At 31.7% G+C, this 57,671-nt stretch carries 52 protein-coding genes and 1 pseudogene (1 of these 53 only partly in view); 23 read left to right on the top strand and 30 right to left on the bottom strand.

Annotated elements, in window-relative coordinates; translation table 11 throughout:
* The 3 genes from B4A23_RS02700 to B4A23_RS02690 form a co-directional block, all read right to left on the bottom strand.
* Positions 1–1,748, bottom strand: the 5' portion of a protein-coding gene (locus B4A23_RS02700) for an AMP-dependent synthetase/ligase (protein WP_291116573.1). 28 nt of this gene lie to the left of the window's left edge; only the first 1,748 of its 1,776 coding nucleotides appear in the window; the start codon lies at positions 1,746–1,748; the stop codon falls past the left edge of the window.
* A 131-nt stretch (positions 1,749–1,879) separates the two neighbouring features.
* Positions 1,880–3,646 carry an AMP-dependent synthetase/ligase gene (locus tag B4A23_RS02695; protein ID WP_291116571.1) on the bottom strand — a complete coding sequence of 589 codons (1,767 nt, stop codon included), beginning with the start codon at positions 3,644–3,646 and terminating at the stop codon, positions 1,880–1,882.
* Between the two features lie 105 nt (positions 3,647–3,751).
* Positions 3,752–4,405 carry a class I SAM-dependent methyltransferase gene (locus B4A23_RS02690; protein ID WP_291116568.1) on the bottom strand — a complete coding sequence of 218 codons (654 nt, stop codon included), beginning with the start codon at positions 4,403–4,405 and terminating at the stop codon, positions 3,752–3,754.
* A 107-nt stretch (positions 4,406–4,512) separates the two neighbouring features.
* On the opposite strand from B4A23_RS02690, the gene B4A23_RS02685 reads away from it, so the two are divergent.
* Together B4A23_RS02685 and B4A23_RS02680 are read left to right on the top strand one after the other, a co-directional pair.
* On the top strand, positions 4,513–5,094 hold the full coding sequence (locus B4A23_RS02685; RefSeq protein ID WP_291116565.1) for a DUF6642 family protein: 582 nt from the start codon (positions 4,513–4,515) through the stop codon (positions 5,092–5,094).
* A gap of 64 nt (positions 5,095–5,158) precedes the next feature.
* Positions 5,159–6,554 (top strand): annotated as a pseudogene (locus B4A23_RS02680) (alkaline phosphatase).
* Between the two features lie 52 nt (positions 6,555–6,606).
* Here the strand turns inward: B4A23_RS02680 and B4A23_RS02675 are convergent.
* From B4A23_RS02675 to B4A23_RS02640, 8 genes are read right to left on the bottom strand one after another with little or no spacing between them, the layout of a single operon-like run.
* Complete coding sequence (locus tag B4A23_RS02675; RefSeq protein WP_291116562.1) at positions 6,607–7,053, bottom strand: VOC family protein; 447 nt, start codon at positions 7,051–7,053, stop codon at positions 6,607–6,609.
* Between the two features lie 27 nt (positions 7,054–7,080).
* Positions 7,081–7,737, bottom strand: a complete 657-nt coding sequence (locus B4A23_RS02670) for a DUF2461 domain-containing protein (RefSeq protein ID WP_291116559.1) — start codon at positions 7,735–7,737, stop codon at positions 7,081–7,083.
* A 3-nt stretch (positions 7,738–7,740) separates the two neighbouring features.
* A complete protein-coding gene (locus B4A23_RS02665) occupies positions 7,741–8,205 on the bottom strand; it encodes a DUF1801 domain-containing protein (RefSeq protein ID WP_291116556.1) in 465 nt (154 codons plus the stop codon).
* Positions 8,205–9,134, bottom strand: coding sequence for a DUF1801 domain-containing protein (locus tag B4A23_RS02660; protein WP_291116553.1), 930 nt, complete (start codon positions 9,132–9,134; stop codon positions 8,205–8,207). The genes B4A23_RS02665 and B4A23_RS02660 overlap by 1 nt, the downstream gene beginning before the upstream one ends.
* A gap of 5 nt (positions 9,135–9,139) precedes the next feature.
* Complete coding sequence (locus B4A23_RS02655; protein WP_291116550.1) at positions 9,140–9,595, bottom strand: hypothetical protein; 456 nt, start codon at positions 9,593–9,595, stop codon at positions 9,140–9,142.
* Between the two features lie 3 nt (positions 9,596–9,598).
* Positions 9,599–9,991 carry a VOC family protein gene (locus B4A23_RS02650; RefSeq protein WP_291116547.1) on the bottom strand — a complete coding sequence of 131 codons (393 nt, stop codon included), beginning with the start codon at positions 9,989–9,991 and terminating at the stop codon, positions 9,599–9,601.
* Between the two features lie 12 nt (positions 9,992–10,003).
* Positions 10,004–10,411 carry an SRPBCC family protein gene (locus B4A23_RS02645; RefSeq protein ID WP_135836496.1) on the bottom strand — a complete coding sequence of 136 codons (408 nt, stop codon included), beginning with the start codon at positions 10,409–10,411 and terminating at the stop codon, positions 10,004–10,006.
* 22 nt (positions 10,412–10,433) lie between these two features.
* Positions 10,434–10,880, bottom strand: a complete 447-nt coding sequence (locus tag B4A23_RS02640; RefSeq protein ID WP_286511940.1) for an SRPBCC domain-containing protein — start codon at positions 10,878–10,880, stop codon at positions 10,434–10,436.
* A 173-nt stretch (positions 10,881–11,053) separates the two neighbouring features.
* Here B4A23_RS02640 and B4A23_RS02635 point away from each other — a divergent pair, with 173 nt between their 5' ends.
* A complete protein-coding gene (locus B4A23_RS02635) occupies positions 11,054–12,904 on the top strand; it encodes a CocE/NonD family hydrolase (RefSeq protein ID WP_291116541.1) in 1,851 nt (616 codons plus the stop codon).
* A gap of 53 nt (positions 12,905–12,957) precedes the next feature.
* On the opposite strand, the gene B4A23_RS02630 is transcribed toward B4A23_RS02635, so the two are convergent.
* Both B4A23_RS02630 and B4A23_RS02625 read right to left on the bottom strand, forming a co-directional pair.
* Positions 12,958–13,371 (bottom strand): OsmC family peroxiredoxin, encoded by a 414-nt coding sequence (locus tag B4A23_RS02630; RefSeq protein ID WP_291116538.1) that lies wholly within the window; start codon positions 13,369–13,371, stop codon positions 12,958–12,960.
* Positions 13,372–13,616: 245 nt separating this feature from the next.
* The gene (locus B4A23_RS02625; protein WP_291116535.1) at positions 13,617–14,633 is read right to left on the bottom strand and encodes a YCF48-related protein; all 1,017 of its coding nucleotides are present in this window, start codon (positions 14,631–14,633) and stop codon (positions 13,617–13,619) included.
* Between the two features lie 98 nt (positions 14,634–14,731).
* Here B4A23_RS02625 and glsA point away from each other — a divergent pair, with 98 nt between their 5' ends.
* From glsA to B4A23_RS02600, 5 genes are all read left to right on the top strand, one after another.
* The gene (gene glsA / locus B4A23_RS02620; protein ID WP_291116532.1) at positions 14,732–15,760 is read left to right on the top strand and encodes a glutaminase A; all 1,029 of its coding nucleotides are present in this window, start codon (positions 14,732–14,734) and stop codon (positions 15,758–15,760) included.
* A gap of 6 nt (positions 15,761–15,766) precedes the next feature.
* Positions 15,767–16,660 carry a LysR family transcriptional regulator gene (locus B4A23_RS02615; protein WP_291116529.1) on the top strand — a complete coding sequence of 298 codons (894 nt, stop codon included), beginning with the start codon at positions 15,767–15,769 and terminating at the stop codon, positions 16,658–16,660.
* Positions 16,661–16,733: 73 nt separating this feature from the next.
* Positions 16,734–17,693 (top strand): YeiH family protein, encoded by a 960-nt coding sequence (locus tag B4A23_RS02610; protein WP_291116526.1) that lies wholly within the window; start codon positions 16,734–16,736, stop codon positions 17,691–17,693.
* A gap of 52 nt (positions 17,694–17,745) precedes the next feature.
* Positions 17,746–18,453 carry a peptidylprolyl isomerase gene (locus B4A23_RS02605; protein WP_291116523.1) on the top strand — a complete coding sequence of 236 codons (708 nt, stop codon included), beginning with the start codon at positions 17,746–17,748 and terminating at the stop codon, positions 18,451–18,453.
* A 29-nt stretch (positions 18,454–18,482) separates the two neighbouring features.
* The gene (locus B4A23_RS02600; protein ID WP_291116520.1) at positions 18,483–20,132 is read left to right on the top strand and encodes a B12-binding domain-containing radical SAM protein; all 1,650 of its coding nucleotides are present in this window, start codon (positions 18,483–18,485) and stop codon (positions 20,130–20,132) included.
* 58 nt (positions 20,133–20,190) lie between these two features.
* Here the strand turns inward: B4A23_RS02600 and B4A23_RS02595 are convergent, their stop codons facing one another.
* The 5 genes from B4A23_RS02595 to B4A23_RS02575 form a co-directional block, all read right to left on the bottom strand.
* Positions 20,191–21,597, bottom strand: coding sequence for an efflux transporter outer membrane subunit (locus B4A23_RS02595; protein WP_219033973.1), 1,407 nt, complete (start codon positions 21,595–21,597; stop codon positions 20,191–20,193).
* 2 nt (positions 21,598–21,599) lie between these two features.
* Positions 21,600–24,755, bottom strand: a complete 3,156-nt coding sequence (locus tag B4A23_RS02590; RefSeq protein ID WP_291116517.1) for an efflux RND transporter permease subunit — start codon at positions 24,753–24,755, stop codon at positions 21,600–21,602.
* Positions 24,756–24,768: 13 nt separating this feature from the next.
* The gene (locus tag B4A23_RS02585; protein WP_291116514.1) at positions 24,769–26,010 is read right to left on the bottom strand and encodes an efflux RND transporter periplasmic adaptor subunit; all 1,242 of its coding nucleotides are present in this window, start codon (positions 26,008–26,010) and stop codon (positions 24,769–24,771) included.
* Positions 26,011–26,017: 7 nt separating this feature from the next.
* Positions 26,018–26,512 carry a GbsR/MarR family transcriptional regulator gene (locus B4A23_RS02580; RefSeq protein WP_038330593.1) on the bottom strand — a complete coding sequence of 165 codons (495 nt, stop codon included), beginning with the start codon at positions 26,510–26,512 and terminating at the stop codon, positions 26,018–26,020.
* Between the two features lie 228 nt (positions 26,513–26,740).
* Entirely contained in the window at positions 26,741–27,301 is a 561-nt protein-coding gene (locus B4A23_RS02575) for a hypothetical protein (RefSeq protein ID WP_291116511.1), read from the bottom strand.
* A gap of 120 nt (positions 27,302–27,421) precedes the next feature.
* Here B4A23_RS02575 and B4A23_RS02570 point away from each other — a divergent pair, with 120 nt between their 5' ends.
* Together B4A23_RS02570 and B4A23_RS02565 are read left to right on the top strand one after the other, a co-directional pair.
* Positions 27,422–28,027 (top strand): hypothetical protein, encoded by a 606-nt coding sequence (locus tag B4A23_RS02570; RefSeq protein WP_291116508.1) that lies wholly within the window; start codon positions 27,422–27,424, stop codon positions 28,025–28,027.
* Between the two features lie 56 nt (positions 28,028–28,083).
* Entirely contained in the window at positions 28,084–28,530 is a 447-nt protein-coding gene (locus B4A23_RS02565) for a KTSC domain-containing protein (protein WP_291116505.1), read from the top strand.
* Positions 28,531–28,602: 72 nt separating this feature from the next.
* Here B4A23_RS02565 and B4A23_RS02560 read toward each other — a convergent pair whose 3' ends face one another.
* Both B4A23_RS02560 and B4A23_RS02555 read right to left on the bottom strand, forming a co-directional pair.
* The gene (locus B4A23_RS02560) at positions 28,603–29,577 is read right to left on the bottom strand and encodes a deoxyhypusine synthase family protein (RefSeq protein ID WP_180904449.1); all 975 of its coding nucleotides are present in this window, start codon (positions 29,575–29,577) and stop codon (positions 28,603–28,605) included.
* A gap of 31 nt (positions 29,578–29,608) precedes the next feature.
* Positions 29,609–30,991, bottom strand: a complete 1,383-nt coding sequence (locus B4A23_RS02555) for an arginine decarboxylase (protein ID WP_180904450.1) — start codon at positions 30,989–30,991, stop codon at positions 29,609–29,611.
* Between the two features lie 370 nt (positions 30,992–31,361).
* Here B4A23_RS02555 and B4A23_RS02550 point away from each other — a divergent pair, with 370 nt between their 5' ends.
* The 10 genes from B4A23_RS02550 to B4A23_RS02505 all read left to right on the top strand — a co-directional run bounded on the left by B4A23_RS02550 (position 31,362) and on the right by B4A23_RS02505 (position 41,695).
* Positions 31,362–32,021 carry a hypothetical protein gene (locus tag B4A23_RS02550; RefSeq protein ID WP_291116502.1) on the top strand — a complete coding sequence of 220 codons (660 nt, stop codon included), beginning with the start codon at positions 31,362–31,364 and terminating at the stop codon, positions 32,019–32,021.
* A gap of 164 nt (positions 32,022–32,185) precedes the next feature.
* On the top strand, positions 32,186–32,959 hold the full coding sequence (locus B4A23_RS02545) for a ParA family protein (RefSeq protein ID WP_038330582.1): 774 nt from the start codon (positions 32,186–32,188) through the stop codon (positions 32,957–32,959).
* Positions 32,960–32,964: 5 nt separating this feature from the next.
* Positions 32,965–33,855 (top strand): ParB/RepB/Spo0J family partition protein, encoded by an 891-nt coding sequence (locus B4A23_RS02540; RefSeq protein WP_286485810.1) that lies wholly within the window; start codon positions 32,965–32,967, stop codon positions 33,853–33,855.
* Positions 33,845–34,423: a DUF5683 domain-containing protein gene (locus tag B4A23_RS02535; RefSeq protein ID WP_286475968.1), complete on the top strand. Its 579-nt coding sequence runs from the start codon at positions 33,845–33,847 to the stop codon at positions 34,421–34,423. Before B4A23_RS02540 ends, B4A23_RS02535 begins: the two co-directional genes overlap by 11 nt.
* Before the next feature lie 9 nt (positions 34,424–34,432).
* A complete protein-coding gene (gene dapB, locus B4A23_RS02530) occupies positions 34,433–35,137 on the top strand; it encodes a 4-hydroxy-tetrahydrodipicolinate reductase (protein ID WP_286500368.1) in 705 nt (234 codons plus the stop codon).
* A 26-nt stretch (positions 35,138–35,163) separates the two neighbouring features.
* The gene (gene lepB, locus B4A23_RS02525) at positions 35,164–36,726 is read left to right on the top strand and encodes a signal peptidase I (RefSeq protein WP_291116496.1); all 1,563 of its coding nucleotides are present in this window, start codon (positions 35,164–35,166) and stop codon (positions 36,724–36,726) included.
* Positions 36,727–36,826: 100 nt separating this feature from the next.
* Complete coding sequence (locus tag B4A23_RS02520; protein WP_291116493.1) at positions 36,827–37,432, top strand: WbqC family protein; 606 nt, start codon at positions 36,827–36,829, stop codon at positions 37,430–37,432.
* Between the two features lie 4 nt (positions 37,433–37,436).
* The gene (locus B4A23_RS02515; RefSeq protein WP_291116490.1) at positions 37,437–39,038 is read left to right on the top strand and encodes a S8 family serine peptidase; all 1,602 of its coding nucleotides are present in this window, start codon (positions 37,437–37,439) and stop codon (positions 39,036–39,038) included.
* A 123-nt stretch (positions 39,039–39,161) separates the two neighbouring features.
* Complete coding sequence (locus B4A23_RS02510) at positions 39,162–40,796, top strand: S8 family peptidase (protein ID WP_291116487.1); 1,635 nt, start codon at positions 39,162–39,164, stop codon at positions 40,794–40,796.
* A gap of 428 nt (positions 40,797–41,224) precedes the next feature.
* Positions 41,225–41,695, top strand: coding sequence for a hypothetical protein (locus B4A23_RS02505; protein WP_291116484.1), 471 nt, complete (start codon positions 41,225–41,227; stop codon positions 41,693–41,695).
* Between the two features lie 25 nt (positions 41,696–41,720).
* Here the strand turns inward: B4A23_RS02505 and B4A23_RS02500 are convergent, their stop codons facing one another.
* From B4A23_RS02500 to B4A23_RS02485, 4 genes are all read right to left on the bottom strand, one after another.
* A complete protein-coding gene (locus B4A23_RS02500; RefSeq protein WP_291116481.1) occupies positions 41,721–43,151 on the bottom strand; it encodes a hypothetical protein in 1,431 nt (476 codons plus the stop codon).
* Between the two features lie 101 nt (positions 43,152–43,252).
* Positions 43,253–43,906 carry an alpha/beta hydrolase gene (locus B4A23_RS02495; RefSeq protein ID WP_291116478.1) on the bottom strand — a complete coding sequence of 218 codons (654 nt, stop codon included), beginning with the start codon at positions 43,904–43,906 and terminating at the stop codon, positions 43,253–43,255.
* Positions 43,907–44,008: 102 nt separating this feature from the next.
* Positions 44,009–45,022 (bottom strand): beta-ketoacyl-ACP synthase III, encoded by a 1,014-nt coding sequence (locus B4A23_RS02490; RefSeq protein WP_291116475.1) that lies wholly within the window; start codon positions 45,020–45,022, stop codon positions 44,009–44,011.
* An 84-nt stretch (positions 45,023–45,106) separates the two neighbouring features.
* Positions 45,107–45,982 carry a DMT family transporter gene (locus B4A23_RS02485; RefSeq protein ID WP_291061668.1) on the bottom strand — a complete coding sequence of 292 codons (876 nt, stop codon included), beginning with the start codon at positions 45,980–45,982 and terminating at the stop codon, positions 45,107–45,109.
* 191 nt (positions 45,983–46,173) lie between these two features.
* On the opposite strand from B4A23_RS02485, the gene B4A23_RS02480 reads away from it, so the two are divergent.
* Entirely contained in the window at positions 46,174–46,980 is an 807-nt protein-coding gene (locus B4A23_RS02480; protein WP_038331456.1) for a TerC family protein, read from the top strand.
* 34 nt (positions 46,981–47,014) lie between these two features.
* Here the strand turns inward: B4A23_RS02480 and B4A23_RS16530 are convergent, their stop codons facing one another.
* From B4A23_RS16530 to B4A23_RS02470, 3 genes are all read right to left on the bottom strand, one after another.
* Positions 47,015–47,179, bottom strand: a complete 165-nt coding sequence (locus B4A23_RS16530) for an IS3 family transposase (RefSeq protein ID WP_414647050.1) — start codon at positions 47,177–47,179, stop codon at positions 47,015–47,017.
* A gap of 199 nt (positions 47,180–47,378) precedes the next feature.
* Positions 47,379–48,260, bottom strand: coding sequence for a hypothetical protein (locus tag B4A23_RS02475; RefSeq protein ID WP_291116472.1), 882 nt, complete (start codon positions 48,258–48,260; stop codon positions 47,379–47,381).
* A gap of 60 nt (positions 48,261–48,320) precedes the next feature.
* Positions 48,321–49,166: a hypothetical protein gene (locus tag B4A23_RS02470; protein ID WP_291116469.1), complete on the bottom strand. Its 846-nt coding sequence runs from the start codon at positions 49,164–49,166 to the stop codon at positions 48,321–48,323.
* Between the two features lie 481 nt (positions 49,167–49,647).
* Here B4A23_RS02470 and B4A23_RS02465 point away from each other — a divergent pair, with 481 nt between their 5' ends.
* Positions 49,648–51,981, top strand: coding sequence for a TonB-dependent receptor (locus B4A23_RS02465; RefSeq protein ID WP_291116466.1), 2,334 nt, complete (start codon positions 49,648–49,650; stop codon positions 51,979–51,981).
* 274 nt (positions 51,982–52,255) lie between these two features.
* Here the strand turns inward: B4A23_RS02465 and B4A23_RS02460 are convergent, their stop codons facing one another.
* The 3 genes from B4A23_RS02460 to B4A23_RS02450 all read right to left on the bottom strand — a co-directional run bounded on the left by B4A23_RS02460 (position 52,256) and on the right by B4A23_RS02450 (position 56,037).
* Entirely contained in the window at positions 52,256–54,874 is a 2,619-nt protein-coding gene (locus tag B4A23_RS02460) for a copper-transporting P-type ATPase (protein WP_291116463.1), read from the bottom strand.
* Positions 54,875–55,387: 513 nt separating this feature from the next.
* Complete coding sequence (locus tag B4A23_RS02455; protein ID WP_180904519.1) at positions 55,388–55,636, bottom strand: hypothetical protein; 249 nt, start codon at positions 55,634–55,636, stop codon at positions 55,388–55,390.
* The gene (locus tag B4A23_RS02450; RefSeq protein ID WP_291116460.1) at positions 55,633–56,037 is read right to left on the bottom strand and encodes a DUF5675 family protein; all 405 of its coding nucleotides are present in this window, start codon (positions 56,035–56,037) and stop codon (positions 55,633–55,635) included. The genes B4A23_RS02455 and B4A23_RS02450 overlap by 4 nt, the downstream gene beginning before the upstream one ends.
* A 492-nt stretch (positions 56,038–56,529) precedes the next feature.
* Between B4A23_RS02450 and B4A23_RS02445 the strand changes: the two genes are divergently transcribed.
* Positions 56,530–56,724: a hypothetical protein gene (locus B4A23_RS02445; protein ID WP_291093348.1), complete on the top strand. Its 195-nt coding sequence runs from the start codon at positions 56,530–56,532 to the stop codon at positions 56,722–56,724.
* Positions 56,725–57,671 lie beyond the last annotated feature (947 nt).

The raw sequence follows: 57,671 nt of genomic DNA, 5'->3' as shown, positions 1-57,671 counted from the left end.
TGATATTTCTTTAGAATAACTTTACGTTTTAATTTCAAAGTTGGAGTTAATTCTTCTCCTTCAATCGTAAATTCATGCGCTAAAATTGCTGGTTTCTTAATTTGTTCCCAATTTCCAAAAAACTGATTTGCTTTACGAACTTCTTGATTAATTACTTTATGAACTTCTGTAGATGCTATGAATTCATCACGAGAAAGATTACTAATTTCAGGTGCATTTTCTTTTGCCCATTCTTTCAGATTTACATAATTCGGAACAATAAAAGCTGACGCAAATTTTTGCGCATCGCCGACAACCATCGCTTGTTCAATAAAATTTGATTCAACAAGTTTTGTTTCGATTGGTTGAGGAACGACATATTTTCCACCAGAAATTTTGAACATTTCTTTCTTACGATCAATAATTTTCAAGAAATGACCTTCTCCTTCCTCCCAAACTCCAATATCACCTGTGTGCAACCATCCATTAATAATGACCTCATCTGTAGCTTTCTGATTTTTATAATAACCCATCATCACATTAGGACCTTGAACCAAAATTTCGCCATCTTCGGCTAATTTTACTTTGACATCTTTTATTGGCGAACCTACAGTTCCGATGCGAACACCTAATTTGTGCGGATTATTTACGGTGATTAAAGGCGAAGTTTCTGTCATTCCATATCCTTCAAAAAATGGTAATCCAGCTGCCATAAAAACACGCGCAATTTTACCTTGCAACGAAGCACTTCCCGAAATAATGTATTTAAAATTACCTCCTAACGCTTCATAAAATTTATTCAAAACCAATTTTCGAGCTAACGCTAGCTTCACATTGTAAACCATAGATCGTTTCTTCGCATCAGGCTCATATTGAGAAGCAATATCAACCGCCCAATCAAAAACTTTTCGTTTTTTACCTGTTAAAGCGCTACCTGTTTTCAGAATTTTCTCGTAAACTTTTTCCATTAGACGAGGAACAGCCGTCATAATATGAGGTTTTACTTCGTTGATATTATCGCCAATTTTTTCAAAACCTTCGGCGAAATAAACCGTTACACCAATATATAAATAGGTATAAATTACAGTTCTTTCGTAAGTGTGACAAGGTGGTAAAAAAGTTAAACTTCTTGAACCTTCTTCTAACACAACAATTTCTTTTGCCGCAATAAAATTCGAAACCAAATTATTATGAGATAACATTACACCTTTCGGTTTTCCTGTTGTACCAGAGGTATAAATTAAAGTTGCTAAATCTGAATTTCGGACAATTGAACTAAGATTATTTACATATTCGTCTGTTATATCTTTTCCAATTTCTTTTAATTCTGACCAATTTCGAGAATCTGGGAACTCATTAATCGCAAAAACATATTCTAAACTATAAATTGTGCTAAACATATTATTGATACGTTCATACAAATTTTTTGTACTTACAATACACAATTGTATTTCTGCATCATTGAAAATAAATTGATATTCAAAATCTGTAATATTTGGATAAATCGCTACTACAACAGCACCAATTTGCTGAATTGCAAAATCAATCACATGCCATTCATAGCGGCTTTCACATACAAGTCCTACTCGATCGCCAGGTTTAACTCCCAAAGCTAATAAACCTTTAGAAATTTCTCTTGTTTGTTCAATAAATTCGGCTGGTTTTGTAAACTTCCATTCGCCATCAATTTTACTTGCAAACATATTATGATTAGGATAAAGTTCTTGTTGACGATAAGCTAAGTCAAAAATTCGTGTAGGATTATTCATTTTCTAAATACTAAACTTTATAAAAAAGAGTGCAAATTTGGTGCAAAATTTTTATAAATCAGTTTTATTTCACGAAAAAAGCAAGATTAATAAAAATCTTGCTTCATTATTTTTCTAAAAAATTGATGTTTTTATTGATAAATCCCGTCAATTTCTTTTTTATATTTTTCTGAAATGATTTTACGCTTCATTTTCAAAGTTGGTGTTAATTCTCCCGCTTCAATTGTAAATTCATAAGGCAATAAATGGAACTTTTTAATCTTTTCCCAATTTCCAAAATTGACATTTAATTTATTGATTTCATTTCCTATCAATTCATAAATTTTTGGATGCGTTAAAAACTCTTCACGAGGTAAATTAATCAATGAAGATTCATTTGTTTTTGCCCAATCAATACAGTTTTCATACGAAGGAATAACCAAAGCAGCTGGGAATTTTCGTCCTTCTCCAACAACCATAATTTGTTCGACATAATTAGATTCTGAAAGAATTTTCTCAATTTGTTGCGGAACAACATATTTTCCTCCAGAAGTTTTGAACATTTCTTTTTTACGATCAATAATTTTTAAGAATTTATTATCAACCCATTCGCCAATATCGCCCGTATACAACCAACCATCTTTCAAAACTTCAGCAGTTGCCTCAGGATTTTTATAATATCCTTGCATGATATTTTTTCCTTTTGCTAAAATTTCTCCGTCTTCGGCTAATTTAATTTCAATATCAATCAAAGGAATTCCGACAGTTCCTATTTTCATTCCGCGTTTGATACAATTTACAGATAAACAAGGTCCAGCTTCTGTTAAACCATAACCTTCGTAAATTGGAATTCCGGCAGCTAAATACAATTTTAATAAACGAGTTTGTAAAGTTGCACTTCCCGAAGCAATTCCTTTTACATTACCACCAAGCGCTGCTTTCCATTTCGAAAAAATTAATTTTCGAGCAATGTTTAATTGAAATTTATACCAAGCCGAAAGCTTCGATTCGTCTAAATCATACTGTTCTCCTAACGAAATTGCCCAAAAGAATAAAGCTCTTTTAACTCCTGTCAATTGTTCTCCAGTCGCCATGATTTTATCGTAAACTTTCTCTAAAACACGTGGAACAGCCGAAAAAATATGCGGTTGAACTTCTTTCATATCTTGCCCAATTGTATCCATTGATTGCGCAAAATAAATTGGTAAGCCCATTTTGATGTACACATATTGAAAGACGCGTTCATACGCATGACAAGCAGGTAAAAAAGACAACGCTTTATCATACGCTTTTACAGGAAAAGAATATTCGGAACTATTAACATCAGCTAATAAATTTTCGTGAGAAAGCATCACACCTTTCGGATTTCCAGTTGTTCCAGAAGTATAAATAAGAGTTGCTAAATCAGTAGGTTTTACATTGTCCATCTTCGTTTGTAAAACCTCATCAGAAATAGAAATACCTTTCGAAATTAGCTCAATCCAATTTGGTGTATGCGGATAAGTATTAAATGTATAAACTTGTTCAAGATTTGGAATATGATCTTTGATTCCTAATAATCGTTGATATAAAGCATCATTACTCACAAAACAAAGTTTGATTTCGGCATCATTTAGGATAAATTCGTAATCATTGTCCGAAATATTGGGATAAATTGCCACAACAACAGCTCCAATTTGCTGAATTGCAAAATCTACTAAATTCCATTCCAAACGATTTTCACTAATCAACGCAACTTTATCATTTGGTTGAACACCATTTGCAATCAAACCTTTCGAAATATTATTTACTCGATTGATAAAATCTGTTGTCGAAATTCCCTTCCATTCTCCTTTTTCTTTGTAATTAAAAATCGAAATGTTAGGTGTATTTTTTTCTTGAAATCGAGGTAAATCGAATACTCTTTGTGGTTGTTTCATATTCTTGAAATAAGGATACAAATTTCTGCTAATTCTTTCTACTTTAGAAATTATTTGCTCATTCTTTTCTCAAAAAAATTAAGTTTATTATCAATAAAAATCATTTTACTTTTTTGCAATAATTATACTATACTCTCTTTCAACTTTTTCGCCAGCTTTGCTAATCACACTTTCTGAAAATGTTTTTGTATCTTCAATCGAAAATTTAGCAGATTTCAATAATTTTATCACTTCATCTTCTGTGTACAAATTGAAGCCAAATTGAGTAAAAGGCAATGTTTCCATAAATTCCTTTTTAGCAAAAGTAAGCGCAAATTTCCCGTTGAATTTCAAGACTCTATAAATTTCACTCAAGAAAAGTTTAGGATTTTTCCAAAAATAAATTGTGTTCACCGTAAAAATTTTATCAAATCGTTTTTCATAAAAATGAATTCTTTCATCCATAATTATTTCAAACCTAATATTTGGATTCAAATAATCAGAATTGTTCATGATAGCACTATTTTTCATGACCTGTGAAAGTTCTAAACCAATATATTCTAAATCTTTCGCTTGATTCAATACATAAGGTAAGTGCTTACAATTTCCATGACCTAACTCTAAAATTTGTTCTTGATTTTGTAATTGTAAATGATCTATTGTCGTTTTCGTCATGCCAAAATTACTTTCACTCATTTGCTCACCAACTTCAATCCCTTCGTCTCCATTTGGACAACTCAATTGTTCCGCAAGACTTTGTAAATCAATATTATTTTTCATTTAATTTATTTATATAGAATAATTCTAAATTAATAAATATTAATCATTATACCTGTGATTTTAATCATTTAAAAATTACATCTTACCTTTGAAAAATAGTAAAATAGATGAGAGATATTATACGAACTGAAGACGAAGATGATTTCAAACTGTTTTGTTTGGAATCTGTAGCAGATATTGAAGAGCAAAATGATTCGCAATTATTAGAATTTTTGGAACATTTGGCGCGAGAATTTCAGATTACAAATGTTTATAAAACGACTGATAGCTTTGAAGGCTTCGAGGAAAGTTTGACCAATCTTCTTTATCATGATAAATATTTTAGAGATTATAAAATCATTTATTTAGTTTTTGAAGGCGAAGGAAATCAAATTCAAATTAATGATTATTACTATAGTTTGGAAGAAGTTGCAGAAGTATTTCAAGGAAAATTAACCGATAAAATTGTTCATTTTGCAAATACAATGAGTTTAGATTTGGAAGACGAAAGTTTTCAATATTTTATTGATGTGACGGGCGCAAAAGCCTTATCAGGATACGTAAATCCTTCTCCAATTTTGAGCACTATTTTGGATCAATATTATTTTTGTTTAGCGAAAGAAATTGATGACGAAGAAGAATTGGTACATGCGCTTTTTGATAAACATGCCAATATATGCCTGAAATTAGGTTTTAGATTGTATCATTAATAAGATTTAACAATAAGCTAAAATACTTCTCAGAAATAATCTATTCATTTACAAAAACAATAAAATGGATAGACGTAAATTTCTTAGAGGATCGGCATTAGTTTCTACTGGTTTAATTCTAAATCCTTTCGATTTATTTGCTCAAAATAAAATCTAATCTTTCTACAAATTCTACAAAGAATATTATTTTTATGATAAGCGATGGAATGAGTTCTGGGACTCTTGCTATGGCTAATTTATACAACAAACAATTACACGGAAAAAATGGTAATTGGATTAATCTTTATGAAGAAAATAAAGTAAAAAGAGCTTTGATGGACACTGCTTCTGCAAGTTCTATTGTTACCGATTCTGCGGCTGCGAGTTCTGCTTTTGGAGGTGGAATTCGTGTAAAAAATGGTGTATTGAACATTGGTGCGAATGGAGAAAATCATGTTCCAATTTGGCAAAAATTCAAAAAAGCTGGTAAAAGAACGGGTTGTGTGACAACGGTTACGATTACTCATGCAACTCCTGCTGGTTTTTGCGTAAATTCTGCTAGTAGAAATGCTGAGCCAGAGATTGCTGAAAAATATGCCGAAATTGGTATTGATGTTTTATTAGGTGGCGGTGACGAATTTTTTAATTCAGCCAAAAGAGAAGACAAGAAAGATCTATATGCGGTTTATAAGAAAAAAGGTTATCAAATTGCGAAAACAAAGGAAGAATTAGCAAAATCTCAAAACAATAAATCTTTATTGGGAATTTTCAATACTGGAGCAATTCCTTATGCAATTGACCATAAAAATCTCTCAAAAAATAAATCTATTCCTACGCTTGCAGAAATGACTAAGGTTGCGATTGATAATTTGAAAGGTCATCAAAATGGTTTTGTATTGCAAGTAGAAGCGGGAAAAGTAGATTGGGCGGCGCATGCGAATGATGTTGCAGGATTAATTAATGATCAACTTGCATTTGATGAAACTATCAAAACTGTAATGGATTTTGCTGAAAAGGATGGAAATACATTAGTTATCATCACAACTGATCACGGAAATGCAAATCCAGGAACAATTTATGGAGCTGATGTAAACAAAAATTTTGAAAGTATTGTTAATTATAAATATACCAACGAACATATTTTGAATGAAATTCACGAAAATTTTAACTTACAAGAAATCAAAGATTGGATTGTCGAAACAAATGGTTTTAGTTTGACTGATAATGAAGCAAAACATATGTTAGATTTTTACAAAGGTTTGGATAAAGAAGAAGGATTGTATAATTTCAAAAAACTTCCATTCAAATTTTTCTCTGAAATTCAGAAAAAACACAACAATGTTGGTTGGATAAGTATGGATCACTCGGGCGATTACGTAGAATTGGCAATGTATGGACCTGGAAGTGATTTGTTAAAGCCATTTGTAAAAAATACAGATCTTCATCAACTTATGTTACAAGCAACAAATGTAAATGTATAAACAAAAACCTCTCAAAGTTGAGAGGTTTTTTGTTATTTATCTATCTTAATAATTACATCGAATGCGCTTTATTCCCTTCAAAATGAATCATCCAAGGTGTTCCAAATTGATCAATAAAAGACGCATAAAGCTCAGCAAAAAACTGTTCGGCTAAAGGCATTTCTAATGATTTTGCATTTACCGAAAGACGATCATATAATTGATGCGCTTCTGCGGGATTATCAACATCAAGCATAATGTAATTGTTATTTCCAGCCTTGTATTGATGTCCAAATTCTTCAATAATATCAGAACCCATTAACATTGTTGTTTCATTAATAAACAATGCTACATGCATCACTTTATTTTTTGCACTTTCTGGAATCTGAAATTCTGGACTTGGCGGCATATCACCCATTTTATACATCCCAATATTTTGCGTTTCAAAAACAGTTTCATAAAACTGAAATGCCTTTTCGCAATCTCCGTTAAAATTTAAGTAAGCGTGTACTTTAGCCATAATATTGTATTTTTTGTGATTATTTTTTTAATATAATGGTTGACCATTTTCATCGGTTGTTAAAACCTCGGTCATATAATCTAAAAATGGTTGAAGAACTTGAATTGATTTCGCCACTTTCTGCGGAAAATCTTTTGCTAAAACTTCTTCATCTGTAAAATTCTTGATAAATAAATATTGCTTTTTACGCAACAATTCAATTCTTTCATGATCTTTAGAAAAACCTTTTGGTGCAGATTTCACTTCATCTCCTTGCATTTCACCAAATTCTTTCTGAATTGTTTTTGATTTCAAAATCTTTGCTAATTCATCCGAAACTTCAATATCTTTTCTGATACGAAGCAAATCTTCACGTTCTGGTCCCCAAAAACCAACACCAATAAAATTATGATTCGGTTGAATATGAAAATAATATCCACCTCTATTAAGTGGTTTTTTACGACCTGTTTGTGCAGAAAAATGAGTTTTATAAGGAGTTTTATCGTGAGAAAAACGAACATCTCTGTAAATTCTATAAATTTTGAGCGGTTCTAATTCTTTCTTTTTAGTTAATTCTTGGTAAATCGCATTGAAAATTGAATCTGCTTCAGCTTTCGCCGTATCAAATTCAACTTTATGTTCTGTAAACCATTCGCGGTTATTATTTTTTTCTAATTTTTTTAAAAATTTATCGATTTGTGACATGATTTATTTTTTTCGAGTAAGTAGTACTTTTTCATAATTTTCTATCCATTGTTGTGGCGTAATTTTTTGCGCTAATTCTCCGATTAATTCGAATGGAATATCCTCCACTTTTTTGAAACGAATACAACTTTTTCCCATATCTAATCTACGTTTCGAGTATTTTGGATATTCGGCGACAAACCAATTCAGCAATTTGTCGTCCATATAAATTCCCATGTGATATAACGCAATAAAATTCTTTTGAGAAGCGATATTGATAAACGGCAACGGCGATTTCGGATCGCAATGATAACCATTCGGATAAAGTGAATGCGGCACAACAAACCCAAGATGACCATAGCTCAACTGCAACTCGAAACCAACGGGTAAATTATCGGCCAAAATATTAATTAATTTCTCAACAGCTTCTTTTCTTTCTACAGGAATTGACGTTAAATATTCTTCTAAATTTGCTACTTCGTATTGCATTATTTTCGGTATTTATCATTCAAACCTTTGCCTTCCATAATCATAGGTTTTATTTTTTCGATGCGAGAAATTTTCGTTTTCTCTTGTTTTGCTTCATCAATATATTCGATGTATTCTTTTTGCTTTCCAGGAGTTAAAGCTTTAAATGAAGTAAATAATTTATCATCTTGATTTAGAGTTTCTTTCAGAATCCCATTAACTTCTTTTGGCGCAGATTTTTGAGGTTTTATTTCCTTTCCATCTTTCACCAATTGAATCGCTTCTAAGACATATTCTCTTACTTTTTCGACATCAATTTCATCGGCAGAATTAAATCTCCATTGACGCAAAGCTCTCGTTTTTTCCTCATTTGCGTTCACCAAAACTTTGTATGGATCTTTCAAGAAAACGCCATTGTGAAACCATAGCGCAAAATGATTTTTGAAACCACTAAATGCCAACACATTTTTCTTATTGAACGTGTAAATATCTCCACCCCATTTAAACTCTTTTATCAGTTCTGTTTCATTGACAACTTGTTGAATTTTCTCATTCGCTTCCGCCCAATTTCCATTGTATTTTGTCCATTCACCAGTTTTTTGATCTTTCATCAAATTAACTTTATACAACACAATTTCCTTTAATAATTTCTTTGGTAAAGCTTTATTCAAAGGAAGTTGTATTGTACCTTTTGATGTTTTAAAATCGGTCAAATCATTTATAAAATGTTCGATTGTTTCTGCTCCAGGATAAATTCCTACATGATTTTTGAACATCGCAAAATGAATTACATTTCCATTCAATCGGAAAGTGGGCATTTTATAATTAATCGTTTCTGTTGCTTGTGGTATAGCTTCGTGAATAATTTTTCTTACGTTTTCTAAAATATCTTGTTTAGCTTGATCAAACCCAAGAATATATTCATCAATAGTTGTAAAATTATTTGTCATCATCATTAATCCTCACAAATCTCTTTCAGCTTGCGTAGTGCGTTTATCCACATTTCTCTGACTTGAGTTTCTGGAAAAACCTGATCATCTATTTCTACCGAACAGGTTAATCGTGTATGACCTTCAACATCTTCCATTTTATACGTTTCTTCTGTATTTTTCCATGCATCAATTTCTGGTCCATCAAAAATCTCTTGACCATCTTCGTTCAGCTTTCCGATATGACGCATTTTGATTGATTTTCCTACAATATTTTCATCTATAGTAGCAATCATCGCAGCCGAACCTTTCTCGGTCTCATAAGTGAAATAAACGTGAGAACCTTCGGACCAATCTCCTTTAAAATCTGAAGTTTCACTAAACGGCGTTGTCCAAATTTTATACGAATCTGGTGCAATCATTACTTTATGCACATGCTTAGGCTGCGCATAAATAACTTCTGTAAACGATACTTTTTTCATATTTTAAGCATTTGCTAATCCAAAAACAGCTCCAGCAGGATCTTCTACAATTGCAAATTGAAGATTTCCTTCTTTATTTTTAATCTCATGAATAGATTTCCCTCCCATTTCCAATGCTTTTTGCAAACTTTCCGCAACATTTTCTACACTAATGTACATAATCCACTGCGAAGGAATTCCTTTATTCATGCCACGTTTCGTACAAACTCCACCAGCCGCATTTTCTGAAGAAGACATCATTGCATAATCATTGTATTCCTCTTCGCCATCTTTCATCGCTACATTTTTGACTTCCCAACCAATCACTTCTTTGTAAAAATCTTTTAATTCAGTCGAATTTTCAACAGTTAAATCAGCCCAAACCATTTGACCAATTTTCGATTTATTTTCATCCATCTTCAACTATTTTTAGCTTTTCGATTCAACATAATTCTTGAAACTATTCAAAATAGCTTGCCAACCTTGTTGCTGCATTTCAGTAGGATTTTGACTTTCTGGTTCAAATTTTTCTGTGATTTTGGTTAAATTATTCTCTTCATGAAAATTTATTTCAACCTTGCGACCATCTGCAATGTAATAACGAATAAATTTATTTGGAATGATTTCGTCATATTTAGCTTCAAACTCGAATTGAAAACTGCCATCTTTCGCAGCCATCGTACTGTTTAGTTTTCCTCCAACTTGCAAATCATTTTCTGCTTTCGGGCAATGCCAATCATCAGAAGCTTGATTCCATTTTACAATATCTTCAGGAGAATTAAAAGCTTTCCAAACCTGATCTATTGGAGCATTTATTATTGTTTCGATTGTGATCATACGTATAGTTTTTTGTTGATTTTTAAGGTTTCATAAAATCAAAAGCACCTTTGCGCAAATTAATTCCGTATTCGAGATAAGCTTTCAGACAAGCCAAGAAATTCGCCCAACCTTCTGTTTGTCCCATCAATTGCTTAATTCCAGCTTCATCATCATTCATTTCATGTTCAATGACTTTAACAATTGTCGAATCATTTTCTCCTTTTTCGAGAAAAATCTCCACCAGCATATCATCAACTCCACCGCTCCAATCAAAAGAAATGTATTCATCTTGTTTTAAATCGCCTCCCATTACAGGAAAAATATCATCAAACTCAGGAAATTTCCATTCAACAATTTTTCCAGTTTCGATAGCACCCGTCGAAGAAGCAATAAAATATTGATTCATTTTATTTGGATTAACAATCGCATCAAAAACTTCATTTTTAGATTTCTGAATTTGAATTGTTGCTTTTGCAGTTAACTTCATTTCAATTGATTTTGGCTAACTAATTTAATCAAAAAAAGTGTTCGAATTTTCGAATTCATAAAAAATAATTAAAACTTTATCGATATTGAAATCATCTGTAGAAAATAATTCGATTTATAAGTATAAAATTTAAAAGTTTTTTACATTTATAGTATTGTAAAATTGATAAACACGTGAAAAAATTTACTCAAAAAGCAACTCTACTTAGTCTTATTTTGATGAGTGGAATTAGCTATGCGCAAGATGCAAAAGCAGATTCTGCCTATGTTAGAGAGCATTATGGAAAGACCGAACAATTGATTCCGATGCGAGATGGAACGAAATTGTTTACGGCTATTTATACGCCAAAAGATCAAACCAAAAAATATCCTGTTTTACTTAATCGAACGCCTTATACAGTGGCGCCTTACGGAGCAAATGAGTATAAAAAATCGCTTGGGAATTTCCCTGCAGAAATGCGCGAAGGATTTATATTCGTGTACCAAGATGTGAGAGGAAAATGGATGAGCGAGGGTGAATTTGAAGATGTACGACCAGTTAATAAAACGAAAAATAAAAAGGCAATAGACGAAAGTACAGATACATACGATACGTTGGAATGGTTGGCAAAAAACATGAAAAATTACAACCAAAAAGCAGGAATGTACGGAATTTCTTATCCAGGTTTTTATTCGACAATGAGTTTGGTTAATTCGCATCCAACGCTAAAAGCTGTTTCGCCACAAGCACCAGTTACGAATTGGTTTTTAGGTGACGATTTTCATCACAATGGTGTTTTATTTCTAAATGATTCTTTCAAATTTATGTCATCATTTGGTGTTAAACGTCCGCAACCAATTACACCAGATAAAGGTCCGAAATCTTTAGAATATCCAATCAAAGATAATTACCGTTTTTATTTGGAAGGTGGATCTGTAAAGGAATTGAAGGATAAATATTTCCAAGATAATATCAAATTCTACAATGATTTGTTTGCACATCCTGATTATGATCAATTTTGGCAAGATCGAAATCCTTTGCCACATCTTACCAATGTGAAACCTGCCGTGATGACGGTTGGTGGTTTCTTTGATGCAGAAGATGTTTATGGTGCTTTTGAAACGTATAAAGCAATTGAAAAGCAAAATCCGAATGCAACAAATATTTTGGTAGCTGGACCTTGGTTTCATGGTGGTTGGGTTCGCTCTAAAGCCGATACATTTGGCGATATGCAGTTTGGAACGCCAACAGGTGAATATTATCAACAACAAATTGAGTTACCTTTTTTCAATTATTATTTAAAAGACAAAGGAAATTTCAAACCAACAGAAGCGCAAATTTTTATCACAGGTTCTAACGAGTGGAAACAGTTTGACACTTGGCCTCCAAAGAATGTGACAACGCAGAAAATGTATTTACAAGCCAACGGAAAAATATCTTTTCAACAGACTAATAATGCAAGTTTTGATGAATATGTAGCAGATCCAAATAATCCAGTACCGTATCAAGGAGGTGTTTTAGAAAGTCGTCCGCGAGAATATATGGTCGATGACCAACGATTTGCGTCAACTCGACCTGATGTTATGGTTTATCAAACTGATATTTTAACGGAAGATATGACGATTACAGGTCCAATTATCAATCATTTATTTGTTTCGTCAACGGGAACAGATGCTGATTACGTGGTAAAATTGATTGATGTTTTCCCTGAAAATACACCAAAATATAATGGAAAATTGATGGCTGGATATCAAAATTTGATTCGTGCCGAAATTATGCGAGGAAAGTACCGCAATAGTTTTGAAAAGCCCGAAGCAATGGTTCCTAATCAGAAAACAAATGTGACGTATTCTATGCCAGATGTTGGACATACTTTCAAAAAGGGACATCGTATCATGATTCAAGTTCAGAATACATGGTTTCCTTTAGCCGACCGTAATCCGCAACAATTTATGAATGTTTACGAAGCAACTGCGAAAGATTTCTTGAAACAAACACAACGAATTTATCACGATTCTTACATCGAAATTCCTGTTTTGAAATAACAAAAAAATCCAACAATTACTTGTTGGATTTTCTATTTTGATTCTAACATTTATTATACTAAAACTGCCGAAACCAATACTTTTTCGAAGCTAAATGAAACACTTATCGGACAAGTTTCTTCTGCTTCTTTTGCTATTTTCTGAAATTCTTCATCTGTAATCGAAGGAATTTTTGCAGTTAAACTTAATTCTGAGCGAACAACTTTTCCTCCTTCAAAAACAATTTTACAATCGGTTTCTAATTTTTCTGCTGTATATCCAGCTTCTCCCAATAAACCTGATGTTTTCATTGTAAAACAACCTGCATGAGCCGCTGCCAAAAGTTCTTCGGGATTTGTTCCAACTCCTTCTTCAAATCTGCTTTTGAACGAATACTGTATATTGTCTAATACTGTACTTTGTGTGGTTAATGTTCCTGATCCTTCTGTTACCGAACCATTCCAAACTGCTTTTGCACCTCTTTTCATTTTGAATATTTTTTTAGATTGAATTTTATTAAAGTTAAAGATTATGAAATCATTAGAAGAATTAATTATCAACTTTAAGAATAATTTTAACGAAAAAAGTTCAGATAAATTTATCTGAACTTTTGCTAAAAAAACTACTAACCAACCTTTACTATGAATTGTATCGGTTACTCAAATATAGTTAAACGTAATCGTTTACAAAACTGAAAGTCAATTTCTAATCTAATTTTAATTTTAGAAATCTTCTACAACGTAACTTTTCCAATCTTTCCTTTATTTCCCACCAAAATCACATATTTTTTATCTGGCGAAACTGTACACGTATTGTAACTATCTTTTGTAATAGTTGTCCAATTATGTCCACCATCTGCTGAATAATCAACTCCAGAATAGCCACAAACCAAGACTTTATCTTTTGAAATAATTGTTACGCCAGATTTATATCCTGTTGGATATTTCCATGAATTTTGAAAATCAATTTTACCATTTGTCAACTTAAATTTATAGAAATTATAGCTCGAATCTTCTGGTTTTGTAAAATCTCCACCAACCAAATATCCTACATTATTTGTCGCGTCATAAGCCATTCCATTAATTCCAGAAGTAGAACTTTTCGTTTTCTCCAACGCATACATTTGTCCACCTTTTGGCGTATAATAGTATAAATTCGACAACTCTCCTCCTGTAACAATCAAGGTTTGCTTCCCATCTACATACAAATTACTTCCACTTGATGCAAAAAAAGCTTCTTTCGGATTTTTCAATCGCAAAGGCTGACCGTGAAGCGATTTAACAACTTCCCATTTAGTCGGATCAGTAATCGAAGACGTTAATACAAATGGTTTATCTGGCGACATTGGATCGCCTAAAACAGTAATTTTCTTCGAAGTTTTATCCACATAAATTGCATCTAAAAAAATACCTTTTTCATTATTTTCATACACTTTATTCCACGATTTCCCGCCATCTTTCGTCTGCAAAATATAAGCAGGAGAATCAATTCCTAAAGCCAAATAATTATCTTTTCCTAAAACCTCTACATCTCTAAAATCTCTATTTTCTACAACTTTCGGATTAATCCAATTAAATGTTTTTCCTCCATCTGTCGTTCTACCAATTGTATTTTTTGAACCAGAAACGATAAACGTTTTTGCATCCTGAAACGCCAAACCTCGGTAACTAACAGACGAATTTTCCTCATTAATCACTTGATAGGTTTGCGCAAAAGACAAACTCGATAACAATAGGACGAAATATTTCATTTTTTTTATAAATTTTAGATTCTACATTTTATATAAAACTATTTTATCTCGGCGAATCAACCAAATATTTTTTAAGTTTGTGTTTTACATCAAATAAAATGAAACGATATACATTCTCAACATTACTATTAAGCCTTACCTTAACGTGTTTTAATCCAATCAATCATACGGTTTATGGACAAAATACGTCAAAAAATAGTTCGAAAAGCTTACAGATTAATGAAAAAACATTAAACGATATTTTGGAGAAAAATAAAGCTTTTTACAAAGAAGGAAAAGTTGCCGATTATATTCCAGAATTAGGAAAAATGCAAGCCGATAAAATTGCTTTTTCTGTGGTTAATGAGAATGGTAAAGTGATAAATGTTGGAGATGTCAACCAAAAATTTACGATTCAAAGTATTTCTAAAATCATTGCGTTGATGATTGCTGTTACGGAAAAAGGTGAGAAAAATGTATTTTCTAAAATGGGTTATTTCGGAACAGATAAACCATTTAATCATTACGCAAATCTTGAAACGACAGGAAAACCTCTTAATCCGATGATGAATGCTGGTGCTATTTTAACCACATCAATTATTGATGGTGAAGGTGAAATTCCTTTCAAAAAAATTCTTGAAATGGTTCGTTACATCACTAAAAATAATTCGATAGATTATAGTAAATCGGTTTATAATTCTGAAAAAGAAACTGGGCATAAAAATCGTGGAATGTTTTATTTGATGAAAAATAATGGCTTGATTGAAGGTCATGAAGAAAAGTTGAACAACTATTTTAAACAATGTTCTATCGAAGTAACTGCCGAAGATTTAGCTAAAATTGGGTATTTCTTCGCGCATCAATGCACGCGTTTTGATGGTGACACAACGTATAGAAATCCAGAAATCTCACAATTAATTCAATCGCAAATGTTGACTGCCGGAATGTATGAATTTAGCGGCGAATATTCGCGCACCGTTGGTTTACCAAGTAAATCTGGCGTTGGCGGCGGAATTACCGTTTCCGTTCCAAACAAAATGGGAATCGGCGTTTTCAGTCCTGCACTTGACGAACACGGAAATTCTGCCGCTGGATATCACATGATTTTAGATTTGGTAAAACAGTATAATTTAAGTTTATTTCAATAATTTTTTATGTTCGATTTTAGATTAAAAGTTTTTGATACGGTTGCTAAACGATTGAATTTCACGAAAGCAGCAAACGAATTAAACATAACACAACCAGCTGTCACAAAACACATTAAAGAAATCGAATTAAATCTTAACATTAAGTTATTCGAGCGAAATGGAACGAAAATAAAATTGACCAAAGCTGGCGAAATTCTATTAAAATATACAGAAGAAATTTTTCCTGTGTATCAAAAAATGGAATTTGAAATTGGTCAATTACAAGAAAAACAAAAAGGAACTTTGCGTTTGGGTGCAAGTACGACGATTGCGCAATATGTATTACCTCCTATTTTGGCAGAATTTCGAAAACGATTTCCTGAAATTCAGTTAAGTTTAGTGATTCAAAATTCTGAAAAAATTGAAGATTTATTAGCGAATCATAAAATTGATGTTGGATTAATTGAAGCTCAAATCAAAAATAGAACCTTTCATTATTTTCCTTTTATGAAAGATGAAATTGTATTGGTTTCTCGTCAAAATCATTCTATTTCTACCAAAAACAATATCAAATTAGATGATTTAAAGCATATTCCATTAGTTTTTCGCGAACCTGGTTCTGGAACTTTAGAAACTATTGATTTGGCTCTAAAATCGAAAAATATAAAGCTAAATGAACTCAATATAGAAATTCAATTGGGAAGTACTGAAAGTATAAAATCTTATATACTACATTCTGACGCATTGGCTTTTTTATCGATTCAATCTATTTTACAAGAACTTAAAAATCAAACTTTAAATATTATTGATGTTAAAAACCTTGTAATAGAGCGTAATTTCAATTTTATCATTCCAGAAGGTGAACAATCTAAATTGGTGAATTTATTTATTGATTTCTGTAATCGTTATAACTTAAAGTAATAATAGATTACTTTTTATCATTTCTTTTTGAATAATAAGTACAAGAAATTTGTACCATAAAATTATTCAAATCATGAAAATTATACATTCAGAAAAAGGCTTATTTCAACAATTCACTACACAAAAAGTTATCTTTTTAATATGTGCATTTCTATGTTTAATGCCTTTTATAAGCTCTCCTATCGCATTAGTTTTAGGATTTGCTGTTGCTCAAATATTTGGAAATCCATACGAAGTACAATCACGAAAAGTATCAAGCACTTTATTGAAAGTTGCTGTGGTAGGTTTAGGATTTGGAATGAATATCTTTTCGGCTATACAAGCTGGAAAAGAAGGAATTGTATTCACTGTTGTGAGTATTTCTACGTTGATGATTTTAGGATTTTTATTTACCAAAATCTTCAAAATTGAAAAAGCTACAGGATACTTAATATCAGCGGGAACAGCAATTTGCGGTGGAAGTGCAATCGCAGCAATCGCGCCAATTACCAAAGCAAAACCCAATCAAATTTCAGTTGCATTAGCCGTAGTTTTCACATTAAATTCAATCGCATTATTGATTTTTCCTCCACTTGGACATTTATTCAACTTATCTCAACACGAATTCGGTTTATGGTGCGCCATCGCAATTCACGATACAAGTTCAGTCGTTGGAGCAGCAAGTAAATATGGTGAAGAAGCTTTACAAGTCGCTACAACAGTGAAATTAGCGCGCGCACTTTGGATAATTCCGTTATCTTTTTTAACCTTATTGTTTTTCAAAAACACCTCATCAAAAATTAATATTCCGTGGTTTATTGGGTTATTTTTAATCGCTATTTGTGTGAATACCTATGTTCCTTTTGTTCATCAATTTAGCCCAATTATTATCGATTTATCAAAAGCTGCACTAACGCTTACATTATTCTTAATCGGAACAAGTTTATCATTCAAAATGATGAAAAACATTGGCTACAAACCGCTATTAATGGCTATTATTTTGTGGATAATTATTGGAGTTGGAAGTTTAATTATGATTATGAATTTAGCTTAAAATCATTCAGATTTCTATATTTGTTGCTATCTTTAGAACAAGAAAATTTACAATGAATCATAGATTATTAAAAAATATTGCACTCGGAATTGGATTTTCAATTTCGAGTTTTGTTTCTGCGCAAACCTATACTTTAAAATTCAAAACCAATTACGGAAAATTTGATGTGATGTTATACGATTTCACACCAAAACATCGCGATTTGATTTTGAGTGAAATTAACAAAGGAACTTATACAAATGCGCAATTTAACAGAGTTGTGAAAGATTTCGTGATTCAAGGAGGTGAATTGGATGATCCTATTTTGACGCGTGAAGCCGAACATCCAGAGCAAAAACCGATTCGTTTAGCACCAGAATTTAATCCGAAAGCTTTTCATAAAATGGGTGCTTTAGGTGCTGGTCGAGATGGAAATAAAGAGAAAGCATCGTATTACAATCAAATTTATTTTGTTATAGGAAAGAAAATTACATCAAAAGAATTAGATGATTTGGAAGCTAAAAAAGGAATCAAATTTACAGCAGAACAACGCGCTGAATATTTGAAAAATGGTGGACAACCTCGCTTAGATCATGATTTTACAGTTTTTGGAGAAATTACAAAAGGTTTGAATAAAGTCATGAAAATTAGTAATGTTGAAACAAAGAACGAATTACCATTAGAACCTGTTATTTTTTCAATCAAAGTAAAAAAGAAAAAAACGCCTACAAAGTATAACAAAACCAGTGTTTCACTAGGCGGAACAGCGATTGGTTTTTAATTATTATTTTTGCACATCAATAACACATTATGCAACCATCAATTTTATTAACGACTTTAAACGCAAAATATATTCACCTCAATTTGGCGATTCGTATTTTGTACGATTTGAATCATCATCGTGGAAATATTTTTTGGAAAGAATTCACGATTAAATCTGACTTTGATGAAGTTGCAGAAAAATGTGCTAAATACGATATTATCTGTTTTAGTTGCTACATTTGGAATATTACTCAGACGTTAGAAGTTTGTAAACGTATCAAACAAATTTCTCCTGAAACTAAAATTTTGTTAGGTGGACCAGAAGTTAGTTACGAATATGACGATGTGATTGCAAATAATTATATCGACTATATTATTGTAGGTGAAGGGGAAATTCCGTTCGAAAAATTTGCTGCGAATTATCCATCAATAGAAAATGTACCGAATTTAGTTTACAAAAAAGAGAATGAAGTTGTTTTCAATGCGCAAAATATTCAGTTTAATATTAATCGATTAGAAGGTCGAAATCCTTATCAATACGATAATCCAGCGGATTTAGAGAAAAAGGTTTGTTACATCGAAACTTCTCGTGGATGTCCCTATAAATGCGAGTTTTGTTTGGCAAGTTTAGACAATAAAATGCGCTATTTGCCTATGGAAACAATCAAAGAAAATTTGTTGTATTTGATGAAACATGGAAAAACAATCAAATTTTTAGATCGAACATTTAACATAAAACGTGATTTTACGATAGAATTGTTTCAATTTATTTTGGATCATTATCGTGAAGGAAATGTTTTTCAGTTCGAGATTACAGCCGATATTGTTCATCCAGATATTATCAAGTTCATCAACGAAAAAGTTCCAAAAAATCTTTTCCGTTTCGAAATCGGAATTCAAACCGTTAATCAACAAAGTAACCGAGAAGTTTCGCGCAAGCAAAATTTTGAAAAAACATCAAATGTTATCAATCAATTGAAAGACCGAATTGAAATGCATTTGGATTTGATTGTTGGTTTGCCTTTAGAGTATATTGATGATTTGAAGTTTAGTTTCGAAGAAACTTTCAAGCTTTATCCACCCGAATTACAATTAGGTTTTTTGAAATTTTTGAAAGGTACACCAGTTCGTCAAAAATACGAGAATTACGGCTATCATTTTGATCAATTACCTCCGTATCAAATTATAAAAAGTGATTTTTTAAGTGAAAAAGATTTAGAAAATATTACAGCTTTAGAAAATGCATTGGAGATTTATTGGAACAAACCAAGAACGCCAGAAACATTGAAATATATTTCGCAAAACTATTCGATTTTTGACTTTTTAATGGGATTAGGACAATATTTTGAGCAACATCATTTGTTCCACAAACATACGTTGAATAATGTTTTTCAGACGATATTTGATTTTGCAAAAACATTTACAAACGATAAAATTGTGTTAGAATTAATTGCGATTGATTATTATAGTTTCCATAAATCGAAGCCAAAAGATTTGTTTGAAATGGAACAAAAAATAGAAGAAGATTTGAGTGAACTTGCCTCGCATCCGAAAAGTAAATTCGTTTCGATTCCGATTTCATTTGATTATCAAATTTGGAAAGACGAAGATCGAATCGAAAAAACAACAGAAAATTGGTTAATCGAATTTGTAGGAACTTCGCATAATATTATTCATTGTGAAGTTATAGAGAAATAAAAGCATAAAAAAACCTCTCAAATATTTGAGAGGTTTTTTTTCTTAAGATTAGAATTGCTTATTGCCATCCACCTCCAACAGCACGATACAATTCGACCATTGATGATAAAGATGATAATTTTGCATCAACAACATTCAATTCAGCATTTAACCCATTGTCTCTTGCTGTAATTACTTCTAAATAGTTTGCCATACCGTAGTTTAACAATTCTTCAGAATAGGTAATTGCTTGATTGTATAATTGATATTCTTTTTGTTTATATTCAGCTTTCTTCGTTGCTGCATCGTATGTGTATAACGCATCAGAAACCTCTTTACTTGCATTTAAGATTTTGCTTTTGTAATTAATCAAAGCATTTTCTTGATTTGCTAAAGCGACTTCTTTTTGCGTACGCAATTTACGTTGTTGTAATAAAGGTTGAGTTAAGCTACCGATAACCGTCGCAAATAAAGATTGCGCACTAAACAATTTATCGATATCAATTCCTTGTACACCACCTGTTGCAGTAATAGAAAGAGAAGGATAAAAACTTGCATTCGCAACGTTAACATTCTCAAAAGCGTTCATCAATCCAAACTCAGCAGCTTTAATATCAGGACGATTTTCTAATAATTGAGCTGGAACACCAACAGATAATTTTTCGTCAATTTTTTGAGAAGCTAAGTTTGTACGATTAATTGATTGAGGATTTGTTCCTAACAAAATACTCATCACATTTTCGTTCATCTTAATTCCATTTTCAACGTCAACCAATAATGATTTCACATTGAACAATTGCGCTTCTGTTTGGTTAACTGCAACTTCTGTTACATTCCCAGCTTCTTTCAAAGCTTTCGTTGTTTCTAAACTTTGCTCGCGGTTGATTAAAGTTTTATCTAAAATTCTTTTTTGCTCATCTAAAGCCAATAAGTTGTAATACGCATTTGCAATAGAAGCAACAATTTGTGTTTTAACCGCTTTGTGCGCTTCTACAGTTTGCAAATAAGTTGCAGCTGATGCACGTTGATTACTTCTAATTTTACCCCAAATATCTGCTTCCCAACTTAAGTTCCCTGAAACTTCGTATTGACTTTGTGCACGTTTTGACATCAATGCACCAAACTGAGTGTTACGAGAGTTTTCTGTAAACGTATATTTTGGACCTACAGATAAAGTTGGTAAATAACCTGCTTTACCTTGTTTAGCATACGCCTCAGCGACTGCTATATTTTGCAGTGCTGAACGTATATCTAAATTATTTTGTAAACCTTGATTAATCAAAGCTTGTAATTGAGTGTCTGTAAAAATTTGTTTCCAAGAAACAGTTGCAACACTAGCACTGTCTTTTGCAATAACATCTGTTCTGAAATTTGCTTCATTTACAACAGCTTCAGGTCGATGATAATCTTTTGCTACGAAACAAGATTGAACAGCAAACAATCCAGCTGCGATTAAAGTAATATTAAATATTCTGTACTTTTTCATTTTTAGATTGAATTATTATGTTCAATTTCTTCTTGTGGACGATCAAATTTAATTGGTTTAACTTTTTCTTGTAATGTTTGGAAAACAATAAACAATACTGGAATAACAAATAAACCTAAAATTGTACCTACTAATAAACCAAATGCTGCTCCTGTTGCTACAGAACGGTTACCAGCAGATGATACACCTGTTGCAAATACTAATGGCATTAATCCTAAAATGAAGGCAAAAGATGTCATCAAAATTGGACGTAAACGAGCTTTCGCTCCGTCTATAGCTGCCTGAACAATTGACATTCCGTGTACACGTCTTTGTAATGCAAACTCTACAATCAAAATGGCATTTTTGGCGAGTAAACCAACTAACATGATTAAGGCAATTTGGAAATAAATATTATTTTCTAATCCAGCTAACCATTGAGATAAATATGCACCCATCATACCACAAGGAACAGATAATAATACTGCGAATGGTAAAACATAAGATTCATATTGTGCAGATAAAATAAAGTACACGAATACGATACATAAAGCAAAAATCATTGCTGTTTGAGAACCTGAATTAATCTCCTCACGAGTAAGACCTGTAAAGTCAGTACTATAAGAAGTAGATAATGTTTGTTCAGAAACTTGATTAATTGCTGTAATTGCATCACCTGTAGAAAATCCTGGTTTTACAGCTCCTGTAATATTAGCTGATGTAAATAAGTTGAAACGGTTAACAGAGTTAGGACCATATACACGTTTTAAAGTCACAAATTGTGAAACTGGTGTCATTGAACCTGCATCCGTTTTCACGAACATTTTATTTAAACTTGTTTCATTGATACGATCATCTGGTGAAGCTTGAATGTATACACGGTATTGTTTACCAAAACGTGTAAAGTCAGCTGCATATAATCCTCCAATATATCCTTGTAAAGTTGAGAAAATAGAACTTACTGAAACACCAGATTGTTTTGCTCTTTCAATATTAACATCGATTTCGTATTGAGGGAAACCTGTATTTAAAGAAGTTTGAGCATACATAATTTCTGGACGTTGCATTAATGCACCAATATATTCCTTTGCAACTTTATCAAAATCAGCAATATCTCCACCTGTTTTATCTAATAATTTCAATTCGAAACCAGAAGACATACCAAAACCTGGAATTGATGGTGGTTGGAAGAAAATCATTTGAGCATCAGGAATTTGAGCTGCAGCACCAAATAATTGTCCAATGATTGATTGTACTGATAAAGCATCTGTTGTACGTTCTTCGAATGGTTTCAATTTAATGAACATCATACCATAATTAGAACCAGCTCCAGAAATAATAGAGTTACCTGAGATAATTGTTGCTTTATCTAATCCAGGAATTTTTTCAATTTTTTTCTGGAATTCTTTTTCAACTTCATACACACGGTCCATAGAAGCACCCGCTGGTAATTCGATATTACCAATAATAAATCCGTTATCTTCAGTTGGCACGAAACCTGTTGGCATCATTTTTCCAATACCCCAAATTCCTACTCCACTAAGAATAATTAATAAGAATGAAATCCATTTGTGTTTAATTAAAAATTTGAATGAATTACCATATTTATGTGTCATACGATCAAATGAAGCATTGAAAGCATCAAAGAATCGTTGAATAAAGTTACGTTTTTGCTCTCCTTCTTGATGTGGTTTTAAGAATAAAGCACACAATGCTGGAGATAATGTCAAGGCATTTAATGCCGAAATTAAAATGGCAACAATTAAAGTAATACCAAATTGTTTGTAGAATACTCCAGTAGGTCCTGAGATAAATGTTACTGGTACGAACACCGCACACATTACTAATGTAATTGAGATAATCGCTCCAGAAATTTCATCCATCGCATTTTTCGTTGCATCCATAGGAGCTTCGTGATGAGACTCCATTCGAGCATGCACGGCTTCCACAACAACAATGGCATCATCCACCACAATACCAATGGCGAGTACTAAGGCAAATAACGTTAATAAGTTTAACGAGAATCCTGCCAAATTAAGGAAAAAGAATGTACCAATAATAGACACTGGTACCGCAATCAATGGTACTAATGTAGAACGGAAATCTTGTAAGAAAATATATACAACAATAAATACTAAGATAAACGCCTCTATCATTGTGTGAACAACTTTAGAAATAGACGCATCTAAGAATGTATTTGTATCCATTAAGATAGTGTAAGAAACTCCTTCTGGTAATAATTTAGAAGCCTTTTCTAACTCAGCTCTTAAGTTTACAATAATTTCTTGTGCATTAGATCCTGGCGTTTGATAAACAGCAAATACAGCAGAAGGATCTCCATCCATTGCAGAACGTCCTGCATAAGATTGAGCACCAAATTCTACATTCGCTACATCTTTTAATCTAAGAACCTGTCCGTTTGGTAAAGATTTAATAACAATATTACGATATTGATCTTCTGTCTTGTATCGTCCAGAATATGTGATTGTATATTGGAATGATTGTCCAGAGTTTTCCCCTAACGAACCAGCAGCAGCTTCAAGAGATTCTTGAGATAAAGCTGCAGAAACTTCAGAAGGAACTAAACCATAACTAGCCATACGAGAAGGATCTAACCAAATACGCATAGAATAAGTCATCGCACCAAACACAGTTGCATCCCCTACACCGTTTACACGTTTTAAGGCTGGAATAATGTTGATGTTCAAATAATTCTGAAGATAAATCTCATCATATTTAGGATTTGTTGAACTAAACGAAGCAAACATCAATGCTGATGTTTGTTGTTTTTGTGTCACAACCCCAGAACGAGTTACCTCCGAAGGTAATAATGGTGTAGCACGTGCCACACGGTTTTGTACGTTTACCTGTGCGATATCTCCATCTACACCTGGTTTAAATACAACATCGATAGAAGCAGAACCGTTATTAGAGGCAGTAGAAGAAATATAATCCATTCCTTCAACCCCGTTCACCTGTTCCTCTATCGGAATAATTACAGACTCCATTACTGTCTTTGCATTCGCTCCGGGATATGAAGCTGAAATTTTTACAGTAGAGGGTGCAATATCTGGATATTGGGTTACCGGAAGCGATATAAGCCCCAGTATCCCCAATATCAATATAAGGATAGAAATTACCGTAGATAGTACGGGTCTTTCAATAAACTTTTTTAACATATCTATTTACAATTTAGAATACCGTTTTTGTAGATTCTACTATTTGATCAAAGTTTGCTGGAGTTGGTTTAACAGCTGTTTTATCACGTAATTTACCTACACCTTGTGCAACAACTTTATCACCTTTCTTCACTCCGTCTTTTACAACTGCCATATTGTTCGCTCTTTCTACAACAGTAATTGGAGTTGCATAAGCTGTATCTTTTGTTACTTTGTAAACATAAGTCATACCTTGCTGTTCAAATGTTGCAGCTTCTGGTACAACCAATACATCAACATAAGTTTTTGGAACACGAATACGTCCTGAGTTACCATTTGCCAAAAGCTTAGCCTCGTTGTTAAACGTAACACGGAAATCGATTGTTCCTGTTGTTGGGTTAATTTGACCAGTTACAGTTTGTATTTTACCTTTCTCAGGATAAACATCTCCATTAGCTAGTACTAATTCTACTGCTGGAATTTTGTTTAATTTATCTTTTAAAGTAACTCCTTCTGATTTAGAAATAAAGTTTAAATATTCTTTCTCATTCATAGAGAAATAAGCATATACTCTACTTGTATTTGAAACTGTAGTAATTGGAGTTTGATCCGTAGGACCAACTAATGTCCCTTGACGAGAATTAATAGAACCAACCACTCCACTAATAGGTGCTCTAACAACAGAATAATCTACATTTGCTTGAGCTCCTTTGTAATTTGATTGAGCTTGAGTAACACCAGCCTGCGCTTGAGACTTAGCAGCTACAGCTTGATTGTAACTCGCTTGTGCTTTTGCTAGATTAGCTTTTGCAGTTTCTAATTGTACATTACTAATAATGTTTTTTTGTACCAAAGGAGTTAATTTGTTTACCTCTACTTGAGCTGCTTGCACTGCCGCTTGCGCTGCACTTACATTAGCCTGAGCCGCTTTTACATTAGCTTGCGCTGCACCAACACCAGATTTTAAAGCATCCGCATTTTGAGTTAAAACATTTGTTTCTAATTTGAACAAAGGTTGACCAGCTTGTACATATTGACCTTCATCAACATAAACTTCTGTAATGTATCCTTGGATTTTTGCACGAACATCATTATTTACGATACCTTGAATATTTGCAGGGTATTCATCATAACTCGTCACCACTTTCGTAGGCACATCAACTACCGGATAAGGTGTTGGACCTTGTGCTTGTTGAGCAGCAGCATTGTCTTTCTTTCCACAAGAACTCAAAGCTATTGCCAAAGCACCAACCATTATAACGTTAACGTTTTTCATATTACTTTTACTTATTTTCTAGTTGAATTTTATTTATTTTTTGTATTGTTTCGTCTAATATCACTTTTGTTTGATTAAGATGTTCCAAATAGATATCAACTACTCTATTTTCAACATTTTTAGAAAGCGTATTATTCGCTAGTTTATGTTCTTTTATTCGATTTGTATAACCTATATCTTGAGAAATCATTTCAAATAAAAAATCTAATTTCTCTGTCAAATAATTAAAATTTAATCTAAAATATCTTTTTCTAGAGTTAATTTTATTTATGTACTCGATGTGTTTCATCGATAGTAAGTAGTTAATAGAGTTTGATAAGGAACTTTTACTAACATTAAAAATCTCAAGAAGTTCTTCAAATGTAAACCCCTCCTCATCCGATTCTAAAATCATGTATGCTTGCAATTTAGCCGTCAATGGAGGAAAACTATAAGTTCTCTCCAGAAAAGCGCTAAAGCTGCAAAAAAGATCCGAATTACATGCTTGATTTTTTATATTCATAATGTGTATAATCTACAAAACCATGCAAATATAAAATAGTTAGTTCGGTTTACACAGAACTAACTATACTTTTTTCGATATTTAACAATTAATTAAATTAATAATTTGTTAATTCATACCTAAAATCCTAACAAAAAATAGACCAAACAAATTAAAAATAAAGCTATTATAGCATAATTAATTATTATTTTACACAATATTATATAAACAACCTTTTGTTTTAAAGAGCTATTGAGGTTTAAAATTTATAGGAGTTTTTGTTAAAAAATTATTAATTTCATCAACATCGTTCTGGTAATCAAATTTTAAATCTTCATGAAATTTTTCAAAAATAGAAAAAATCAATTTCAATCTCCCAAGTTGATAGTTGTATAATTTTTCTGCATTATCTCCTGTTGTATAAGTTTCAAAAAAATAAGGATAACGACTAAAAGATTCTTGAATGATATATTTTCTCAATTCAAATTCTGACACTTTATCTTTCGTAATTTGAACATGATAATTCACAATTCCACTCAATGTTTTTAGCGTCAACAACAATTGACGATGACTTCTATTTATATTAATCTGATTAATTAAGTGATGAGACTTTTTAAACTGTAAATCAATCTTTTCATAAATATTTCTTACACGTTCCTTCAAATCACTTTCATCTTCTAATAATTGAAAATGTAAATGCTCTATCAAGGTTTCATCTTTATTGATAAGACGTAAAAGAAGTTTATCCTTTTCTTTTGAAGGAAGATCTAAAATAGAATTTTTCAACTCGGGAACATCTTTCAATTTCATACTTATTTTGTTTGTTGTTAGCTTGTTTAAAATTACAAAAATATTCGAGAAAATTCATTTTACACAAAACGATTAAATCATATAAATAATGTATATTCGAAAAAATAAATCATAACCTAAATGCCAAAATCACTCAAAATCTACATCATTTCCTCTGTTCTTCTCATTCTATTTTTGTTGAGTTTAAGCTTTATTGGTTTGAATTTAAAAGGAGAATATACCTATCAAATTCTAGCTTGGACTTGGATTATTTTCACCTTTTACATCATTATTAAATTTTGGAAAATTATCTATATCAAAATTTATGGATTTTTGCTTTTTGCTTTAGTTGGATTAAGCATTTTACCAATGGCAATTCCGTTTATTGCAATCCTTAGTTTTTTATTTAATTTGGATACAATTCAAACCATTAAAATGAACGACGAATACAAAATAGTGGTTATGAAAAAAGTTATGGCAAAGAAACGTACTTATATCTACAATTCTGAATCTAAATTTCTTATTTTAGAAAAATCACAAAATATTGCGAGACCAGATTATAGTGACATTGTTTCTGAAACATTAAATATTAATTTTGATGATCCAAAGTTATATGAATACGAAAACGAACCTATTCAACAAGCTAAATTGGTTTCTGTAAACAAGGATAGTATTGGCATTGAATATCAAATTCTCAACAAAAAGAAAATTATTTATCATAATCTTAACGAAACTTATGGATATTAAACGTATTTCATGATTTATAATCCGTACTTTTGCACTCCGAAAAAAGGATTATAATTATGAAAAGCGTTGTAGAACACAGAAAATTACTTGGAGTTGATAAAAATATCACTCTAAAAGAGTTGAAAACAATTTACAGAAATACGATGAAAGATGCGCATCCTGATAAATTTATTAACGACGAAGCAGGTAAAATAGAAGCTGAAGAAAAAAGTAAAGTTGTGATCGAGGCATACCACTTTTTAGTAAGTATTAATCCTGAAACGCACGAAAAAAACAAAGAAGAATATACGATTACAACTGCAAAATCCAACATTCATGATTTTTATATGGATGAACAAATTTTGAAAGTAGAACATTTAGATGGAAATCATTACGAGTATTTTGGTGTTCCTAAAAACACGTACATCAAAATGGTAAATTCTGACTCTCCAAGCCGTTTTGCTAGAAGACATATCTATGGAAAATTTACACATAGAAAAGCTGGTGAAGCAATGAAAGATTAATTATCTGAACAATATAAAACCAAAAACCACTTCAATTGAAGTGGTTTTTTTGTGCTTTATATATTCTATTGATTAGTTTCCTAAAATATAGTTGAAAATCAATGGAGCTACGATAGTTGCATCAGATTCGATCATGTATTTTGGTGTATCGATATCTAATTTACCCCAAGTAATTTTCTCGTTTGGAACAGCTCCTGAATAAGATCCGTAAGACGTTGTAGAGTCAGAAATTTGACAGAAATAAGCCCAGAAAGGAACATCTGTCCACTCTAAATCTTGGTACATCATTGGAACAACACAAATAGGAAAATCTCCAGAGATACCACCTGCAATTTGGAAGAAACCTACACCTTTACCGTCAGAATTCGCACGATACCATTCTGTTAAGTAAATCATGTATTCAATTCCAGATTTTACCGTAGACGCTTTTAAATTTCCTTTGATTACGTTAGACGCAAAAATGTTTCCAGTTGTAGAATCTTCCCAACCTGGACAAACGATAGGTAAATTTTTCTCAGCTGCAGCAACAATCCAAGAATCTTTAGGATCAATTTCGTAGTATTGTTCTAGAACTCCAGAATTTACAACTTGGTATAAAAATTCGTGTGGTAAATAACGTTCACCTTTTTCTTCTGCTGCATGCCAAACATTTTCTAAATGCTCTTGTAAACGACGAAAAGCTTCCTCTTCTGGAATACAAGTATCTGTAACACGGTTAAAGTGTGTATCTAACAATTCACGCTCTTGCTCTGGTGTTAAATCACGGTAATTTGGAATTCTTTTATAGTGAGAATGCGCAACTAAATTCATTACGTCTTCTTCTAAATTTGCTCCTGTACAAGAAATGATGTGCACTTTATCTTGGCGAATCATTTCAGCTAATGAAATTCCTAATTCAGCAGTAGACATTGCTCCACCCAAAGAAATTAACATTTTACCACCTTCTAACAAGTGTTGCTCATATCCTTTTGCAGCGTCAACTAAAGCAGCTGCATTAAAGTGTCTATAGTTATGTTCTATAAACTGACTGATTGGTCCTTTACTCATTTTATTTGTTTTTTATTTATTTAAAATTCAATTATTTGTATCCCAAAGTATTCAACACATCTTGATGCGTTTGCTCTTCAGAATATACTTTTGCTTCATAATTTTCGTCAATCAAAATATATTTAGGTTGAGGAATCAAACAGTGATTAATTCCACCAAATCCACTAATATTATCTTGATATGCTCCTGTATTAAAGAAACCGATATACAACGGTTTTGCTTGATCATATTTCGGAAGATAAATAGCATTTACATGTTGTTCTGAATTGTAATAATCATCAGAATCACACGTTAAACCTCCTAATAACACACGCTCATACTTATCGTACCAACGGTTAATTGGCAACATGACAAATCGTTTCGAAATTGCCCAAGCATCTGGCAAAGTTGTCATAAAAGAAGAATCGATCATATCCCAATATTCCTTATCATTTTGTTTCTTTTGATAAAGAATTTTGTAGACTACTCCTCCACTTTCTCCTACTGTAAACGAACCAAATTCTGTAAAAATGTTTGGAACAGGAATTCCTTCTTCATCACAAATCATTTTAATTTGCAACAAGATTTCTTTCGCCATGTATTCGTAATCGTATTCGAAATTCAACGAATTTTTGATCGGGAATCCACCACCAATATTCAAACTATCTAATTCTGGACAAACTTTTTTAAGGTTAACATAAACTCTCAAACATTTTGTCAACTCATTCCAATAATATGAATTATCTTTAATTCCAGTGTTAATAAAGAAATGAAGCATTTTCAATTTAATGCGTTCATTCGGTTTTACCATTGTTTGATAAAACGGTACAATATCCTTGTATCCAATTCCTAAACGAGAAGTATAAAACTCAAATTTTGGTTCTTCTTCCGATGCAATACGAATTCCGATTTCAAAATCACCTTCTATTGCTTCCGAAAACAAATCAACTTCTTCGTAATTATCAATCACTGTGATTGTTTTACGATGTCCGCTGTTTACCAAACGAGCAATGTTTTCTACATATTCTTCACGTTTGAAACCGTTACAAACAACATATTGATCGTCTGTAATCAAACCTTCTCCAATCAAATTTTCGACAATATTAATGTCAAATGCAGAAGATGTCTCGATGTGAATATCGTTTTTTAATGCTTCGCCTAAAATGTGACGAAAGTGAGAACTTTTTGTACAATAACAATAATTGTAAGTTCCTTCATAGTTTAACTCTTCACGCGCTTTCTCAAACCAACCTTTCGCTTTTTGTATATTTTGCGAAATTTTAGGTAAATAAGTAAATTTCAATGGTGTTCCATGTTCTTCGACCAAAGCTTTTAGGTCAATTCCATTAAATTTTAAGTACTCTCCATCTAATTCAAATTCATCTTGTGGAAAGTCAAATGATTGCGTGATTAAATCTATGTATTTAGTTTTCATTATGCTTTATAAATGTTACGTGTGTTGAATAATTCTAAAAATTTTGCGAGAAAAAATTTAGGGTATTACAGACGTATCGCATAATATACATTGCGAAGCAATAAGGGGAAAGAATAATTCTTAAATTCGTTTCTATTCATTAAAACTACTGCGTTAAAGCTCTTTCTATTCTCAACGCTTTCGAATAAAAGGTTAAAACTCATCAACTTTTTTTATTAAAAAAATTATAAAAATACTTGTCGCAAATATAAGTTTTTTTCTGTGTCTAATTATTATAAAAAATCACTAAAGTTTTAATGAGAATTAAAATCTTGTATATTGTTTTTTGAATTAATACTTTTATGCAATCAACTAATTAAAAACAAAACTTTTGGACTCGGAAAATAAAATATTAATAAAAAATTCTAATTCAATTTTATTACAGCTTAAAAAAATATCTATAGAAATTATTGTAATTGTTTTTTCAGTATATGTTTCAATTTGGCTAACTAATAAGAATGAACATAATAAAGAGCAAAAAGACACAAAAGCATTTTTGACTGATTTAAAAATAGATTTAGAACAGGATATTAAAAATATTAATGAAGAAATAATTATTACTGAACGAACTTATACAAGTTTAACAACCCTATTAAATATCACTAAAGAACAAGCGAAGTATAGTCCTACAATTGAATTAAAAATAGCTTTATCTATAAGGAAGAATAATGAAGCCAATTATGAAGGATTTAAATCAAGTGGTAAAATAAGTAATATTGAAAATCGAAAATTAAGAAAGGATATTATATCATATTACCAAGAAAATTTAACCGTCACAACTGAATTAGAAAAAGAGTCCAATAAATATAAAATTGAAATCATAGAAACACTCGGCGGAAACAATTTCAAAACCAACACCTTAGAGAATTCAACTTTTAGAACTAAATTAGATTTATTCAAACAACTTACATATACTTTAAACGAGAATTACAAACTAGATATAGCTGAAGCAAAAAAAATAATTAAACAAATTGACTCATATAATAAATAATATTTTTCAAATTAACTAAATGATTCTTAATTTTTTTTTTTAAGATTTTTATATCAATTTGTAGTTATCTAAAATTTAATCAACAATTGTTCAAAAATTTATTTTTTCTTTAAGGTTTAGCAAGGTTAAATATTGTATTTTTGAAATCGTTTTGAACGTAAATTATGGGTAAAATTATTGCTATTGCTAACCAAAAAGGTGGTGTTGGTAAAACGACAACTTCGTTAAACCTTGCCGCTTCATTAGGTGTTTTAGAGAAAAAAGTTTTATTAATTGACGCAGATCCGCAAGCAAATGCAACATCTGGTTTGGGTTTTGATTTGGATGAAATCGAAGCAGGAACGTATGAAGTTTTGGAAAATGAAGTGCTTGCGAGCAAAGCTATTTTACAATCAGAATCGCCAAACCTAGACTTAATGCCTGCTCATTTAGATTTAGTTGCTGCCGAGATTGAGATTGTGGATTACGAGAACCGCGAATACATGTTAAAAAACGCGTTATCAGAAATCAAAGATCAATATGATTATATTATTATAGATTGCGCGCCCTCACTTGGTTTGATTACTTTGAACGCGCTTACTGCTGCTGATTCTGTGATTATTCCTATTCAGTGCGAATATTTCGCGTTAGAAGGTTTAGGAAAATTATTAAATACGATAAAAGGAATTCAACAACATCACAACAAGGAATTGGATATCGAAGGTTTATTGTTAACGATGTATGATTCTCGCTTACGTCTTTCTAATCAGGTTTTAGACGAAGTGAATAATCATTTTCCGCAAATGGTTTTCAAAACAATTATTACTCGAAATGTACGTTTGTCAGAAGCACCAAGTTTTGGCGAAACAATTATTCAGTACGACGCAGCAAGTAAAGGTGCAGAAAATTACTTAAATTTAGCGCGTGAATTTTTAATTAACAACAACGATACAGTTTAAATAAAATGGCAAAGCCAAATAAAAATAATCGCTTGGGACGTGGATTATCTGCTCTATTAAAGGATGAACCAACTGTAAAAACAGCACAAGATGAAGGTGCTAAAAAATTGGTTGGAAACATTTTGGAAATAGATTTAGAAAAAATCACCGCGAATCCTTGGCAACCACGAACTAATTTCGATAAAAAAGCTTTAGAGGAATTGGTTTCGTCTATTCAAACATTAGGCGTTATTCAACCGATTACGATTCGTAAAAAACCAACTGGTGAATATGAATTGATTTCTGGTGAAAGACGTTTTCGCGCTTCGCAATTAGCTGGTAAAAAAACAATTCCAGCTTATGTGCGTTTAGCAAATGACCAAGAAATGCTAGAAATGGCATTGGTTGAAAATATTCAGCGTCAAGATTTAGATGCTATTGAAATTGCACTTTCTTATCAACAATTGATTGATGAAATTAAGTTAACGCAAGAAGAATTAAGTAAACGTGTTGGGAAAGACAGAACGTCTATTACCAATTATTTGCGTTTATTGAAATTAGACCCAATCATCCAAACAGGAATTCGTGACGGAATGATTTCAATGGGACATGGCCGTGCTTTGATGGCTATTGATGACACTGATTTACAATTTGATATTTACGAAAAAATTGTAAAAAATAATTTATCTGTTCGTGATACAGAACGTTTAATCAAATCGATAAAAGAAGGAAAACCTGAGAAAAAAGCAACAAATGAATTGCCTGCTCAGTACAAGGAAGCGTTAAGTTCTATTTCAAATTCATTGAATACAAAAGTTGAAATAAAACGTGCAAATAATGGAAAAGGTAAAATCATTTTGAATTTTACTTCTGATGATGAGTTTGAACGATTAAGAAAATTCTTAAATGAAAATTAAAACATTCTTACTTGGATTAACAATTTCATCGACGTTTGCTTTTGGTCAAGTTAAAACTGACTCTTTAGTAGTTGTCGAAAATAATGTTATTGTAAACGATACGATGAGCGTAACTAAAGAAGTCTTGATGGAAAAAAGTCCAATTAGAGCCTCTTTGTATTCGGCTATTTTACCTGGTGCAGGACAATTGTACAACAAAAAATGGTTGAAAGCGCCAATCGCTTTAGGTTTAGTAGGAACAGGAACTGGTTTTACTATTTATTACAATAATTTGTACAAAAAATACCGAAAAGCATATATTGCGGTAAGAGAAGGAACGCCAAACGAATTCTCAGGAATTTTATCTGCAGAACAATTGGCAGTTATTCAAGACGATTACAAACGAAAACGCGATTATAGTGTCGCTTTAACAGCATTAGCTTATTTATTAAATATTGTTGATGCAACTGTTGATGCGCATTTATTTACAGTTCGTAATGACACTGAAATGTCATTCAAACCAACAGTCATTCAAGATGAAATGACATTAGAGCCAGTTTTAGGATTGGCATTTAACTTAAAATTTTAGAAATTACAGATGAAAATTGCATTAATAGGATACGGAAAAATGGGAAAAGCCATTGAAGAAATTTTAATTCAACGCGGACACGAAGTTGTACTTAAAATATCTCGTACTCCACTTGCGGAAGAATTAAATGATGTTGAAGTTGCAATAGAATTTTCGAGACCAGAATTTGCTTACGACAACCTTAAAGTATTACTTGAAAATAAAGTCGCAACAATTTGTGGAACAACAGGATGGCTAGACAAACAAGAAGAAATTAATCATTTAGCAATTTCAAATAACACCGCTTTTTTATATGCTTCTAACTTTAGTTTAGGCGTTAATTTATTCTTCGAATTAAATTCTATTTTAGCTCGAATGATGAATAAATATCGTAACGAATACCAAATTAATCTAGAAGAAATTCATCATACACAAAAGCTTGATGCACCTTCTGGAACAGCGATTACAATTGCCGAAGGAATTATTGACAATTCAACATATAATTCTTGGTCGATGGACGAAAAAGCAAAAGATATTATTCCAGTTGAAGCAAAAAGAATCGAGGACGTTCCTGGAACACATATCGTACAATATAACTCTGATGTAGACACTATTGAGATTTCTCATACTGCGCATTCTCGCAAAGGTTTTGCCCTAGGTGCCGTAATTGCAGCGGAATGGATTTGGAATAAACAAGGTGTTTTCACAATGAAAGATGTACTTGAACTGAACTAAATTAAAATACTAAATATCAAAAACTTATGCATGTACTAATTTACTGGTTAATTGGTTTTATTATTGCCAATATAATCTTTGGAGCTGCAACTTGGAAATTATATAAAAATGCTGGAAAGCAAGCAATTCAAGCTTATATTCCTTTTCTAAATATCTGGAAAGGTTTAGAAATTATTCATCGTCCAAAATGGTGGATTATTCTATTTTATTTGCCAATTGTTGGTCCTATTTTTTGGTTAGTATTCTTTGTTGATTTAGGAGATTCTTACGGAAAAATTGAAACAAAAGACAAAGTCATTATGGTTTTGACTTTAGGTTTATACATTTTTGCAGTTAATTATTCTGATAATCCAAAATATTTAGGACCAGAAAAACGCAAACCAACATTTGTTTCTTCCTTAATTTTTGCCCTTGTTTTGGCAACTTTGGTTCATAACTGGTTTATTCAACCAATGATTGTTCCTACAGGATCAATGGAAAATACAATCAAAATTGGTGATGCTTTATTTGTAGAAAAAGTAAGTCACGGAGCGCGTGTTCCTATGACGCCAATTGGAATTCCATTTTCTGAGTTTATTTACCGCGATGGTTTTATCGACAAAGCACGTTTACCTTATATGCGTCTTCCTGGTTGGAGAGATTTAAAATCGAACGATATTGTTGTCTTCAACTATCCTACAGATTCTGTTTATTCTGCTATCGATCGTAAAGATGCGTATGTAAAACGTTTGGTAGGTTTGCCAGGTGAAACGATTCAAGTTCGTAATGGAGTTTTATATGTAAATGATAAAAAATTCATTCCGAAAAAAGATGCACAAGTTCAACATGCATATACAGTTATTGTAAAAACTCCTTTCAGCGATAAATTATTATACGATAATTTCGGAATTATTAGTACAGATTATAACGCTGCAAAACAAGCTGACGGAACATTTATTTATCAATTTGCTGCTTTGACTGATGCTCATGTTACAGCAATGAAATCTAATGCAAATGTTGTTTCTGTTGAACCAATTTTACAACCAGTTGGTGAAAAAACAGAGCACATTGTAAATGGAAAAATTGATAGTACAAATACGATTTTCCCTGTAAACAAAACGTGGAATACAGATCAATACGGACCTTTATATATCCCGAAAAAAGGCGATGTAGTTGATGTAAACAAAGAAACCTTAGCACAATATATCAATGTAATTCGTAAATACGAGCACAATAGTTTGCGTGTAGATTCTGCGAATGGTAAGTTTGATGTATACATTAACGATCAAAAAACAAATAAATACGAAATCAAACAAAACTATTACTTCATGATGGGAGATAATAGAAATCAGTCGTTAGATGCGCGTTTCTTTGGATATGTTGGAGAAGATCATATCATTGGTCGTCCAATTATGATTTGGGCAAATATGAACGGAATGTTTGAGCCTGCTGCTCCTAAGAAATTTATTTGGAACCGTTTCTTTACATCAATCAATAATGATAATCCAGACAAAACTTCGTACGGAATTTATGTTTTAATTGCCTTAATTGGTTGGATTGGATACGATATTGTAAAGGCTCGTAAAGAGAAGAAGATAAACAAATATTAATAAAAAGAGCGATTAAAATCCTCTAAATTATAAAATTAACAACACTATAAATGTGCATTATAAGCTACTTGTAATGCACATTTCCATATAAAATAATAGAATGAAAAATACGTTTGCAGCTTTTTATTTTGGACCGATTGATTACTATGCAGAAATGGTAAAAAGCCAAACTTTGGATATCGAAGTTCAAGAAAATTTTCAAAAGCAAACTTACCGTAACCGCATGTATATTTTGGGCGCAAATGGTAAATTGATGTTGAATATTCCAATCTTACACAACGGAACTCGTTTGTTCAAAGATTTGCAACCTTCTTATGAATATGATTGGCAAAAAGAACACATCAAATCATTAAAATCAGCTTATCAAAGTTCTCCATATTTTGAATATTATGAAGATGAAGTAGTTCCTATTTTAGAACAAAAAGAGAAATTTCTTTTAGATTTTAATCTAAAAACAATTGATTTTATCAACAATAAATTAAGCTTAGATTTAGATATTTCTAAAACTGAAACCTATCAAGATTTAAATCCTGAAAATGATTTCAGAAATCAATTTTCTGCTAAAAAAGCACCTCAATATAACTTACCAGAATATGCGCAAGTTTTTGATGATAAATTTGAGTTTATAGAAGGTTTGAGTATCTTAGATTTACTTTTTAGCGAAGGACCAAGTGCCGCAGTATATTTAAAAAACTTAATAAAATAACAACATGAGAAAATTATTTATTGCTTTAGGATTTGCCTTTACATTAGGGTTTGCTCAAGCACAAACAACAGAAGTACCAAAAGAAAAATGGTATCATGCAGGAGTAGAACAAACAGGTGTTTATGGTGTAAATACTGATCAAGCTTTACAATTTTTAAAAGACAACAAAAGAAAAGCAAATACAATTATTGTAGGAGTTTTGGATAGTGGTGTTGAGAATTTTCACGAAGATTTGAAAGCAAATATGTGGACAAATCCAAAAGAAATTCCAGGAAACGGAATCGATGATGACAAAAATGGTTACATTGACGACGTACATGGTTGGTCTTTTTTAGGAACTGCAAAAGGAATCAATTACAATGATGATACAACTGAATTAACACGTGTTTATAAAGCTTTATCATCTAAATATGTAACTTTCGATCAAAAGAAAAATCACGAAGCTATTGTAAAAAATCCTACTGAATATGCCGAATTTCAAAAAATTGAAAAAGAATATTTAAGTGCTGTAGGAAAAGCAAAATATAACCAACAAGTTGCTCAATCTAAATTGAATGCAGTTGAGGGTGGCGTAAATAAAATGGTTCTTGAATTTGGTGATACTAAATTAACGAAAGATATTTTAAAGAATTATCAACCAACAGATTCTCAAATCTTAGAAGCTTTATGGATTTTTGGTGAGTTAAAAGAAGAGCAATGGGTTGGCAAAACGATGAAAGAAGTTTCGAATACTTATTTAGGAGCTACACGTCGCGCTGCGAAAGGAGATGCTTTATCTTCTCACTTAAATCTAGATTTAGTTGATCGCAAAGATGTTGACAATCCAAATGATAAGAAAGAACGTTTTTATGGAAACGGAGATTCTAACGGACCTGAGTCTTCTCACGGAACTCACGTTGCTGGAATTATCGGTGCTGTAAGAGGAAATAATATCGGTTCTGAAGGAACAACAGGAGGAAATAATGTAAAAATTATGTCTATTCGTACGGTTCCAAATGGCGATGAGCGCGATAAAGATGTTGCAAATGCAATTTATTATGCAGTTGACAATGGAGCAAAAATCTTGAACATGTCTTTCGGAAAACCTTATTCTCCTGATGCAGATTTAGTTTGGGATGCGTTCAAATATGCTTCTGATAAAGGTGTTTTAATTGTAAAAGCGGCAGGAAATAGCAACGAAGATATTGATGTTCACGTTCATTATCCAACTAATTTCAGAAATGGAAATACGGTTTCTAAATCTGTTCTTACGGTTGGTGCTTCTACAAAAGATGCAAATGCATTAAAAGCTCGTTTCTCAAACTATGGTAAAAAATCGGTAGATGTTTTTGGACCAGGACAAGAGATCTATGCAACATATCCAGGGGTTGATCAATATCGTTTCTTAAATGGAACTTCTATGGCTTCGCCTGCTGTTGCTGGTGTTGCAGCGTTAGTTTGGTCACATTATCCAAAATTAACGGCAGAAGATATTCGTACTATTTTAATGGAAACAGTAAATAAAAACGATCAATTAAAAGATATTTCTGTTGCTGGAGGTGTTGTAGATTCTTACAAAGCTGTAAAAAAAGCTGAAGAAATTTACAAACAACGTAAGTTGAAATAATTTTAAATTTAACACAACATTATAAAAAGGCTTCAAATTTTGGAGCCTTTTTTGCGTTTAAAATCGAGATAATTTTAGATGTAACAATTTCGATTGTTTCTCGACATATAGATAAAATCAATTATGAAAAAATTCTTATTAAGTATATCAGTTGCCATGTTTGTTGGTGTGGCATCGTTCGCACAAGAAACGACAACTGCTCTACCTTTACCTAAAGTTGATCAAAAATATTGGCAACACGAATCTTTCGAAGAAAGTGGTGTTTATGGTGTTAATACTCAAAAAGCGTTACAATTTTTAGAATCAAAAAAACGTAAACCATCACAGTTAGTTGTTGGTGTTTTAGATTCTGGAGTTGAGATTACTCATCCAGATTTAAAAGATAATATTTGGACAAATAGCAAAGAAATTGCTGGGAATGGAATTGACGATGATAAAAATGGTTATGTTGATGATGTTCACGGTTGGAATTTTATCGGAGGAAAAGATGGTAAAAATGTTGATGGAGATACATTAGAGTTAACACGTCTTTTTGTAAAATACCGCGATTTATTCGAAAAAAGTAAAGATGCAGCTTCAAACAAAACGAAATTCCCAAAAGAATTTGAAGAATATCAAAAAATAAAACCTGAGTTCGAAAATAAATTAGCCGAAGCAAAACAAAATGCAGCGCAATATGTACAGATGAATGATATTTTCTCTGTTGCATTTCCTGCTTTGATTAAAGAATGGGGCGAAAAAGATTTGAATGAAAAAAATATGATGTCTTTTAAACCTGTTTCTAAAGAAGCACAACAAGGGATGATTATTTTTGGTATGGTTCCGAAAGAAGCTTGGGAAGGGAAATCGATGAAAGATTTCTTAACAGAAGTTGGAAATGAAATTTCAGAAGGAACAAAATACTACAAAGAACAAGTTGAAATTAACTTGAATACAGAATTAGATCCTCGTCCAATTGTTGGTGATAATTATGCTGATAAATCAGAACGTTTTTACGGAAATAATGATGTAGATGGTCCTGATTCTATGCACGGAACGCACGTTTCTGGAATTATTGCTGCAAAATCTGGTAACGGAATTGGAATGGATGGAATCGCAGGAAATGGTTATGTAAAAATCATGTCAGTTCGTACAGTTCCAAATGGAGACGAACGCGATAAAGACGTTGCAAATGCCATTCGTTATGCTGCAGATAATGGAGCAAAAATCTTGAACATGTCTTTTGGAAAAGCTTATTCTCCAGATAAACAAATTGTTTGGGATGCATTTAAATATGCTGAGAAAAAAGGTCTTTTATTGATTAAAGCTGCAGGAAATGAAAACGTAAATATTGATGACGAAATTCACTTCCCTAGTGTTTATGATAACAAAGGTGCAGAAGTTTCTAAAAACGTAATTACAGTTGGAGCAAACACAATGGATAATAACAATTTAAGAGCAAGTTTCTCTAATTTTGGTAAAAAGTCTGTAGACGTTTTTGCTCCAGGAAATGAAATATATTCAACTGTTCCTAATAAAGATGGGGAATACAAAAACGAAAGTGGAACTTCTATGGCTTCTCCAGTTGTAGCAGGAGTTGCAGCTTTGGTTTGGGCACATTATCCTAAATTAACTGCAACAGATATCAAACAAATTTTGTTAGAATCTGTCAACAAAAATCCTGCTTTAACAGATATTTCTGTAACAGGCGGTGTCGTTGATGCGTACAAAGCTGTTCAATTAGCAGAAAAAATGTATGTTGCTAAAAAATTGAAATAAGAAAATATCACTATTTTTTTATAGTAGTTAAGTAATAAAATAAACTTGGGTTAGATTCTATTTTTAGAATCTAACCTTTTTTTGTATAAGATATTTCTTCTACAAATTGAATTAAAACTCTTTTTCAACTCTTTCTATTTTTATGTTAATCAGTTATAAATGATTGATTTTTAACTTAAAGTTTAACACTTCTCATAATATATTGTTACATAATGTATTAATAATTTAGCTACAGTTTTAAGTAAAATATGTAAGTATTTATCATTTATCGATTGATTTCATTTTAAATATCTTAATTACGAATAGAATTTATTTTTTAACAATTTGATATAAAATCACTTAATATATAAACTTAAAACAAAACATTAAAATATTTATTCTATACTACCATGCAGAAATATATTTATGTTAGCCTATTCATTTTTTCAATGAATAATGTTAATGCGCAATTAATTATTGCAAATAATCAGAATAATGTCCAACTTTCTGAATCTACATTAATGCAATTTGAAGATGGATATACGAACGGAATCATCTTACCAGCGAACGATCAAGCTCCTATAAATGCTATAAATGGAACTTTTATTTTAGACCAATCTGATAAAAGAGTAAAAGTTTTTGAGAACAATCAATGGAAAAATCTTTCATATGAAGGAAATTTATCTGATATAATTTCAAATCCATCTGATGACTCAGGAGATGGTGTAATTTTAGGCTCTGAAACGTCTAATGCAAAAGGAGTTTTGGTCTTAGAGTCGGATGACAAATCATTGATTTTACCACGTATTAATGATCCTGTAAGTAATGTAAAATCTCCGTATCCAGGCATGATTTGTTACGATACAAAATCAAAAACGATTTGCATTTATGATGGTAAAGTTTGGAATTTTTGGAAATAGACTAGAGATTTATAATCATTTTTTTTTATTCATTACAACTTCTTTCAATACAATGCCAAGTCGTCCCATTGTACAACTTAATACATAAATCTGTTTGGTCATATATCAACATTCCTTCTACTGGTGTTTTAATTTGATCCGTATTGAGAACTCTACTAATTACGAATCCTTTTTCTTTAGAAGACAAAACAATTGCACCATTTGGAATATTTGAAGGCCAATTTACATTATTATTTTTGTATGTGCTTATCCCAATTTTACTCGGATCTCCGACAGATGATGTATTGGCAATTTTGACGCATTCTGTAGTAAAATCCCCATTTTTGTCCGCACATTTCTTTAATTGCGCTATCATTGGAGCACTACAATTTCCTGCCGATTCACAATCAAAAGTGACATTAGCAGCCGTTGAATTAACAATTGTTCCATTTGCATCTACATAATTGGGCAAATTACTGAAAACATAATTTTCACCTTGATTATAGCTTTTTTGATCAGGATTATAAGAATCATATTTTGTAAAATTAAGATTTGGACCAACTTTAGAACCATTTGGATTTAAAGGTTGTCTTGTATAAAAATATCCTTTGCTCGAATTATTCTTTGGTCCTTCTAATGACATTCCATTCATATTGACTGTACTCAATTTTACCAAACCTGCATTGTATATACTCGCTTGTGTGTTGCCATTTATTCCATTATTAAAAATAAATGTTCCATAATTTTCAATTCGGCTTGTTCCACTCAAATCACTGTTTCCTCCTTCTATTGTTACTGTTCCAGTATTAACAATACGCGAACCTCCCATATTAAAGCTTGATAATGAATAAATTTCGCCACAATTCACCATTAAAGTTGTCGCATTATTATCTATTGTATTCGAAACATCAATTCGCCCTTTGTTCAAAAATGTATTATTGCCTTCACTCAAATTAAATCGAACCACCTTCATTTCTTTGTTATTTTCGATGTAATTAATTGCTGTAGGCGAACCAAAATTCAAGGTACTTCTGATATCTACAGTTCCATTATTAATAAGATTTGTCGCATTATTACGAATTGTAATTCCAGATTGATTGCTTAATGTACCTGTCATTGAGATATTAATATCCAAATCGGAAGAAAAGTTCGGATTATTATTAAATTCTAATGAACCTTCAATCTCAAATCCATTTTTGAAACCTGTAGCGGTTGATAGATTAGTATTAAAAATTAATTTAGTGTTTGGTGCTATATGTATTATTGCACCATCTTCTAATTTCACATCATTAAAAGTCGTGTTTTCCGTAAAACAAACTCTCTTATTTGCAGGAAAAACATAATTATCAATAGGGCTTGGATTGGTTACATCACAACTTGTTTGTTGTCCATAAAGAAAGTTAAAACCAAACAAAAAAATGTAAAAAGGGTGTAATTTGGTAAGCATAGGTGTAGATTGTTTTTCTCTCTCTATCAATCCATATGCCTTTTTTTCAAATAATTGTATTTTAATAATTATAAATAGTTAAAAAAGATAATATCGTACTATTTTTACTTTGTAAATTATTAATGAATTATTTATTTAAAATCATAATTTCTTCTCGCCCATTTTTTAGTTGGTTCAATCCATTCATCAAGAGCTTTATAAAGAAAACCATGCTTTAAGCCATTATTTAATTCAATTTGTTTGAAATGATTGATTTTATTGGTTGAATTTTCTTTTCGTTTTATAGCAGAAACACCATAAATATCAGACTTTTCGTAAATGGTTAAAACGTTTCCAGAAAAATTTATGTCAGGCATTTCTTCTAAATCACTTTCTTGAAACGAACCAATAAATACATAGTTGATTTGAGGATTATTTTTAAAAGTTGATACATATTGCGCAATATAACCACCTTTGGAAGTTCCTACAACCGTAATATGATTAGGTTCAAATCCTATATTAATCAAACTATCAATTTGATTAACAACCTTTTTTGCATATATTATTCCGTCTGTTTTTGGCTTTCTTTTCTCGCTAATCACAATAAAACCATCTTTCCTGAATGAATTCAAAACTTTAGAATACTCAACTTTAGTTTTATAAACTGTATCATAATCACCATCGTTATGCGTTTCTAAATATTTATTATGGAGAAAAAAGATATAATCTTTGTCCTTCACATTTTTAGATATTTTATGTTGCGAACAACTCAATAAACCAATTAAGAGAACTAATAAATATTTCATTATTCAATTTTAAATCAATCAAATATAACAAAAAAAACCTTCACTTTTCAGTGAAGGGTTTTTCTATATTCTAAATTTGTGAATCTAAATTCTAACTTATGTTTACCAGTTCATCAAAACAGAACCCCATGTAAATCCAGCTCCAAAAGCAGTCATCATTATTAAGTCTCCTTTTTTGATTTTACCTTCTTGTTTTGCTTCGCTCAATGCAATCGGAATAGACGCTGCCGTTGTATTTCCGTAACGCATAATATTGTTATAAACTTTCTCATCAGGTAATCCCAATTGTTTTTGTACAAATTGAGAAATACGCAAATTCGCTTGATGTGGAATAAATAAATCTAAATCTTCTGGCTTTTTATTCGAAGCCGATAAAGCTTCGATAATTGATTCAGGAAAACGAGTTACTGCATGTTTGAAAACATAGTTCCCATTCATATATGGATAAATTTCTTTTTTAGTTAAAGTGTTTCCTTCTTTCAATAATTCATCCGACCAACCTGTTTTTGTTCCTGGGAAAGTAACTGCTAATTCTTCAGCAAATTCTCCTTCAGAATGTAAATTCGTCGATAAAATTCCACGTCCTTCTTCTTCCGATGCCGAAACAATTACCGCTCCTGCTCCATCTCCAAAAATTACTGAAACACCACGACCTTCATCCGACATATCCAATCCGAATGAATGAACTTCTGCTCCAATCACCAAAATATTTTTGTAAACTCCAGCCTTAATAAAAGCATCGGCAGTTGACAACGCATATACAAAACCAGAACATTGGTTACGAATATCCATTGCCCCAATCGTACGACAACCTAACTCTTTTTGTACCAACACACCATTTCCAGGGAAATAGTAATCGGGAGATAAAGTCGCAAATAAGATAAAATCGATATCTTGAGCAGTGATTCCTGCATCTTCTAACGCATTTTTAGCCGCAATAACACCCAAATCTGTAGACGAAATCTTAGAACCTGGCTCGATATGTCTTCTTTCGACAATCCCTGTACGTTCCTGAATCCATTCGTCATTGGTGTCCATCACCTCAGCTAAATCAAAGTTTGTAACAACTCTTTCGGGAACATAATGCCCAACACCTGTAATAATAGAGTGTATCATGTGATTATGGTTTACTTTTCAATTGAAGCAAAGATATTAAATGATAAGCATTCTTTAAAACAAATGCGTCTTTTTGACAATAAATTATTTAGAAAATCTTGTTTTTAATATTCCGTTCATAATGATAGAAAGTACCATTACCCCTGTAGCAATGTAAAATATAGGATTCATATGTTCTGAATCTCCAAAAATAATACTTGCCAAAATGATGCCATAAACTGGTTCTAAATTTACGTTCAACATCAACGTAAAAGCACTTACATGTTTCAGCAAATCAACTGATTCTATTTGTGCAAAAGCTGTAAAAATGACACCAAGTAAAGTCAACCATCCTAAGTTTGACCAACTTATATTTACAACTTCGGAAATAGCTTCTGGTTGAAAAAGAATCATCACCACAGAAAGTGTAATCACTCCACCAATCATTTCGTATAAAGTAACTTTAGTTGGTTTGATTGATTTTGGTAATCTCGAATTAAGAACGGCGAATAATGCAGACAAAAAACTACACAAAATACCGATGATTATTCCTAATTTATAATCTTCTGGTGATGCATTAAAAATAACAGCTACACAAGCAGAAACGATTATGGCAAGAATAATTTCGAGCAGATTAATTTTTCGCTTAAAGAAAATAGGTTCTAAAATCGCACTAAAAAGAGCACCCATCGATAATGTACTCAACGCAATTGAGATATTAGAAAGTTTAATCGACAAATAAAATGTAAACCAATGTATTCCGACTATTCCACCGATAGCAAGTAATCTCAATAATTCGTTTTTGGTCACTTTGAAATCCATTTTTCTGAATTTCATGTAAATAAAAACTGCAATAGCCCCAATAAGAACACGATACCAAACCATTGGCAACGCACTCATTGTAACTAATTTTCCGAAAACTCCTGTAAATCCCCAAAGAAGTACGAGAAACTGCAACCGAAGTTGAACTTTTGAAATCATTCTAAGCCTTTTTCGCAAAAGTAGAGTTTAATTCTATATTGCTAAAACGATTTAATTGATTTAATTGATTTAATTGATTTAATCTGTAAATAATTTTGTATATGTTTTAATGTTAAATTAACATCAAATAATTATTACTCAAACTTTAATTATTATTCTTAGTTGTATTTTCGAAACTTCAAAATTAATCGATGGATTTTAGTATTTTTTTACAACCAGATGCATTAGTTGCATTATTTACATTAACAATGTTAGAAATCGTTTTAGGGATTGATAATATTGTTTTTATCTCTATTTTGTCAGGAAAATTACCTGCACATCAGCAAAAGAAAGCACAACAGCTTGGTTTATTTTTAGCCATGTTTACACGTGTAATCCTTTTATTCTCGTTAAGTTGGGTGATGAGTCTTACCACTCCTCTATTCAATATCGGTGAATGGATTGGCATTACTTCAACCGAATGGTTAGAAAAATTAGCTATCTCTGGTCGAGATTTGATTTTATTAATCGGAGGATTATTCTTGATTTATAAGTCTACTGTAGAAATTCACCACAAAATAGAAGGTGTTGAAGAAACTGAAGGAAAAGTGAAAGTACATTCTTTTGCAGGAACTATTGTACAAATCTTAATTTTAGACATTGTTTTCTCATTAGATTCTGTGATTACAGCAGTTGGTATGGCAGAACATATCGAAGTTATGATTGCGGCTGTGATTATTGCTGTTGCTGTTATGATGCTTTCAGCAAGTGCGGTTTCTAAATTTGTGAACGATCATCCAACTGTTAAAATGTTGGCTTTATCATTCTTATTATTAATCGGTGTTTCGTTATTAGCAGAAGGATTTGATCAACACATTTCGAAAGGATACATTTATTTCGCTATGGGATTCTCTGTTTTAGTCGAATTCTTGAATTTGAAAATGAAGAAAAAGCATTCGAATCCTGGAATTGTCCGAAATATGGTTGGCGACGCAGAAGAACAAAACAAAAATTTATAATACTTTTTGACTACAGCCAAAATTAGGACAGATATTAGTTATTATAAAAATGAGTTCGATATTCTATCGAACTCATTTTATTTAAGTTTAATTTCATTCTTATATTATTGCAATAGTGAATAGGTTGTTTTATTTCCATTTTTAATTGTATTAAATTTTTAAATAGTACTTCGATAAGTCTTAATTTAATTTTTAGCATGACAATTTCTTTTCATACTACTTTTTTACGGTTTACAATCTACTAAATATACTGCATCTACTTTGTCATAAAGGATAATCGATTTAATACACAACTTTTTATCAATATGAAATAAACGAAAGATACAGTTATAAAAACTAAGACTATGATTTTTTGAAATCTTCTACTCAAGCTATTTCGTAATCAGAAATACAGAAAATTAATTTGTTTTTCTAGCTAATAAGATATTCATCAAGAAAGTCCCAGCCCAATTACTAGAGCTCGAATAATCATCAGAACGTCCAACGGAAATAGTTAACCTAGTTTTATTATTTACATTTTCTAATTTAACAAAAGATGGAGTAAAAACATCTGGGTAACTTTGATCATTCCCAGCGGTAATAATAGGATACATATTATCAATATTGAAAGGTTTTCCTTGATATTCATAGACCAATAACATTCTACTATTTGTTTTACTAGATGTATTTACGCTTGTAGATGTTTTATTCACAAGCCACCATCCAGCATCAGTACTTGTAGATGGAGTATCATATTTTGTTATCGCATGATTTGTAAAATCAGCTTTATCAGTACTAGAGGCAACAGAGCTTCCATGCGGAGGAATGTATAAATGTGTTCCATATATTTCCACATTCGTATTGACTGGTTTACCAATGAAAGAAAGGTCCCAAGTTCCACCAGAAGTATTTGTATTATTTACAACCTCAACAAAGCATCCAGGCGGAATAATAAAGTTATCAATAGCTATACTTGTACTTCTTAACGTATTCCCAGTAGCAGCTGTTAACGTGAGATTATTCGTAGATAAATTTTTTATTTTGTAAATTCTCCCAGAAAATGATTTTGTACCACTTTCTACTACAGGAAGTGTAAAAGTTGCAATAGTATTCCCTGTATAGCTAACATAATAGTCTAAATTGGTTAATGTGGTTGACGTCTTTATTTCGCGATAATTTGCTTCAAAAGAACCTTCAATAGATAATGTAGAATTTGGACTTTGTGTGTTTATCCCTACTTGAGAAAATAAAAAAACGCTAGGAAATAAAATAGATGTAGTGAATAAGATAATTTTTTTCATTTTTATTATTTTAGAAATAATTGCTAATGTTGATAGAATCTAAAGATTCCTTTATATCGTTTAATATGTTTTTTTTGCTAATAAAAAATTTAAGAGAAAGGTCTCTTGCCATGAATTCACCTGATTATCGATTCTAGCTACAGAAATACTTAATCTTGTTTTTCCATCAGTTCCATCATTTTTTAAAGAAACAAAAGATGGGGTAAAAATATCTGGAAGATTACTGTTATTACCTGTTGACAAAATACAATACATATTATCAAGTTCAAAAGGTTTCCCTTGATATTCATACACGATCACCATTCGAGCTGTTGTTTGATTAGCTACTGATGCAGTTGAAGTTTTACTAATTACCCACCAATCTTTGTCTTTAGAATCGTATGAAGAATTGTTATGCGAAGTAAAATCAGCAGTAAACGTAGCATGAGGAGGTATATAGAGTTGATTACCATAAACTTCTACATTACTTGAGATAGATTCTCCTAAAAAAGATAAATCCCATGTACCATTAGAAGTATTTGCATTGTTTATGATTTCTATATATGCTCCTGGTGAAAGGAGAAAGGAAGCTACAGCTACATTCTCACTTCTTATAGTATTACCAGAAGAAGGAATAACGGTCAAATTATAATTTGATAGGTTCTTAATTTTATACAGTCTTCCTGTATAAGCTGTTGCACCGTTTCCTATAACGGGTAATGTCAGGATTCCTGCTTCAGTACCTGTATAACTTACATAATAGTTAGAATTATTAAGTGTTAAATTAGTTTTAGTTTCACTATAGCCCTTTTCAATAGAACCTTCTATAGAAAGAGTTGAATTGGGTGTTAAGGTATTAATTCCAACTTGAGCAATGGTGGTAATAAAACTAAATAACATGTAAAGAGTAAAGAGTATTTTTTTCATTTTAAATAATTTGCATTAAGATTTTGTATGATAATTGAAGTATAATTCAATTAAAATTTAGCGTAGTACTTGCAAAAATTTAGAGACGTAGTCTAAATAAAAAATAAGAATTTGGGTTAGTAAAAAGTTTTCGGTCTGTAAATTTAAATATAAATGATTAATTAAACTAATTTCAGTCGTAAAATATTAATTTATAATCATTAAATTTTAGTCAGTCATACTAATTTGATTGGAAAATGAATGAAATTTCTCTTCAAAATCCAATCAATATTTTGTTGCACATAATGCATTTTACTCAATAGATCATACATCAAAAAATATAGCTTGATGGATCAGAGAAAAGAATTCTAGTCATTTAAAAAGTTCTTCATCAAATAGTATTAAAATTAATCCGTTTAATCCTTCATTGTTTTTTGAGATTTATTTATTTTTGCTTTATTAATAATTAGTCTAAATAAGCAATATTTACTCAATAGAGCACATGAGAAAAAATTATTACTCGTTAAAAACAGTAGGAAAAGCATTCTTACTTGTACTAATGGTCAATCAAGTTGATGCAAAAGATGCCAATCTAAACAAAATATATTGGGAAAGCACAATAAATTATGACCAAGAAACATGCGAGATTCATGGTCATGTAGTAACAGAGGACGGATCCCCTATTGCAGATGCCTATGTTTCGTTATCTAATGGAATGAAAACAAAAACCAGTTCGGATGGAACTTTTGTCTTTACAGATATTGATAAAGGAACTTATCAACTAACAATCAATCATTTCAATTACAACGAAATAATTCAGGACGTTACAATTACTGATCAAACAAATGCAACATTATCAATTGTATTAAAAACAGATAATCAGTTAAAAGAAGTCATTGTAACTGCCAGTAGAATGCCCGAAAGTATTGACGAAGTTCCTTCTACATTAACATATATCTCTGCTAAAGACATGCAGATACAATCCCAAATTAATGATAATTTACCTAATATTTTGATGCAAAAAGTTCCTAGTATTTCTCCTAGTGAAGAAAGTCAAAATAATTTTATTGGTAAAATTAGAGGTCGTAATTTTCTTGTGTTAATCGATGGTATTCCACAATCTACACCTTTACGAAATGGGGGTCGAGATTTAAGATCAATAGATGCTTCTGCTATTGACCATATAGAAGTCATACAAGGCGCGTCTTCTATGTACGGAAATGGTGCTGCAGGTGGAATTGTAAATTACATTACAAAAAAAGCAAATAACAAGAAGAAAATTAATTCGTCAACTTATTTCAATAATACATTAAGCTTAGTCAATCCTAAGGAAACTTTTGGATATAATATTTCACAAGTATTTTCAGGAAAATTAGATAAATTTACTTATTTGCTTCAAGGCAAAATAGCGAATACAGGAGTGGTTAGATCGGCCGATGGTGAAATAAATAGTCCATTTTATGGTATAGGAGAAACTAAAAGTTATAATGCCTTGCTTAAAATTGGATACCAGATAAGTGACAATCACCATATCGAGTTAATGGGAAATTATTACCGTAGCATGCAAGATAGTAAGTATGAAGGAACAAAAGGTATTTTTGGAGAAAGACCTTCGATAGCTGTTCCTACTGATAATCCTGCAAATGGAGGTACTCCGTATAGTAAAAATGTAAGTTTACGTTATGATGGGGAATTTGGAAAAACAAGTGCAAATGCAGTCCTTTATTACGAAGATATGAATTCCGTTTTCGAAACCTATAATCAAATTTATTCTGATCATAAAGGAGCACGTTTAAACTTTACAACACCTTTTGAATTAGGAAAAGCAGGTAAAGTGACCTTAATTTATGGGGTTGATTTTCTGAAAGATCATGCCGTTCAATTAGGATTAGACAAAAGCCATGTTACTCCTGATATGGATTTAAATAGTTTTGCTTATTACATTCAATCAAAATTTAACTTGGCCGAACACTGGATTGTAAAAGCAGGAATACGTCATGAGTTTTTAGGATTTAAAGTTGGTGATTTAACTAAAGCAAATAAATTTACACCTGGTGATAAAAATAATTCAAATGCACTCGTTTTCAATATCGCAGCCAGATATAATAAACTTAGCTATTTACAACCTTTCGTTAGTTTTTCGCAAGGATATTCTATTGGAGATATCGGTTTAGTATTACGAAATAATGTTGCTTTAGATGCAATTGATCCTAAACCAGTCTCTGTTAATAATTACGAAGCTGGAATAAGTGGTAATTTCTGGAAATTAGACTATCAACTTACAGGATATTACAGCACATCAGATCGCGGAACAACTTTCGCCGAAATTGGAGCTCCTGGAAACTATCAATTATCACAAGTTCCACAGCGTATATACGGTTTAGAAGCCGTAGTTAATGTAAAACCTATAAAATGGTTGAAAGTTGGTGGAATAATGGGATATATGGATGGTCGTCAAGATTTGAAGAATGAAGGAGAATTTAAAGATAAATTAGATAATTCTATCCTTACACCACTTAAGTTATCTTTCAACTTAGACACTAAAATTACAGACCAATGGAATGTATTTTTTCAGTTAACGAATTTATCAGGTCGTGATGTTTTTGATAAATCACAATATAACTATGGTAAATACCCTATTTCTGGTTATACAATATGTGATTTATATACAAGCTATAAGCTAAAGAATATAACATTTAATCTTTCTTTTAACAATTTATTCAATGCCGACTACTACCCTATTCATGCCGAAGTTAGAGGCGCTACTAATGACGGAAGATATTATATAAAAGGTAGTGGTACCACTGCTAGTCTTGGATTGAAACTCGATTTATAATCTTATATAGTTTAAAACCTCTGTTATTTAATAGAGGTTTTTAATTTTCATCTCATTATCATTTCAAAGGATTGAGAAATCTAATCTTTACATCATAACATTATACATATTACCCAAGCTCCACTAGAGTTTATCTTTTTAATTTCAAATTATAATTTAATAAAAAACTTTGTCATTATGAACTCGTTTTAAAATCTTAACTCCACATTCCCAAATCCATCACAAAAGACTTAATACATAATACTTTTTACATCTCAATTCTCAAATCTAAAATCTAAATCCTAGCTCTATTCAATCGAGCAGCATTTAATATCACCGATACCGAACTCAAACTCATCGTAGCAGCAGCTACCATTGGAGATAATAAAATCCCGAAAAAAGGATACAATAATCCTGCTGCAACAGGTATACCTAATGCATTATAAATAAATGCAAAAACTAAATTCTCTTTGATATTTCGCATCATTTTATGACTTAATACAATACTTTTATACACACCAATCAAATCTCCTTTCAACAAAGTAATATCTGCACTTTCTATGGCAACATCAGTTCCTGTTCCCATTGCAATCGATACATCAGCTTGTGCCAATGCAGGTGCATCATTAATTCCATCACCAGCCATCGCAACCACTTGTTGTTTAATCTGCAAATCTTTAATAGTATTCAGTTTATCTTGCGGCAATACTTTCGCTTTAAAATGTGCTATACCAACTTCATTGGCTACTTTCTGAGCTGTTTGCTCATTATCACCCGTCAACATCATCACATCTACTTTTTGTTCTTTTATTTTTTGAATCGCTTCTTTCGACGATGCTTTTATTTCGTCCGAAATTTCAAACGCGGCCAAGACTTTTCCATTTACACCCAAAAAAGACAACGTATTCATGCTATCCACTTTCGGCACTTGCATACCTGCAAACGTCATTAACGCTTCATTACCCAAATACACTTCTTTTCCATCCACTTCTCCTTTCACACCTTTACCAGCAATATCTTCAAAATTTTGAATAGAATGCAAGTTCAAATTCTCTTTCTCTGCCGCATGAACAAAAGATTGCGCCAATGGATGTCCACTGTTTTGGTTCATACTTGCTGCCAATAGCAAGACATCATTTTTATTCGATCCTTCAAACGGAATAATATTTACTACCGCTGGTTTTCCTTCAGTAATCGTTCCTGTTTTGTCAATTGTTAAAGTCGTTACGTTATTCAATCGTTCCAAAGCTTCAGCATTTTTCACCAAAACCCCATTTTTAGCACCTTTACCAACTGCTACCATCACCGACATAGGCGTAGCCAAACCAAGAGCACAAGGACAAGCCACAATCAGCACGGCTAATGCATTCGCAATGGCAAAAGCTACACGATTTTCACTGCCAAAAATCCACCAAGCCAAAAAGGTTATCAACGCAATAACCATCACAGTAGGAACAAATATTTTGGAGATTTTATCGACTACTTTCTGAATTGGAGCCTGACTTCTACTTGCCTGATTGACCATATCAATAATTTGAGCCAATAAAGTTTCACCTCCAACTTTTGTTGCCTTCATTAAGAACATTTTACTTCCGTTGATGGTTCCTGCCACCACTTCATCATCAATCGTTTTTGAAACAGGAATTGGTTCTCCCGAAATCATACTTTCGTCAATATCTGCAAAACCTTCGGTAACAATTCCATCTACAGGTACTTTATCACCTGGTTTTACACGTAAAATATCATCTAATTGAATCTGATCAATGCTTACTTTTTCTTCTTTTCCATTAACTATTCTAAAAGCTTCGTTCGGAGATAATTTAATCAACTCTTTTAAGGCAGAATTCGTTTTAGAATGCGCTTTGGCTTCCAACATTTGTCCTAACATCACCAAAGTTAAAATTACCGCTACCGACTCAAAATACAAGGCTACCTGACCATGATGCGTTTTGAACTCAGCAGGAAATAAAGATGGGAAAAATAAACCCACTACCGAATACAAAAAGCCAGCACCAGCACCCAACCCAATTAAACTAAACATATTAAGATTCCATGTTTTGAAAGAAACCCAAGCACGTTGAAAAAATGACCAACATGTATAAAAAGCAATTGGTAAACATAACGCAAACTGAATATAGGCTGATACTTGTGGACTTACAATTTTACCAATTGGATTACCTGGAAGCATTTCACCCATTGCCAATACAAAAATAGGAACAGTTAATACCATAGAAATCCAAAACATTTTTCGGGTATGATGATAAACATCATCAGCCGAATCGGTTTGTACAACAGGAATCAAATCCATCCCACATATCGGGCAAAAACCAGGTTGATCTTTGATGATTTCGGGGTGCATCGGACACGTATATTCGTTTGCTAAACTCAATTTTTCTTCTTTTATTAAATGCATTCCACAAACCGGACAGTTACCAGGTTTATCGTAGGTTTTATCCCCTTCACAATGCATCGGACAATAATACACATCGCCAGTAGTTGTTTTCTTAGGAAGTGCTGCAAAAGGTGCTTTAACTTGACCATGCGAACAACTCGCGTGATCATGCTTTGACGTTTCTTTAATTTCTTCTGTTTTATGTGAACACGAAGCGTGATTATCATTCGGTTTCGTTTCCGAATTCTCTTTTTCCTTTTTTACCAAATGCATCCCACAAACCGGACAATCACCTTGTTTATCGTAGGTCTTATCCCCTTCACAATACATCGGACAATAGTATTCAGCTGCATCACTTTCCATTGTTTTATGCGAACTTGATTCTGAATCCTGTGCTGATTGAACTTCAGCTGTTGGTGTTTCTGAATTTTCAGGAATTTCTATCAAAAACATTCCACATTTTGGACATTTTCCAGCTTCATTACTTACAATCTCTGGATGCATGGGACAAGTATATTTCATATAAAAAAAGTTTTTTTTAGATGATTTTAGTGTTTCAATCGTGCTTCTATCAACATGAAGAGCGATTTACTTCACTTAAATTTACAAATATTATTCTACAAATTTCATATAACTTTATATCAAAAGATTACACAATTTAGAAGACAATGTATATAATTTACAGATACATTATTACCCTTAATACCTCTTATCTATTTTTATTTTCTGTATTCATATAAAATGAAATCAGCTTGATAATTCGTTATTTAGCATCTAAAACATTGTAAATCATAATTTTTACATTGTACATTTCACAGCCGTCTCAATACTAATATCTACTTTTTACCCAACAAAAAACTACCCATTACTTGGGTAGCCTCTAAAGATTAAAACAAATTTTCATTTTTGAATTTCTGCAACAGCAACGATAAACAAAAACTACTTAACGCTCCTACAAGCGAAAGTAAAATTGTTGAAATAACATCTTGCCATTGTATACTTGCATACATACCGCACATTGTTCCGCAAATCACACTATATTTTGTGTGATCGTGTGGCGGAATCGGATTCATCAACAGCATCATGATCAACCGTTAATTGACTTACAGCCGTTAAAACACCACCAGTAACAACCAAATATCCACCTAACTGTACCAATAATGTTGGTAATACAACAGGAGCGGCAATCAATACACCACCTATACTGGCAGCGACTAATCCTATTGTTCGGATATGTTGAAATAATTTGGGTGTTGGTAATTGCAAACGTTCAACTATATTCATAGCGTTTGTTTTTGAATGTGTAAAAAAACCTCTTCACCTCTCTGTAAATACTCATAAACAACCATTTTCAATCGTTCAAATGCTTTACGAGAGTCAATACCTTTTCCTTCTCCTTGCAGAGAAGTAACAGGAGCTATACATCCATTCAGCTCCTTCAGTGCATCATTCGCTGGATGAAACAAAATTAACGATCGATTCGGAACCAAATCGATCCATACATGCCACCCAAAACGTTGACTGAAACGTTTTTTAAGTGGATATTTACCTTCTGGAATACATGATTTACGTTTCAAATTATCATACCATGGTAATTCAATTGTCATGCAAATCAGTTGTTGCTGTAACCAAAGTTGTCCATTGGTTCCGTCAGATAAATACTTTCTTTTTAAAACTAAATCCATTTTCTATTTTTTTTAGTTGTTATCTGGTTATTCATTTTGATTATTTAATTGATAAAACCGTCAATTCGAGTGGAATTCTGATAGAATTTCGTATCGAGAATAAGGTTTTAATAAATAAAAATATATTTTGAGTAAAATTTCTCTCAAGCTTGTTCTGAGTTTATCGAAGTATAATTTCAAAAAATAACTCGAACTCACAAATTTTAATTCAAAAGGAACAACAGATATCATTAGATATTTTAATAATCGCCCATCCACTTCTGCATAAACTTTTCATAAAATTCTAATCTATTTCCATATTAAACAAATCACTTCAAACCATATGTCTTTTATAATCAATGAAAAACATTTTTATACATTTTTGTCATACAACAACAATTATTTTTAGAAAAATAGATCATTTTCTAAAAAAACTAAACAAATAAAACCATCAGGAACAACAAGCTATTAAGTTCTATTTAATTTAATTCGACAACTAAAAAAAAATGAAATATGAAAAAAAACAAACGAATTATCATTTATGCAAAAGACATACAAAATGCTACAGGAAGAAGTTATAGACAAAGTCTTCGTTTATTACAAAAAGCCAAAAACACTGTTGGTAAATCAAAAGAAGACATGTTAAGTCTAAGGGAATTCTGTGAGGTATACAACATTAATCCCCTCGATTTTCAAGAATCAATTTAAAAACAAAAAAATTATGAACGATAAAACTATATTCTCGGTTCAATGGTTCAATTCTATTATCAAAAAAATAGATGAATTAGAACAAGATTGGAAAAATAATATTATCCAATTCAGCGATTCCATTTTAATGGAAGAACATCAAGTAACAACCTTATTACAAATTTCAAAATCCACCTTACGAAGGTATTGCTTAAAAAAGTATTTTAACGTGTATCAAGTAGGCAAGCGAAACCTTTACTTACAACACGATATTATCAGAGGTATTCTAACACATTTAGTCAAATAAATAACAAAAGAGAAATAAATAGTTTATTTCTCTTTTTTAATTCAAATTCTCTTTTAACAACGAATTCCAAAACCGTCATTACAAAAAAGTCGAGCGTCAACTCGGCATAAAGAGCGTTAAAAATGATTTATGTTCGCATTTCACCTCCTCTCTCAATACTAATATCTCATCTCTAACATCTACTTTGTACATTTTACATACTATATAATACAATTCTAATATCTCAATACAAATATCTACATACATAACATCTACATATCGATACACGAACACCGAACAAACCATATAGAACGGATATACAATGGATACAGAATGGATACAGAGCGGATACACAACCGATACAGAAAAGTGTCATTTTCGATATACACCGATACAGGAATTTAACACTTTTTAACACTTAATTTCTCTAACCACAATAGAAACACAGGTTTTTGCTACGTTTTACGTTCTACGCTTAACGTTTTACGGATTTTGTCATTCTGAGCTTGTCTCAGAATGACATTCAATATGTCATTTCGAGGTATCGAGAAATCTTTTGTCACTTTTTTATTCATAGCTTATCTATTCTAATTATCGGTATTCATATGTCTTCAGGTAGCTCATCCAAAAAAACATTTGAAATTAAGAATTTGAAATTAAAAGGAGGAGCCATGATATGGCT

Source organism: Empedobacter sp. UBA7248 (genome assembly GCF_002472945.1).
Taxonomy (GTDB): domain Bacteria; phylum Bacteroidota; class Bacteroidia; order Flavobacteriales; family Weeksellaceae; genus Empedobacter; species Empedobacter falsenii_C.
This window is presented reverse-complemented; position numbering and strand designations above follow the sequence as displayed.

Bases quoted from the DNA above. Each gene is read 5' to 3' on its own strand.
- B4A23_RS02495 (WP_291116478.1), bottom strand. From the start codon at position 43,906: ATGAAATATTTATTAGTTCTCTTAATTGGTTTATTGAGTTGTTCGCAA.
- B4A23_RS02660 (WP_291116553.1), bottom strand. From the start codon at position 9,134: ATGACAAATAATTTTACAACTATTGATGAATATATTCTTGGGTTTGAT.
- B4A23_RS02630 (WP_291116538.1), bottom strand. From the start codon at position 13,371: ATGAAAAGAGGTGCAAAAGCAGTTTGGAATGGTTCGGTAACAGAAGGA.
- B4A23_RS02665 (WP_291116556.1), bottom strand. From the start codon at position 8,205: ATGCAATACGAAGTAGCAAATTTAGAAGAATATTTAACGTCAATTCCT.
- B4A23_RS02540 (WP_286485810.1), top strand. From the start codon at position 32,965: ATGGCAAAGCCAAATAAAAATAATCGCTTGGGACGTGGATTATCTGCT.
- B4A23_RS02480 (WP_038331456.1), top strand. From the start codon at position 46,174: ATGGATTTTAGTATTTTTTTACAACCAGATGCATTAGTTGCATTATTT.
- B4A23_RS02670 (WP_291116559.1), bottom strand. From the start codon at position 7,737: ATGTCACAAATCGATAAATTTTTAAAAAAATTAGAAAAAAATAATAAC.
- B4A23_RS02520 (WP_291116493.1), top strand. From the start codon at position 36,827: ATGAAAAATACGTTTGCAGCTTTTTATTTTGGACCGATTGATTACTAT.
- B4A23_RS02510 (WP_291116487.1), top strand. From the start codon at position 39,162: ATGAAAAAATTCTTATTAAGTATATCAGTTGCCATGTTTGTTGGTGTG.
- B4A23_RS02690 (WP_291116568.1), bottom strand. From the start codon at position 4,405: ATGAAAAATAATATTGATTTACAAAGTCTTGCGGAACAATTGAGTTGT.
- B4A23_RS02595 (WP_219033973.1), bottom strand. From the start codon at position 21,597: ATGAAAAAGTACAGAATATTTAATATTACTTTAATCGCAGCTGGATTG.
- B4A23_RS02685 (WP_291116565.1), top strand. From the start codon at position 4,513: ATGAGAGATATTATACGAACTGAAGACGAAGATGATTTCAAACTGTTT.
- B4A23_RS02655 (WP_291116550.1), bottom strand. From the start codon at position 9,595: ATGAAAAAAGTATCGTTTACAGAAGTTATTTATGCGCAGCCTAAGCAT.
- B4A23_RS02580 (WP_038330593.1), bottom strand. From the start codon at position 26,512: ATGAATATAAAAAATCAAGCATGTAATTCGGATCTTTTTTGCAGCTTT.
- B4A23_RS02650 (WP_291116547.1), bottom strand. From the start codon at position 9,991: ATGGATGAAAATAAATCGAAAATTGGTCAAATGGTTTGGGCTGATTTA.
- B4A23_RS02590 (WP_291116517.1), bottom strand. From the start codon at position 24,755: ATGTTAAAAAAGTTTATTGAAAGACCCGTACTATCTACGGTAATTTCT.
- B4A23_RS02515 (WP_291116490.1), top strand. From the start codon at position 37,437: ATGAGAAAATTATTTATTGCTTTAGGATTTGCCTTTACATTAGGGTTT.
- B4A23_RS02560 (WP_180904449.1), bottom strand. From the start codon at position 29,577: ATGAGTAAAGGACCAATCAGTCAGTTTATAGAACATAACTATAGACAC.
- B4A23_RS02455 (WP_180904519.1), bottom strand. From the start codon at position 55,636: ATGAATATAGTTGAACGTTTGCAATTACCAACACCCAAATTATTTCAA.
- lepB (WP_291116496.1), top strand. From the start codon at position 35,164: ATGCATGTACTAATTTACTGGTTAATTGGTTTTATTATTGCCAATATA.
- B4A23_RS02675 (WP_291116562.1), bottom strand. From the start codon at position 7,053: ATGGCTAAAGTACACGCTTACTTAAATTTTAACGGAGATTGCGAAAAG.
- B4A23_RS02485 (WP_291061668.1), bottom strand. From the start codon at position 45,982: ATGATTTCAAAAGTTCAACTTCGGTTGCAGTTTCTCGTACTTCTTTGG.
- B4A23_RS02570 (WP_291116508.1), top strand. From the start codon at position 27,422: ATGCCAAAATCACTCAAAATCTACATCATTTCCTCTGTTCTTCTCATT.
- B4A23_RS02470 (WP_291116469.1), bottom strand. From the start codon at position 49,166: ATGAAAAAAATACTCTTTACTCTTTACATGTTATTTAGTTTTATTACC.
- B4A23_RS02465 (WP_291116466.1), top strand. From the start codon at position 49,648: ATGAGAAAAAATTATTACTCGTTAAAAACAGTAGGAAAAGCATTCTTA.
- B4A23_RS02640 (WP_286511940.1), bottom strand. From the start codon at position 10,880: ATGAAGTTAACTGCAAAAGCAACAATTCAAATTCAGAAATCTAAAAAT.
- B4A23_RS02535 (WP_286475968.1), top strand. From the start codon at position 33,845: ATGAAAATTAAAACATTCTTACTTGGATTAACAATTTCATCGACGTTT.
- B4A23_RS02545 (WP_038330582.1), top strand. From the start codon at position 32,186: ATGGGTAAAATTATTGCTATTGCTAACCAAAAAGGTGGTGTTGGTAAA.
- B4A23_RS02475 (WP_291116472.1), bottom strand. From the start codon at position 48,260: ATGAAAAAAATTATCTTATTCACTACATCTATTTTATTTCCTAGCGTT.
- B4A23_RS02615 (WP_291116529.1), top strand. From the start codon at position 15,767: ATGTTCGATTTTAGATTAAAAGTTTTTGATACGGTTGCTAAACGATTG.
- B4A23_RS02695 (WP_291116571.1), bottom strand. From the start codon at position 3,646: ATGAAACAACCACAAAGAGTATTCGATTTACCTCGATTTCAAGAAAAA.
- B4A23_RS02645 (WP_135836496.1), bottom strand. From the start codon at position 10,411: ATGATCACAATCGAAACAATAATAAATGCTCCAATAGATCAGGTTTGG.
- B4A23_RS02565 (WP_291116505.1), top strand. From the start codon at position 28,084: ATGAAAAGCGTTGTAGAACACAGAAAATTACTTGGAGTTGATAAAAAT.
- B4A23_RS02555 (WP_180904450.1), bottom strand. From the start codon at position 30,991: ATGAAAACTAAATACATAGATTTAATCACGCAATCATTTGACTTTCCA.
- dapB (WP_286500368.1), top strand. From the start codon at position 34,433: ATGAAAATTGCATTAATAGGATACGGAAAAATGGGAAAAGCCATTGAA.
- B4A23_RS02605 (WP_291116523.1), top strand. From the start codon at position 17,746: ATGAATCATAGATTATTAAAAAATATTGCACTCGGAATTGGATTTTCA.
- B4A23_RS02625 (WP_291116535.1), bottom strand. From the start codon at position 14,633: ATGAAATATTTCGTCCTATTGTTATCGAGTTTGTCTTTTGCGCAAACC.
- B4A23_RS02585 (WP_291116514.1), bottom strand. From the start codon at position 26,010: ATGAAAAACGTTAACGTTATAATGGTTGGTGCTTTGGCAATAGCTTTG.
- B4A23_RS02505 (WP_291116484.1), top strand. From the start codon at position 41,225: ATGAATAATGTTAATGCGCAATTAATTATTGCAAATAATCAGAATAAT.
- B4A23_RS02460 (WP_291116463.1), bottom strand. From the start codon at position 54,874: ATGAAATATACTTGTCCCATGCATCCAGAGATTGTAAGTAATGAAGCT.
- B4A23_RS02575 (WP_291116511.1), bottom strand. From the start codon at position 27,301: ATGAAATTGAAAGATGTTCCCGAGTTGAAAAATTCTATTTTAGATCTT.
- B4A23_RS16530 (WP_414647050.1), bottom strand. From the start codon at position 47,179: ATGCTAAAAATTAAATTAAGACTTATCGAAGTACTATTTAAAAATTTA.
- B4A23_RS02610 (WP_291116526.1), top strand. From the start codon at position 16,734: ATGAAAATTATACATTCAGAAAAAGGCTTATTTCAACAATTCACTACA.
- B4A23_RS02600 (WP_291116520.1), top strand. From the start codon at position 18,483: ATGCAACCATCAATTTTATTAACGACTTTAAACGCAAAATATATTCAC.
- glsA (WP_291116532.1), top strand. From the start codon at position 14,732: ATGAAACGATATACATTCTCAACATTACTATTAAGCCTTACCTTAACG.
- B4A23_RS02490 (WP_291116475.1), bottom strand. From the start codon at position 45,022: ATGATACACTCTATTATTACAGGTGTTGGGCATTATGTTCCCGAAAGA.
- B4A23_RS02450 (WP_291116460.1), bottom strand. From the start codon at position 56,037: ATGGATTTAGTTTTAAAAAGAAAGTATTTATCTGACGGAACCAATGGA.
- B4A23_RS02445 (WP_291093348.1), top strand. From the start codon at position 56,530: ATGAAAAAAAACAAACGAATTATCATTTATGCAAAAGACATACAAAAT.